A 56,526-nucleotide genomic window follows, 5' to 3' on the forward strand; every position below is an offset into this window, starting at 1 on the left:
ACACTCGAAATGCTCCAGATCACACTCGACATCTTCCTCGCAAGAAAACGCCTCGCGAGTCCAACATGAACACTCCCTTAGGCGGAGGGGTGAAGGCTGGAGGAGTGATCAGCGCCTTCGAGCGGACATGCTCCGGCATGAGCTCGGCATGCTGACGCAATCGATAGCTTGATCCCTCGATTTGTACGACAACGGCATGGTGCAGAAGCCTGTCGAGCAGCGCAGTGGCAACGACCGGGTCGCCGAAGACATCGCCCCATTCGGCAAAGCCACGATTTGAGGTGAGGATCATTGCGCCACGTTCGTAGCGGGCGTTGACGAGTTGGAAGAACAGATTGCCGCCGCCGGCGATGACCGGCAGATAACCGATTTCGTCGACGATCAGCAGGCTTGGCCTGCAGAAGAAGCGGATGCGCTCCTGCAGTCGACCTTCTCGTTCGGCTCGTGCGAGCGCGGCGATCAGATCGGCGAGCGTCGTGAAGTAGACGCTCTTTCCGGCCTTGACGGTTTCGACGCCGAGAGCGGTGGCCAAGTGGCTTTTGCCCGTTCCCGGTGGGCCGAGGAAATGCACAGCCTCACACCGCTCGATGAAGCCGAGCTGTGCGAGGGTGAAGATCCGATCCTTGTCGAGCGATGGCTGGAAGGAGAAGTCGAAGCCGGCCAGCGTCTTGATCGTCGCAAGCCGCCCCATCCGCAGCGCGGTCTTGATGCGGCTATTCTCGCGCAAGGTCAGCTCCTCGGAGAGCAGGATGTCGATCGCTTCCAATGCCGAGAGTTCGCCATGCTCGAGGCGCCGAACAACATGATCGAGAGCCTCGAGCGCCCGGGGCATCTTCAGGCCGACGAGATCGTGGCGAATGCGATCGATCATTGAGGATGCGGTATCGAGGGCGGCGCTCATGGGCGGTTCTCCCGTGCCATGGCTTTGCCGACGGCGTCATAAAAGGCCAGCGACCGATGAGTCACTCTGTCGCCAGCGCCCTGGAGAACGACGCTGCTGTCCGTCGTCGGTGGCCGCGAACGCTGGGAGGCCATGCTTCGACGATGATCGGGGTGGACGCGTCGTTGCTTGCGCCCCTCCAGAACAGGGTGGACGGCGATCAGCGTGCCGTTCTCGAAGATGCGGACCTCGTCCGCGAGCGAATGGACTTCGACCATCCGGCTGCGGGTCGCGTCGGGAACACTGTAGGCATTGCCGCCGACGCTGACCATGCCTTCGCGCGAGATCCGGCGCTCCAACTTCAGAACCGAGCGGAAAGCGGCGAGCGGAAGCGGGCGCAAATGCGGCCGTTCTTCGGCGAAGGCCTCATTGACGACGCGTAAGGTGGTGGCATGCTTGCGCGGATTGGCGATGCTGTCCAACCAGTGTCGCAGTTGAGCGTTGAGGTCGTCGAGGTTGCGGAACGAGCGCGCCAGGAAGAAGTCTTCACGAATATAGCGAAACGGTCTTTCGACCTTGCCCTTCGTCTTGGCCCGATAGGGACGGCATGCCCTCGGATGAAAGCCGTAGTGACGCGCGAGATCAACAAGCGCACGGTTATAGACAATACCCTCTGTCTCGCCTTCGCCGATGACCGCGGTCTTCATGCGATCGTAAAGGATCTCGCGCGGAACGCCCCCAATCGCCTCGAACGCGGCGACGTGGCAACGCAGCACCGTCGGCAGGTTCTGATGCATGACGAAGCGCGCCCAGATGAGGCGGCTGTAGCCCAGCACCATGGAAAACAACCAGACGATCCTCGGCGTCGTCGGTTCGTCGGTGAAGACGACATGAAACTGGGCAAAATCGACCTGCGCCTGCTCACCCGGCGGTGTCTCGAAGCGAACCTCAAATCCTTGTTCGCTCGGCGGCCGGATGTCGCGCAAGAAGTCGGTCAGCGCCGTATAGCCGCCGGAATAGCCGAGATCCCTGATCTCGCGGAAAAGCCGCCGCGCTGTCAGGCCGGGATAGGTCTGCACGCGTTCGCGAAGATAGGCCGCGAACGGGTCGATCACCGTCGCTCTCGGCTTGCGCGGTCCATAGACCGGAGCCTCCAGCCCGCGCTCGATGTACTTACGCACCGTCTTGCGATCGATACCAGCTTGCCTGGCGATCGCCGACACCGACAGACCTTGCCGATGTAGATCCAGGATCATCATCATCTCCCTCAGCTTGATCACCGAAATCCCCCTTCCGACCATCGGAAGCAGTATCGGTGATGACATGTGACCGATCTTCCGGGGCGCGCCCCGGAAGACCGGTCACGGCGCAAACTGGGGAAGATTCAAACGGCACATTTGGGGAGTATTGTTCCGGTATCGACAACTGATCATCTCGGACGCTTGCCGCGGCCTAGTGGAAAGCGTCGCCGACTATCTGTCCGAGGCGCGCTGGCAGCGCTGCATGGTGCATTTTACCGGAACGTGTTCAGCCACGTGTCAAAGACCAAGGTGCGTGAAATCAGCCATATGCTCAAGGCGATCCATGCCCAGGAAAGCCGAGAAGCAGCGCAGGAGAAGGCTGCCATGATCATCGAGGACCTACGCCGGCAAAAGCTCGGGAAAGCGGCCGAGTTAATGGAGGCGCATATCGATGAGCCCCTGACTTTCTACCTTCCCCGACAGCCATTGGCTCAAGATCAGGACCAACAATCCGCTGAAGCGGATCATGAAAGAAATCCGACGGCGCACCCGCGTCGTGGGGGCATTCCCGGACGGGCAGAGCTGCCTGAACCTGGCGGCCGCCCGGCTGAGGCATATTGCCGGCAGTCAGTGGTCGACGCGCAAATATATGAACATGGATCCGCTCTACGCGGAGCAGACCTCAACCCACGGAGCCGTCGCTTAAGAAAAAGTGCGAAAGGTTCTGGACACTACCGCCGCCGCTTCCGTATCCTCGCCGTCGTCGACGACTGCAGACTGCACGAGGGAATGCCTGGCGCTACCGGTCGATACGTGGTTGTCCGGCATGCGGGTTGCCCGCGAGTTGGACAGGCTCGTCGCCGAACGCGGCCGGCCGAGGATGATCGTCAGCTATGGCAGCGAGCTCACCTTGAACGCCATCCTCGCCTGGGCGGATCAGAACCGCGTCGAATCGTCGAATGGCACTACATCGCTCCGGGCAAGCCGATGCAGAACGGCTTCATCGAGAGCTTCATGTATAGATGGCCCCGCAGGCGCAAGCGTTTTAAGACATATCGCGTTCGGCGGGTGCGTTCATGTATTCGGCCTATTCATGCGATCGTTACATAGTCGTTGCCCTGATGGAGATCGTGTCTGCTCAGCCGCATTTAGGTAACGCCAGAGGAATCCGATTTGCTACAAAATGCGTTAACGAACGCAGCGCCTGGTGGCCGTCCGCATCGTGACAAGTTCTTCCGCCGCAGTTGGATGAAGAGCCATCGTTGCATCGAAGTCCTCCTTTACGGCTTTCATTCTTATCGCAATCGCAACTGCCTGGATGATCTCCGCAGCGCCAGATCCGACAATATGGCAGCCGACGACCCTCCCGGAATCGGCATCCACGACGAGTTTCATCATCATTCGTTCGGAGCTGTGGGAGAGGGCAACCTTCATCGGCCGGAAATCCGTTTTGTAGATGTCCACCCTTTCAAACCGGGCACAGGCTTGTGCCTCCGATAGTCCAACTGATCCGACTTCCGGACGCGAGAAAACCGCAGTCGGGATATCCGTATAGTCGACCTGCGTGGGACGCTTGCCAAATACCGAATCTGCAAAGGCCTGCGCTTCGCGCACGGCTACAGGGGTAAGGTTGACGCGATTTGTCACGTCGCCGACCGCATAGATATGGGGCACATTCGTCTGCGAGTTCTCGTTGACCGCGACGCCGCCGCTGTCAGCACTTAGCGCAACGCCAGATTTCTGGAGATTTAGGCCTTGAGTGTTGGGCTTTCGTCCGATCGCAAACATGACTTGGTCGGCGACGAGCTGTTCAGCGTTTGAAAGACTAGCTTTCAATACGCCACTGCTTTCGTCCATCCTGTCGACTCTTTTGATCCGGCAGTCAGTGACAATCCTAATCTCCTGCTGCTCCAGAGCATCCCGAACATGTGTCCTTATGTCTTGATCGAAACCGCGCAGGATGTTGTCGCTCCGACAAACCAAAGTCACTTTCGAACCGAGACCGGCAAATATGCATGCGAACTCAACCGCGATGTAGCCTCCTCCTTGAATTATGATCCGTCTCGGCAATTCACGAAGCTCAAAGACCTTATCTGAGGAGATGACATGCTCGAGGCCTGGTAAAACTTCCCCATGGTTGGGCGTGCTGCCTGTGGCAATCAATATATTACGAGCGCGCACAGTTTCCCCATTGGAAAGACGCAAGGTGCGCGCATCCTGAAACGTCGCGCGCTCTTTTACCAGGCGCGCTCCCGACTTTTCAATCGCCGACGTATATGCGGCTTCGAGACGGGAGACTTCCCTGTCTCTATTTCCCGTCAATACTCCCCAATCGAATTTCGCTGGGGGAATCGACCATCCGAAGCCCGCCGCGTTCCCGATCTCTTTCTGGAAATCTGAAGCATAAACCATAAGCTTTTTGGGCACGCAGCCACGGATGACGCAGGTCCCGCCAACCCGATCTCCTTCAGCAACAATGACCTTGGCCCCATAGCTAGCAGCAACCCGCGCCGCGCGGACCCCGCCTGAACCACCACCAATTACTGCCAGATCAACATCAAAATCAGCCATCGTACCCTGCGAGTTCAAAAGCTACGAAAACGGTTTGGGCGCTTTCGCACCGTTACAGCGTTCCGCGGACGGTAAACGGAGGCTTTCAGGAGGAGGGCGGGCGGCGCCCATGCGCGTCATGCGCAAGCATCTGCCCAGCGATCGGGTACTCAGGCGAAAAGCTTTCACCGTGAATAAGTTCGTCAGCGATTTTCTCGGCCATCGCCATAATGGGCAGGTTTGTATTGCCGCTTAGAAGCGTTGGCATCACCGAACCGTCGACGACCCGCAGACCATCAAGACCGCGGACTTTCATGCTCGGGTCCACGACCGATGCATCATCAGCACCCATGCGACAGGTCCCAACGGGATGATATACCGTCTCGGCCCGCGCTCGCACGAAAGTCTCCAGCGAGGAGAGATTGCCAAAGGCTTCCGCATCGATCGGGCGTTTTACGAAGTTCTTGAGTGGTCCGCACATCATCATATCGCACATATCGCGCACGCCATCTCTCAGACTCGCGAGGTCCGCATGCTCGGACCCAAGACGCGGGTCGATTGCTGGTGGAATGGCGGGGTCCCCGCTTCGCAATCTCACCGTACCGCGACTTTGTGGCCTGAGCTGACATACGCGAACAGCGAAGCCGTGAGCGATACGCTCGCCGGGCGGCGGATTGCGGAGAACGTTAGCAAAGTGCGCCTGCCACTCCGGCAACGGCGACGATCGGTCGGGGCCCCAAAACGCCCCCGCCTCCACGGCCTGTGAAGCGGCCGGCCCATCGCCTTTGAGAATGTATCGAGCACCGGCCATCCCGCCTTTCAGGAGGCCCATATAGGGGGTCAACGTCGTCGGCTGCGATGCCTCGAAGCGAACCGCGCAGTCGAGATGGTCCTGAAGATTCTCTCCCACACCCGGGAGGTGGTGAACCGGTTTAATGCCGAGAGACCGCATATGATCAGCAGGCCCGATACCCGACAACATCAAAAGCTGCGGCGAACCGATTGCGCCTGCCGTCAGCAGAACTTCTCGATCACAGTTGATTGTCCTCTCGCGGCCATTCTGAACCACGATCACGCCACTGGCAGAACCTCCTTCAACGTTGATGCGACGAACATGACAATTTGGCAGAATGGTGAGGTTTGGGCGTCCCTTGGCGCGTTCTAAGTACTTGAATGCGCCGGACCGCTTTCCATGTGCTATCGTAAGTTCGTAGAAGCCCGCGCCTATCTGCGACGACCCGTTGAATCCATTGTTCTCAGGCAAACCTGCAGCGACGAGACTGTCGACAAACGCCTGCGTGGTCGAGCGCCGTGGCCCGAAGGAAAGCTTGATGGGTCCGCTGTGCCCGCGCGTTCCATTATCAGGCTGAACAACCAGGCTAGCATCCTCAATCCTGCGCAAATAGGGGAGCATTGCGGAAAAGCTCCACTTAGGCATGCCCCGAGACGCCCACGAATCGTAGTCCCAAGGGTTGCAGCGGATCGCGATCATCGAATTGATTGATGACGACCCTCCAATAACCCTCCCCCTGGGAATATAGATCCGGCGATTGTCAAGATGTCGCTGCGGCTCAGTCCAAAAGCGCCAGTTGTACCGATCGCTCGTATAGAGGATCCTGATTCCGGCGGGCATATCGACAAACAGCGACTTCCCTCCGCCCGCCTCGATCAGCAAAACGCTCACATTGGCGTCTTCACTCAGGCGGGTGGCTAAAACACACCCGGCGGAACCTGCACCAATGATAATATAGTCGTAACTCGACATGGACCTTCTCCGGTCGGTGATGTTTTTCAAACGCAAGTCAAAAAGGCGGCCGATCTTCCGCCTTTACTTGACGGGATCATCCCTTCACCGCACCCGCCGACAACCCGGCGACGAAATACCGATAGCAGAAGATGAATATTAAGAACAAAGGTAGAGCTATCAGCGAGGCGCCAGCCAAGACTTCACCCCACCGCAAATCATGGGCGCCGAGCAACGATTCCAGAGCGACGGGAAGCGTCTTTCTCTGGTCGCTCATAATAAGTATCAGCGCGAACACATAGTCGGCCCAAGAAAGGAGGAAGGAGAAGATGGCGACAGTGATGAGCCCGGGAGCGGACAGCGGCAAGACGACCTTGATGAACGCTTCGAATTGAGAGCAGCCGTCAACCATCGCGGCCTCCTCAAGGTCGAACGGCATTGACTTAAAGAACCCCCAGAGCAACCAGACCGCTAGCGGCAGTGAAATTGCAAGATGTGCGATCAACAGCCCCCACAGTGTGTCGGTGAGGCCGATTGTGCGGAAAGTTGCCGCCATCGGGATCGCCAGCATGAGGGGTGGGAACATGTAGGCAAAAAGCATCGATGCCACGAGCATAGTCTTGCCCCGAAAACGCAGCCGGGTGGCGCCATAAGCGACAAATGCCGACAGCATGAGGGAGACGGTAATCGTCGCAACCGCCATTAGAGCGCTATTCAGAAAATTGACGACATAGTTCGTCTGCCGGAATAGGGAAATGTATGACGTCAGGTCCGGTGGCCAGAATACCAGAGATGTGTCGAGGAAAAGTCGTTCCGAAGGCCTCAGGCTTGAAATTATCATCCAGTATATCGGAAAGAACGAATACAGGCAGATAACGAGTACTGTTACATAGAGTGCAACTTTTCCTGACAGCCTTTTAAATAGTCTCCAGAAGGTGCTGTCCTGAACCCTGCTCCCGTGTTGCAGCGACGATTTCGGACGAATCGGCTCGCGCTCTGGTATCTGCGGGCGGGAATCAATGGGCAATCGCTCTACATGGCTATTCATTGTTATCTCCCTTGCTTTGCATCGTCGATGGGGAATAGGCGCAGATAGATGAGAATGACGCCTGAGAGAATAAGGAAGGAGATCGTTGCCACAGCGGCGCCCCCGCCCAGATTGTACTCCAGAAACGACTTCCTATAGGCCAAGGTAGGCAAGGTCTCTGTCTGGTTCAGCGGCCCGCCTTTCGTCAAAAGCCATATCACATCGAACTTGTTGAACATCCAGATGCCGCGCAGAAGGATGACCACGATCAGAACCGAGCGTAAGCCCGGTATCGTGATGTGCCAGAATTGCCGCCAGGCTCCCGCGCCATCGACGCGCGCGGCTTCATAAAGTTGCGTTGGGATCGTCTGCAAACCGGCAAGAACACAGGTTACGACAAAAGGTGTCCACAACCACACGCTAACGAGGACGATTGTGCCTTTGGCCGTGAACGCATGAGAACTCCAATCGAGCATTCCGACACCGATGGATGCGAGAGCGCTCTTGAGCAATCCGTAATTTGGCTCGAGAATCCATTGGGCTACCAGGCAGGCGACAACGGTCGGCAGGAAGTACGGAAGAATGGCGATCGCGCGTACAACCGTCTGGCCAAGAAAGCGCTTGTTAAGCACCATCGCTATGCCGACGCCCAGAACAACCTGCAGGACAATTGACGTAATCGCGATTGTGAGGCCGTTCGTCAACGAATTCCAGAAAAGAGGATCTCGCAATACCTTGCTGTAGTTGCTCAGGCCGGCCCACTGAGGTTCGCCGATAAACGAACTTGCCGAATAGAATGATAGCATAACCGCGTAAATTAACGGGGCGCCAATAATAATTGCAAGCAGTGATATACTGCCTATAAACAACGTAACAATTCGCCGGTCCTGAACCATAAGAATCATCCTTTGGACGAACGATCGGGGCGGCAGAGACCACCCCGATCTGCAATTAGATGAGGGAGCGAATGCGTTGCGCGGCCGCGGCGACGCAATCAGCAGACGAGGTGTTGCCGAGGACTTTCTGCTGGAGCATCTCCGGCATGACATTTGCGTTGAACACGTTACAAGCACGCATGTCGATGGAAGGGCCGCTGGTGTCAATCGCCGTGATGGTAACGCCGTCCCCCTCGATGAAGGACTTCATCTGCATCATCGTTTCCCAATGCTTCTTGATCATGGGATGGCTCTTCCACCGCTCATTTTCGTAGATATCCAAGCGAGACGGATGGTTGTTCATCCATGCGGAAAGCAACCAATCCACGTAGTGCTCGTCAGCGAACCACTGTAGGAATTTGACTGCCTCCTCGCTCTGCTTCGTCTTGAAGACGCAGAAGCCGTCAAAGGCATAGGAAAGCGCCTTCTGACCGCTGCTGCTGGGCGAGGCAAAGATGCCGTACTGATCTGCCAGCGCAGGATTTGTTGCCTCGAGGGATTCGACCAGGCGGCCTGAATAGAGCGTGTGAGCAGCCTTTCCGGTGGTGAAGAGACTCATTAGTTGAGCGTAGCCGACGGCGTTCATGCCGGGCGGCATGGTCTTATACAGCTCGCCATAAAGATCCAAAAAGCGCGTGGCACGATCGAGATTCTCGCCTTGGTCGAGAACGACATTCCAGTCTTTGTCAAAAAGCTGTGTGCCTTCCGCGAACATATTTCCAAAGCTCGCCCAATTCGTCGCGGAGTCGCTTGCCAGCGGTATGACGCAGCCGCCAACATCAACATTTCCACTATTATTGACGGTAAGCGCCTCGCAGTTCTTCAAGAAATCGCCCGACGTCTCCGGGACCTTCAGACCCTTCTGGGCGTAGAGGTCTTTCCTGTAGTAATTTACGACCAGATTGTAATCGAATGGATAGTACCAGTTCTCACCCTCATACTCCCAGGCAGCGCCTTTGCCCCAGTCGTACTTTTTTACCAGGTCGGTGACCGGCAGAAGAACGCCCGCCTGAACGAACTGCAAAATACCCGCAATGAAGCCGGCAGTGTAAATATCGTATGACTGGCCAGCATTGATCGCCGCCATCGCTTTTTGCGTCGTACCGCTGATGGGAGTCGAATCTACAATTATTCTGACGCCGAATTTGCTTTCGTATTCGTCGCACGCCTTTTTAAGGGCAGCCTGACTGGCGACCGAAGTTTCTTGGTTGAGAAAACGAAGCGTGACGCCGGACTGGGCTCGCACGGCGGGCGCCGCCACGCTCGCTCCGACGACGGCCGCTGTTCCTAGAAAGTTACGGCGGGTCATGCCCGACAGGCCCGCCGCCATTCTTTTGTGACCTGGAATGTAGATGCTCATTTCATGCTCCTCCCATGTTAAGACGTCAGTTCAAGCCAAATTGACAAGAATTAATTCGCCCGTATCGAGTATAGTGGTGAATTTCTTCCTTTATGGCGCATCCAGAGATGCTTTCGTCAGCACGCGATACAGAGCATCCGTTGAAGTCGAATTCCGCGACCCACGGTCCAGGGGCGCAGTATCTCAATCTGACCCGGCGATCTCGCAGGGGTGGATCACGCACTTTCCTTCGCTCTGATTTTGCCACCCGTTTCCGCTATCCGGAGCGACGCACCGCTCGCGGACTCGAACAGGTGAAGCCGCTCACTCGGGAGGGCGATCGGGATTCTGTCACCGGCGCGGATTTCGTCGCGGCGCTCGACGACGGCACGCATCTTATGGCCGGCCAGCGTGCCCATGAGATAAGTCTGCGCTCCGATCTGCTCGACCAAGCTTACGCTCATCTCAAGCGGGGAATCGTTGGAGATGACGAGGTGCTCGGGCCGGATTCCAAGCGTCACGCTTTGTCCGTACTTGGCGAAGGTTTTATCTGGTATGCCTACCGATAGGTCTCCGGATCGCACTTCGAGCCGTCCGCTAGCGTCGACCAAATGCCCGTCGATCAGGTTCATTTCGGGCGAACCAATAAACCCAGCGACGAACGTGTTTGCGGGACGGTCATAGAGTTCGAGAGGTCTCCCAGCCTGCTGGATCACGCCATCGCGCATGATCACGATGCGGTCCCCGAGCGTCATTGCTTCGACTTGGTCATGTGTCACGAAGATCATCGTCGCCCGGAGCCGGGCATGGAGCGTCGTGATTTCTTCGCGCATCTTCACGCGCAGTTTCGCGTCGAGATTGGACAGCGGTTCGTCCAGAAGGAAAACATCGGGGTCCCGCACGAGCGCACGCCCAAGGGCGACACGCTGCATCTGACCGCCCGAGAGCTGTCGCGGCTTGCGGTCGAGCAGGGCTTCGAGATCTAGGCTGGCCGCCGCGGCCCTCACCCGCCGGTCAATCTCCTGCTTCGCTTCACCGCGCACCCGTAGGCCGAATGCCATGTTGTCGTAGACCGACTTCTGGGGATATAGCGCATAGTTCTGAAAGACCATCGCGACGTTGCGATCTTTCGGAGGCAGTCCGGTGACATCCCTCCCGCCGATTATGATAGCGCCTGAAGTGGTGTCGTCGAGGCCGGCGATCATCCGCAGTGTCGTCGATTTTCCGCATCCGGAAGGTCCGACAAAAACAATGAGCTCGCCATCCTCTATCTCCAGGCAGAAATCCTTGACGGCCCATGGGCCCTGGTCGCCACCAAACGACTTGGAGACATTTTGGAGCGATATTCGCGCCATGCAGCGTAACCTCCCTAAACGTGATGCCCTGTTGTGGGCTTCGCAGGCCATCCCTCCCGATGACCTACTTGTAGACCAAATTGGATAGACCAATCCCGCTGCTTCGTCAATGTCCCCCTTGATAGATTTTTTATAGCACCCACAGGACGCGGGGCAAAATTATTGGATTGACCAATCTGGTATGTCCAGTTACGTTTCGCCATAGCTTCCATAGAGAGGCACGTTAATCGCAATGTGAGTGGTTGAGATGGCCGGACCGTTGAGTGGATACCAAGTTCTTGATCTATCGAGGATTCTAGCGGGCCCGTGGCTCGGGCAGCTTTTAGCCGATCTAGGGGCGACGGTCTGGAAGATCGAACGCCCCTTTACCGGCGACGACACCCGCCACTGGGGCCCACCGCATCTGGATGGAACGACCGAGAGCGCCTATTTCCTCAGCGCCAATCGCGGTAAGCATTCGATTTGCGTAGACATCGCCACGCAAGCCGGCGCTGACATCGTTCGATCTCTGGTCAAGAAGGCCGACGTTCTTATCGAGAACTACAAGGTCGGCGACATGAAGCGGTATGGGCTGGATTTTGAAACGCTCCGCCTCATCAAGCCGGACATAGTGTACTGCTCCATCACGGGATACGGCCAGACCGGCCCGATGAAGACCGTGGCCGGATACGACATGGCCATCCAAGCCATATCCGGGCTGATGAGCATCACGGGCGAGGCCGACGACAAACCCGGCGGCGGGCCCCAGAAGGTCGGCGTCCCAATTTCCGATCTCCTCACCGGAATGTACAGCGCAACGGGCGTGCTGTCGGCCTTACTGCATCGCGAGCGGACGGGCGAGGGCCAGCATATCGACATGGCGCTTCTCGATGTCCAGCTTGCCGCTCTGGCGAACCAGAATCTGAACTACCTGACCACCGGGAAACCGCCGCGGCGATATGGAAATGCTCATCCGAACATCGTGCCCTATCAGGTGTTCAGGTCGAGCAACGGGTCATTCGTCCTCGCGGTGGGGAACGACCAGCAGTTCAGGAAATTCTGCATGGCGTCCGGGCTGCAAGTCCTCTGCGATGACCCCCGTTTCACCACCAACACGGATCGCCTGGCGAACCGCGACGCTCTGGTCTCTATCCTGACCGAGCATCTTACCCAGGAAACGACGGAGTACTGGATCGCCCTTCTCGAACCCATCGGCGTACCATGCGCGTCGATCAACCGGCTCGACCAGGCATTCGCGCATCCGCAGGTCATCCATCGCCAATTGCAGATCAACCTTCCCCACACCACGGGCAAGACGGTGCCGCTCGTGGCCAATCCGATCAAATTCTCGCAAACGGAAATCGAGTATTCCATCAGTCCCCCGATGCTTGGGGAGCATACGAAGCACATCCTCAATTCAATCCTCGACATCGGCGATGATGAAATATCGCGGCTTGAGAAGGACAAGATTATCTATTGCGGATGACACAGGGCGGGCTGCGCGCCCTCGGTTGCGGTTGTCAGGCGTTCGACGTGCCAAGACTATCGCTGGCGAGCCGCCGCAGCGAGATATCGCGCTTCTCCTTCGCCCAGCGGATCTCCCGCGTGGAGCCCGGTAAACAGCTGCGATGCTCATAGGTCGCCTCATCGCGAGCCTGCGCATCTTTTGTGCCTCGATGAAGGCGGGTGCGAAGGAGCGTCTCGTTCTTCGATGCTTTCGATCAGACAGGTTTGAGCCAATGTCCAGAATTGCCATGCCCGCTCCCGACGCTGCGATCATCGCCCGCAAGCCCGAAATCGTCGCGGCGTTGAGGGCCGTCCTTCCCGCGGACGCGATCGTCTCGGACCCCGAGGAAACCCGCGCATATGAGTGCGACGCGCTGACCGCCTACCGATGTCCGCCGCTCGCCGTGGTTCTACCGTGCACTACCGAGCAGGTGGCGGCGGCGATGAAGATTTGCCACGATCTGCGTGTTCCGGTTATCCCGCGCGGTGCCGGCACGTCGCTGGCAGGCGGAGCGCTTCCGACTGCCGATAGCGTGGTCATCGGCACCATGCGGCTGCGGGCCGTTCTCGAGATAGATACCGCAAACCGTTTCATCAGGGTTCAGACGGGCGTCACCAACCTTTCCGTCAGCGCGGAGCTGGAGGCGGAAGGGTTTTTCTACGCACCGGACCCGTCGTCGCAGCTTGCGTGCACGATCGCCGGGAATATCGGGATGAATTCCGGCGGCGCCCACTGCCTGAAATACGGCGTCACCACGAACAACCTTCTCGGCGTCCGCATGGTGCTTGCCACCGGAGAGATCGTCCAGCTTGGCGGTCCCCATCTCGGCATGGCGGGTCTGGACATCCTGGGGCTTATCTGCGGCTCCGAAGGGCAACTCGCGATCGTGACCGAAGCGACGTTGCGCATCCTGCCGCGCCCCGAGGGCGCACGGCCGATGCTGATTGGCTTTGACAGCGCCGAAACGGCGGGCGAATGCGTGGCCCGCATCATTCGCTCCGGCCTCCTGCCGGTGGCGATCGAGTACATGGACGATGTCTGCCTGCGTGCGGTCGAGGCCTTTGCAAAAGTGGGCTATCCCGATTGCGCCGCCGTCCTGATCGTCGAGGTCGAGGGCTCGGAAGACGAAATCGCCGATCAGATCGAGCGCATCAAGGCAATCTCATCGGAACTGAACCCCGCCGAATTCCGCAGCAGCCGCAACGCCGACGAGTCGCTGGCGATATGGAAGGGCCGCAAATCGGCCTTCGGGGCGATGGGCCGCTTAGGCGACTATCTGTGCCTCGACGGCACGGTGCCGGTTTCGAAGCTGCCCCACACCCTGAAACGGATCGGCGAGCTCTCAAAGGAACACGGGCTTGAGGTCGCCAATGTCTTTCATGCCGGCGACGGAAACATGCACCCCCTGATCTTGTTCGACGCCAACAAGCCCGGCGACCTCGAGCGAGCCGAATCCTTCGGAAGCGACATTCTTCGCTTGTGCGTGGACATGGGCGGCTGCCTCACTGGCGAACACGGCGTGGGGATCGAAAAACGCGACCTTATGACGAAGCAATATGCGCCGGACGACATGGCGATCCAGATGGAGATCAAGGGGGCGCTCGATCCTCATTGGCTGCTGAATCCGGCGAAGGTCTTCCCTCTCGAGATCAGCCAGCCTCATCGGGAGGCGGCGAAAAGGGTATGACGGAGGGGACGGAAAGCCGGGGCGCCGATGCGGCGGTTCCAGGGAGCGAAGCCGAGCTGGCGGCACTCGTCGCGGACAGCTTCCGGCAGAAGCGGAAACTCCATATTTGCGGAGGTGGCACCCAGAGCCGCGCCTCCGTTGCGGCAGATTCGGTTCTGACGACACGCGAGATTGGCGGGATCGTCGCCTACGAGCCGGGCGCACTGACCCTGATCGTACGTACGGGCGCGTCGGTCGGTGAGATCGAGCGGCTGCTGGCGACCGAGGGCCAGTCGCTAGCCTTCGAGCCGATGGATTATCGCGTGCTGCTTGCGACAGACGGCACGCCGACCATCGGCGGCATGGTCGGCGCCAACCTCTCCGGGCCAAGACGCATTCAAGCCGGCGCATGCCGCGATCACCTGCTCGGCGTCCGGTTCGTCGACGGGCAAGGCCGGATCATCAGGAATGGCGGACGGGTGATGAAGAACGTTACCGGGATGGACCTCGGGAAATTGCTCTGTGGCTCGCATGGGACGCTTGGCATCCTAACGGAGGTGGCCCTGAAAACGCTTCCTTCGGCCGAGGCCCAGAAGACTCTGGTCTTCGGCGGGCTGTCATCACGCGAGGCCGTCGCCATATTCTCGACGGCGCTGGCGACGCCTTTCGAAGTTTCCGGCGCCGCATTCTTCGACAGAACGGCATGGCTGCGCATCGAAGGACTGTCTCGTCAGGTCGAGTACCGGTGCGAGCGGCTGCAAGCCCTGTTCCGCGGCCGGGATATCGACACGCTTGAGGATGGGAAAAGCCGCCATTTGTGGCGAAACCTGAGGGACGTTCGCCACTTTGCCGACCGCTCCGATGCCGTCTGGCGCATCCTAGTCAAGCCTACCGAAGCACCCGCCACGATGGAAGCCCTCGAACGTCTGGGAGGCGAGAGCTCGCTCGATTGGGGCGCGGCGCTGATCTGGTATTGCGGGAACGCGGATTGCGCCGCCGTGCGCGCCGCAGTTCCGGAAGGGGTGGTGACGCTCGCGCGTCCCGGCCCCGGCGGTACGGGTCCCGCGTTCATAAACGAAGCCCCGGGCGCGGCGGCCCTGGCAGCGTCGCTTCGCAACGTTTTTGATCCCGCCGGGATTTTCAACCCGGGCCGGATGGGACGCTGAGATGCAGACGAACTTCACGGCAGAACAGTTGACCGACGCGACGACCAGGCGCTCGAACGAAATTCTCAGATCGTGCGTTCACTGCGGTTTTTGCACGGCCACATGCCCTACCTACAAGGTTCTTGGCGATGAACTCGACAGCCCGCGCGGACGCATTTACCTGATCAAGGATATGATGGAAAACGGCAAGGTCCCGGACAGGCAAACGGTGAAGCATATCGACCGCTGCCTTAGTTGCCTGAGTTGCATGACCACTTGCCCTTCTGGTGTGCACTATATGCATCTCGTCGATCACGCACGGGAATACATCGAGAAAAACTACAAGCGCCGGTGGGACGACCGCGCGCTACGTTGGATTCTGGGGAAAATCCTACCTTATCCCGGTCGGTTCCGTCTCGCATTGATCGGCGGGAAGCTTGCGAAGCCGTTTCGAAGGCTGCTGCCGGACGCCCGCCTAAGGGCGATGCTTGACATGGTGCCGGCCCAAATCCCCTCACCCAGTTTCAACGACCGCCCCCAGACCTTCGCCGCCGAGACCGGCAGGCAGAAGCGCGTCGCCCTGTTGACCGGCTGCGCACAGCGCGTCCTGAACACCGACATCAACGACGCCACGATCAGGCTGTTGCAACGACACGGTTGCGAGGTCGTCATTCCCAAAGGGCTGGGTTGCTGCGGTGCGCTCACGCACCATATGGGCAAGACCGATGAGAGCCACCGCATGGCGGCCGCAAACATCCGGGCGCTCGTCGCCGAACTGGATGGCGACGGCCTCGACGCCGTCGTCATCAACACGTCCGGCTGCGGAACGACCGTGAAGGACTATGGCCACATGTTCCGCGACGATCCGCTGGCGGCAGACGCCGCGCGCGTTTCGGCTCTGGCAAAGGACATCAGCGAAGTAATGAACTCTATCGGCCTCAGGGAACCGGCCCATGCCGAGCCCCTCCGGGTAGCCTATCACGCCGCATGCTCGCTTCAGCATGGGCAACAGATCCGAGCCGCGCCCAAGGATCTGTTGAAAGCAGCAGGTTTCCAAGTGGTGGAGCCGCGCGATGGTCACATCTGTTGCGGCTCCGCCGGCATCTATAATCTGATGCAGCCCGAGATTTCGTCCCAACTCAAGTCGCGCAAGATCACGACATTGGAGGCGACCGCGCCGCAGGTTATTGGCGCCGGAAACATCGGTTGCATGATGCAGATCGGATCGGGAACGGACATTCCAGTCGTTCATATCGCCGAGCTTCTAGATTGGGCGACCGGCGGGCCCAAGCCCTTATAGGGCTGGGATGCCATAACCCCCGCGAAGAGATACGCGCCTGTCGGGGCGCAATAACGGAGCTTTGACATGACGGATCGGATCGAAGTCGGCGGGCTGCAGGTCGGTCGCAGGCTCTACTCAAACGGCGCGTTGCAGGTCGATCGCAGGCTCTACCATTTCGTCAACAAGCGCGCAATGCGGCACCGGCGTCAAACCCGCGGATTTCTGGGCCGGCTTCGGCAAGCTCGTCCACGATCTCGCGCCGAAGCCTATGAGGCGTGGAGCGCCGATACCGGGCCGGAATGCGGCCTGCGGGGCCATGCGCAAGGGCATATGGGCCATGCCGGACCTGACGGCCGCCATGCTGGAGCAGAAGATCGGTCATCCGAAGGCTGGCGCGAACACCGCCTGGGTTCCGTCGCCCACCGCCGCCACGCTGCACGCCACGCACTATCACAAGGTCGACGTGAAAGCGCCGAAAGTGCTGAAGTCGCGCTAGAAGGCGAAGCTGGACGACATCCTGTCGATCCCGGTTGCCACCCGGCGCAACTGGTCGCCGGAGGACATCCAGCGCGAACTCGACAACAACGCGCAGGGCATTCTCGGCTATGTCGTGCGCTGGGTCGACCAGGGCGTCGGCTGCTCCAAGGTGCCCGACATCAACAAATTCGGCCTGATGGAGGACCGCGCGACGCTGTGCATCTCGCGCAGCATATGGCGAACTGGCTGCGACGGCATCGTCAGCGAAGCGCAGGTGACGGAGATGCCGAAGCGCACGGCCGGCGTCGTGGATCGCCAGAACGACTGCGACTGAACCGCCGCCCGATGGCACCGGATTTCGACCAGTCCATCGCCCTCCTCGCGGCAGTCGATCTGGTCATCAAGGGCCGCGCTCAGCGGAGCGGCATACCGAGCCGGTTCTGCATGCGCGCCGGCTGGAGCTGAAGGCCAAAGGGGCAGGCGATCTCGGAACAGGATAAAACAATGAAAGCCATCACGCTGCATGTCGCCAACCGCATTATCGAATCCGCGTTGGATCGAGGGCGGGAGCTCAATCTGAAGCCGCTTTCGGTCGCGGTGCTCGATGCAGGCGGTCACCTCATCGCGTTCCAGAAGCAGGATGGTTCTTCCATGCTGCGCTTCGAGATCGCCTTTGGCAAAGCCTATGGCGCCCTGGCGGTCGGCTCGGGCTCCCGCTGGCTGAACTCGGCCGCTGCCGAGCGCATTCATTTCGTACAGGCCCTGTCCGGCGTTTCCGGCGGTAAGATCGTGCCGGTTCCCGGTGGTGTCCTGATACGCGGGGAGGCGGGTGAGACCCTCGGAGCTGTTGGCATCTCCGGTGATGCATCGGCCAACGACGAAATCTGTGCTGCGCACGCTGTCGAGCAGGTGGGCCTGGTCGCGGACAAGGGCTAAAGCATTTCCAGCAAAAGCGTGAAACGGCTTTGCGTCCGGAAATGTGGCTAAAAGCGGTTCTGCCGATGAACTTTTCCAGCCGACTGGCCTCAAGTCGTCATGGCCGGCGGGCTGACCGCGCCTTGTGCTCCTTGCTTCGCGGGGTGACGAGAAAGACGCATGACCATCCTCCCAATCGACACCGCCGGCGTGTCATCGACATCGACAAACATCTGATGGCGGCGTGATCGGCGCCGCGCTGGCCCGGCGGGCATCCGTGCGGCCGAAGCCTTGATCGTGGCTGGAGTTTATGATGCAGGCTTTGCACGCTTCCGGCGGCAAAGGAGGCGCTGACCCCGTCAATCATTAGACGATCCGCGCAGTAAGGGAGGCGAAGTGATGGCAGAAGTAAGAAGGCGCTAATCTTGGCGAACAGGCAAGTGCTCGCTGAGACCGACCAAAATCGGGCTGCTTTAATCCGGTCGGTAGTTCCAGCTCTGGTCCGATACCGGCACTACCTGTAGGCGCCCGAGCTGCTCGGCAGCCAGTCGGCCGTGGCGATCTGTTCACCCGCGGGCGCATGTCGGGTTGAACCGCGAATAGACGGCGTGCCGAGATTGAAGACCTGAAAGAGAAGCCAACCGCAGACCAGCACGAGCACGACCTTGCTCAACTACGTCTTCGCTCTTGCGCTACGCGTTCAATGGGCTGACATAACCTATGTCCTGATTCGGAATCTGTCACGCAACAAGGCCGAAAGGACGAACAGACCGGGCCGACCCAACGGCGGCCCTCGGTTACTCGTTTTCGTCCTTTCGCAATTCCCGCCCGATCCAGAGGTAGGCCATTCGAAATCGCACTATTTAGCAGCTGGTTCCGGCGTCGCGAGGAGAGTCTGCCATGTGGCCAGAGCTCGGGACAAGTGTCGGTCCATCAATCCCACCGCCAAGTCGGTGTGACGGCCCTCGATGGCTTCAAGTATCTCGCAATGGTCTTCATAAGCCTTCTTGCCACGCGCGTAGTCTGAAAAGTATATTATACGGCGCTGTTTTGAAAATTCGTAAAATAACTTCACCGTGCGAAGCAGTATTGTATTGTGAGTTGCGGATATGATACCAAGATGAAACGCTGTATCCTCATCTTCAATTGTTTTTTTACTATCAATTGCAAGCTTAGTTTTGCGAAGTATTTTCTTCAGATGATCGATGTCCTGATCTCGCCTTCGGTCGCAGGAAATACGGACGCTCTGCAATTCCAGAATACTTCGCACTTCAAACACGTCCGCGGTCTCTTCAGGCTGGAACGGTAGGCCAGAAGAAGCACGAAGAACGAGGGCCTCAATGCTGCTTTCATCAGAATTTCTAAGATAAATTCCGGAGTTAGGCCTCCGCTCAATCACGCGCATCGACTCTAGAGCAGCCAAAGCCTCGCGAACGGCCCCGCGACTGACATTAAACCTGTCGGCAAAGTCACGTTCCGAAGGCAACCGTTCGCTCGGCTGATAGCGACGCTCATCGATGAACGAGAGTATTCTCCCTACAACGTTCGGGACACCGGCAATTCTATCGCCTTCAATCTTTTCAAGCATATTTTGGTCTTTTTCCAGCCGTTCGTTCATTCCAATCAGGTCCATCTCGATACACGCGGATCACTTGGCAGCTCAAGGCCAAAGTACCAGTGAAACCCAAATCGGTCTACCAAATTGGTAACTCCGATTCCGAGTCTACGTCGGGGGTCATGGAAAGGCCAGCTTGGAACGCAACGAACCTAGTGTCACTTAGCAATTGAAAGGGTTCTTCCCCACTTTGTGGGTGGCGATTTTGGTCAGGCGGCAGCACGCGTGCCCTGAGCAGCTCCAGGCCAGCTCAGCCATACATTGCACGCTTGATTGCCTTCAGGCGGATGATTTGGCCTTCCGCTTGGCCGTTGCTCCAGGGCAGCTCAATGGCGTTGTAGACGGCGTCAAGATCGCGGTGCAAGACGCGTGCGAACCGCTCAATTGCGACCAAACGCGAGTTAACGGCATCGTCAATCCAGCTGTCGAGCCTGTCCGGATCGCGGCTGCAAAGATTCCGCAGAAGCGCATGCCAAGGCTGCGCATCAAAACGAACTCAGGCGAGCCCTGATTCAAAGCATCGACCCTTCTCGCCTGGCTGATCGTCAGCATGCTTCGCGGCTTCATGCAAGAGGGCAGCTGCGCCTACCGGCGAGATCACATGGCCGGTCTCCGGATCGCATATCGGGACAGCATCGCGGCCCGGTTAGGGCAAATGCCGAAAGCTGGTCCGGCGGTGGAAACAACCCAGCTGTCATCGTCAGGGAGCGAGATACCCAAAGCTTTGACCCCTGGGCCGGGCGACCATTTCGTTTTCGTTTTCGCTTGCATGCCCGCTCATAGCGGCAGCATGTCTAACGGCAAGTGAACACGCAAAGTGAGGAAGACCCAACAAACTGAGAATCGCACTGAGAATTTGGCACTTATCCGAGAACGCCGCGATGACTATAATGGCGGTTTTGGCTGAGTGCATCAGCATTAGGAGATCTTACAAAGGGTTGCTCCGTGTCAGCAGCCGTTAAGCGCCAAGACCCGTCCAAAAGATTCTCAGATTAATTGCCACAACTCGCCGGACCACCTGCATTCTGACGATTAAGTGCCAACCGACAGCCCCTGGCCGACGGACGTGCGCTGCCGGAAACAAATCGGCACGTCCTCTCGAAATCATGGCCCGGCTTGGAACGCCCGAGGCCCTAGTTGATCGATGATGCCAAGCCCGACGATCTATGTGGAGCAGTGCGCCGCCGAATCGAGAAAGACTACCGTCGAGATAGCGTCAGCAGGCGTTGGTATCGGGTGTCCTTCTCAAGACGTGGGCTCTTCTCGGCAATATGCATCAAGGCACGATCCAGCCCGTTTGGAACAATCGCCCCCTCCTCCGTCCCCACTGTTTTATCCAGTATCGACAGGAACGCGGCGGCATCTTCAGCGGAATCCACGCCACTGATTGTCTTATCCGACCGATCCAACACGCCATACTCATAGAGTGACCAGGTATCGAATGGTGTGAGGTATGGGAGGATGAGGTTTGTCGCTTCCGCAAAATGTGGTCTGGCCTTTGCTGGGAAGTCCGCGAGTGCGTCCGACAATGCGGGGGATGACAATGTCAGCTCCTTCGGCCAGACGTCTTCAAACACCTCCTTGATTAAGGCGAACCGTTGCGACGGGGTCGGCGGTGGTTCGACGCCTGGGTTCTCGAGATAGTTTTTCATGGCCCGGAGAGCATTTGTGCGGACTTCGTCTCCCCCTATGCGCAACAGCTGCTGCGTAAGGCGGATCGGAATGGCAGGATCGCGACTTTCGCGCTTGTCCAGGATCGTCGCGTAAATTGCTCTTCTGGCAAGGGCGCCACGAACTTCCGCAGCCATCTCGTTTCCCGCTGCCACTTCAACCAGCATCGGACCGACCTGTACCAAAACATCGCGGGCGGGCATGTATCGGGTATCTGCGAAGGCCCGCCATAGGTCGCCGTTCTCGCCGCGTGCCTCAAGCAATGGCGCCAGCAAGTTTTTCCGTGTCCAGGCCTGATCGGCCGACCAAAAATATTCGAAGAACATCATCGTCTGGTATTGCGCTTGAAGCTTCGCTTCACCCGTTGCCTGTTCTAGGGATAGAAGTGCCTCTGACCAAGGCGGTTGCGCGAGTGTCCCGGGTTTAAAGGCTGGTATTGCTCTAATGAGCCCGTGGACTAGCTGGCCGACGGGCGTCGAGTACGACCGATCGCCCAGCCGGCTATCGGACCCCGGCGCTCTGTTGGTTTCAATAACAGCCACGGGCCAAAGCGCGAGCCACGCGCGGATGTAATCGCCTTCGCCATTCAACAGGCGGTCCCAGATCGAGATCCACGTGGTAAGGCCCGATAGGGCCTCCTGCAGCGTTTTCACGTCCGTGCCGGCGATCTCACCGCACGCCCTCAGCGCTGTAGGAACTAGCGCTTGGTCCTCCGCGGTGGCGGTATCTCTCCCCGCATTAATGTCCTGCGGCCGGAAACTGTAGCCGAATGCTTGCCAAACTTTCGCACGAGCCGGCGAGTATGGTTTACCTGCAAGCAGGTCCAGGATCAGGTCTGGATTGCGGCCTATATAGTCGGATGCAGCTCGGCTGTTGTTGTCCCATCCATCGTCGCCCAGCTGTCGCGCTAGTTCTTCAATCAAACGCGACGGAGGAACATCAGCGAACGCGGGATCGCCGCCTCGATCATCTTTGAATGACCTCACGCCCGCCGCGAAGTCTTGCGTGACGGATGCCAAAGCGATTTGCTGAGGTTGCTCCGAAGCTGCTTTTTGCAGCCAGTCTTCGGCCTTGGCGGAAAGGTGCCCGCCGGCGAGCTTTATGCGCTGAAGTTCCGTCATGCTGAGCCGGACCAGAGCATTTTTAGCTTCGTCTTTCCCGAGGCGCTTTCTTAGACGCCCCGCCGGTTCTCCTTTTAGTATTCGCCGTTCCAGCTGTTGGGTAACCTCTTCCGGAAGCGAGTTCCAACGTACTGCCCGCAACTCGGCAATCTCCGGAAACGCGTGTGGCCACCAGAATTCTTGGTCATCGAGTTTTGTGAGGAACTCGGCGACGTCAGTTGCTCCGATCATTGATTCGTCGCGTGCGACAGCCGCCCATAGGCGCTTGTAGAGCTTTGAGCGATCAGTATCCCACGAAGACACGACGCGAGAAGCTGCCTTCTTGTCGAGCAGCGCGAGGCGTTTCACGACCGCGAAAAGAAGCTTGGTGGTGGGTGCAAAGCCCTGTTTGTGGCGATCTGGCTCGCCCCCGCCGTCAGCGAATTGCTCTGGCGGCACGTAATATACGCGCTGGACAAGCCAGCTCATCGGATCTGCGTCGCCGATGTAACCAATCCGACGGGCTTGGTTCAGCCCGCTCAAAAGAGCAGCATTCAGCGCAACAGCGAGCTCGAACAGAAAGTCCCTGTCTTCCGACTCGCCAAGACCTATCTCCTCCGGCGCAATGCCCCGTCCGCCTTCCATCGACACCCAGAAAATGTCGCGGACGCGCTTTGGCTTCTTGGGCAGCTTGTGCCCGAACGCTTCATATTTCTTGCCGTTCTCAACTCGAATCCACGGCCTGACCGCGGCGACTATGAGACTGATAATCTCGGTGGGGCTACCGCCGGTTCTCAGTTCGTGTTTTATCAGAAGCCGATCTTGAGAGGCGTCTCCCGAAGGACCGTCCCAGAACTCGAAGAGATATTGCCATGCTTGCAGATAAGGCTCGGCAATTTCTTTCACCCTGTATTCGACCAAATCCCGCAGCGCCGTTCGCTCCGCAATCTGGTCTGGGCGCAGTGTTAGCGCCCACTCAAGAATACTCCGGTCGGACAGGCGCTCGATCGCGAAAGCTCGAGTGTTCTGAGCGATTTTCGCGTCCACATCGTTAAGTCTCGCGGTTCTCATCTATCGCCCTCGCGCTAAATCGCGGACCAACTGGTTGAGGATGCCAAGCCATTTCGGCGAGGCATCCTTAGATGCGAGGAGCCTGCTGAGTTCGGCCTGTTCGCTCGGATTTGATCGTCCAATGTAGTAGCGAATAAACGACTGCGCAGCTTGGCCACCCGGGCCGTCGGGATCAAGTTTGGCGATCGCCACTAATTGCTTCTGGATCCGGGACGCGTTCCGTTTGTCCGGGATAATCTCGGACCAGCGGGTCAGGACTGCCCCAAGAGCTTTGTGGTTGTCCGCTTTGTCATAGGGGATCGGTGTAATCCCACGTGACTTCCATTCGACGGGCGTCCGCTGATCCGTCGGATCGCAACCGACGAATGCATAGCGTGGTTTCAGGTCGACGAAGTGCCGCTCGTCCGCAGCGATTGCGTTGAGCAGGTACCGGACTGGCGAGTCATTGGCGCTGTAACCGACCAGCACCAAGTGGAAAATGCGGGCTGCATCGTAAAGGAACGACGTGATGATTTGCCGCCGCAAATACGCGTCGCCGAAATCCTGATCGGTCAATATGAGAGCCGATCCACGCTGAGATTTGAGCGGCAGCATGCCGTGTATGTGCAGTATTCCCGAAAACTCCGTGCTGCGGCTGGGATTTGGGATTTCACCGAGAGCATAGGCGTCGGCAGAATACTTCTCGCGCTTTGCCGCGATGCTAAGGAGGCGGTCGAAGTTCGTGGTGACGAGCAGGGTTTCTCCGTACCTCTGCCCGAGGCGCACTAGCGCCGTGTGTAAAGGGTTGGGTTCGACTGTCCGCTCCAGGACCTTCCGTGCGGCGCGGCGCAGGGTGCTCATTTTGCTTGGGTCGCCATCGATCCGACGTTCCAGCATGCCGAGGACCACGTCATATTCATTCTGCGCGAAGAATTTTAGCTCCGTCCGCTGCTGGTCCGTTAACATTCCAGTGATCTCGTGCCACTTCGGCGGATCCGTCTTCTTCCGAAGCTCCGCCAAAGGCGCCTTCATTGCGGGGTCGATCTCCGCATAGATGTCTGCAACCAGACCCCCGAAGTCGGGAAGTGACGATGGCGGGGGGTAAGATGCACCAGCACCAACGATGAAAAGGACCTCGCCACGATCTCTGGCAACGAGCAATTCCGGAGGGAGTGGCGGGAGGTCGGCGCCAAGAACAATGGGTGTGGTCATACGGGCAGATACGTTGATTCGAGCGAGGCAATCTCAGCTTCTATAATCAAAGTTGCACGGAACGCTAATTGAAATTAATCGGAGATTTTTGAGCGCCAAGGGGTTTCACGAGAGGCGTTACACCGAGATCCTGTGGACGAACGAGGCGACGCGCCCGTTTCGAACAGCTCGCTCGGCCACGGTGATAAAAACTTACCAGCCGTTAAGCATATGTATTAACGTCTTGAAATTGCACAAACAGAACATATCATGGACTTTATTTCCGTCACCTAGACATCCATTTTCGGTTGCGGTTACTATCGATAGGGACCCAGTATCGATAGTGATGGATTTGGAGTCGCAAACCACCTAGAATCGTCCGAAAGCACAACGAAGACGTAGCGAACACCGTCGACGACCGGCTCCGATTTGCGCTCGAGAAGCTCCCGAACATCGCCCACGACGACACCGGCCAGGGGCGGCGGGTGGCGAACTTCCTGCTTGCCTGGTGGAACGCCGATGCGCTCGCTGGCTTCGACATCGCCGACCTGTTTGCCGTCGACCGCGACGTCTCCGAGGACATGGCCACCGTGTTCACCTGGCTGGCGCGGCAGGAGGACGCGGTCTACCCGACCGACTATCGCGGCGAGATCGAGGCGATCATCGCACGGTGGCGACCGGAGCCGGCGTGAAAAGGACGGAAGTCAATGGCAGGTTCAATCGGTCCGGGCCGTCGGCGTGTGCCGCTGCGCGCGGGCGAGTTCGACGAAGCGGCGCTTCACCTCGGCAAACAGCGCCGGCGGCAACGGCCCGAAATAGCCGCTGTCGCTATCGACCGGCCGGATGTCCGGCCCCGGCCAGGCGAAGCGGTTGCTTTCGGAAAGCACAATCCAGGAGCGCTCGTCATCGAGCCCAAGCCGGCGCTTGGTTGCCGGCGGGATCTCGATCGCTTCGTCGGCCCGGGCCGGCGGCGTGTGGGTGATCGGCAGCACCCGCACCAACGGCGTGCCGTCCTCGAGCGTGGTGACCAACGCCAGCACCAGACAGGGTCGATCCTTGTCGCCCTCTTCGCGGCCTTCGAGATGTTGCCAGTGCCAGAGATAGGAATAGCGGAAGACGTGACCGACCTTGATTTCAGTCGGCAGCATTCTTGCCCGTCAGCAGTTCGGCATTGAGATGATCGAAGCCTGGCTCCATTTCGGATTTTTCGACCGCGGCGATGTCATCGTCGCTCAGTTCCGCCGTCGCCTCGACGCGACGGTCGCGCCGCGACAGCCGCAGATAGTCCTCATAGGCGATCAGCACGGTGCGCGGCCGGCCGTTCTTTGTGATGATCACCGGCTCACGCACGGCGGCATCCTGATAGGCCCCGAAGCTCTTGGAAACCGCCGCGGCGGTCACGGTCGACGTCATGTCAAAACTCCTTTTTCCGGAATATACTGATTTTCCGTAATTTCCGCAAGATCGCGAAGACTAGGGTCAATGATCGACAATCATAGAGCGTCCGAATCAGACAGCCAAGCGATCCACCGCCGTGCGGAACAGCTAGACGCGCTCGACGCCATCCGCCCGTTCGACCGGCGCGACCAGCTCGCCGCCTTGTTGACCGATGACGATGTCGAAACCCTGAAGCACCTCGCCAGCGAAGGCATGGGCGAGAACACGCTTCGGGCACTCGCCTCCAATCTCGGCTAATCTCGAGGCCTGGTGCCAGCTGGCGACCGGCTCTCCGAGCGTTACTGAGCGTGCCAAGGGTCACGGGAAACCTTCATGCGTCTGGTCCTCTTGGCGTCGCATCCGTCATCAGCATTCCCGCTTCAAATATGCTCCTTTGGGAACGCGCCTATCGTGGCCACAGCTGAGGAACTTTCCAGGGATTGAAACCCGAACCCTAATGGGCCGTGCCCTACACCCGGGTACCCGCGGGCATGCAGTTCGAAAGACACCACGCAGGAGCCTTCAAAACCTAAGTACCAAGATCGTCTCGGAGGAACTCTTCCCACTCGTACACAACCTCAATGGCTTGGGGTTTGCAAGCCATCGCAGTTCTCCCGCTCTGTTGCTCTGCATCACCGCAGCTTCACGTTATTCGTCCACAGCGATGTCTCAGCCGCATTTGTATCTCTGTTAGACCGCGGAGACGGGTAGGCCTGTCGCCTCGCCTTTCCAGTGAGACCCCACAGGTAGCCTCTGGCCGAGGTGATGTGGCTGAGCGCTCAAGGATGCAGGATGCACGCCATTATCGCCGCTGGACCATCCGCGGCTCGTCCGGTCGGTTGAATGGGTCCAGTCTTCTAGTCTGCCGCCTGTGCGGCTGCTAGACCTTCGAGAGTGCGCTGCTGAGTTGTCGTTTCGCTCAGACCAGCGGCTTAAAACAACGGAAGCAGAAACCGGCGCAACCTACTTAGCGGGTTCCGATGGAGCCGCTCGCATCCAATAAAGCATATCTAGTTCTTTCTCGGCAAAAAGAAGTAAATCAGGCGCCGGTTGCAAATTTGGGTCGGAAGTGAGGGTCGTAACGGCGGCCCTTACAGACTCGACGTCTTGATTCAGCTTTGCGGCCATGTTCGTGATATCTTCACCGCCTATTACGGCTCTTTTCACCAACGATTCAGGCGATGACTCCTTGAAGATCTCATCAATGACCTTCTTCACTTTTTGAACGGAAGCCAGGTTTTCATCAAGACCGATGCTCAGTAAAGCTTCGAGATTCTTTAAATCTGAAACAAATCTCTCGTAAGTCGCGGCTAACTGAGCGTCGAGCGCACTCTTCATTGTCGCCTGATGTTTGCTAAAAAGCTCATCGTGCCAAACGGCTTTCAATTCATCAAAACTCTTTTTTGTGTCCTGAGATGAAACATCCTTGAACCCGGCTTTTATAAGCGCCGGGTAAATAGTCTCGTTCCAACCGAAGGCCACCATGTCATCTATGCGAAATGTACTGTGGCCACTATACACTTCAAGTCCGCCGCCATAGGGCACGGTCACACTCACGGCAGCTTCAATGTCTTGAGCGGGCTTACTCACTTTGCCCGTAGCCGTATCAAAGACCACATCCAAATGAAGCGCCAGTCGAACATCGATCTTCGCGGGGTATCCACCCACTTGATCGAGATTGCTGATTTCTAGAGTTTGAATACACGCGCTGATATAGGCTGCACGATGTCCCGACTGTTCGATAAGGGGAAGTTCCTTCGCCATGGCATTCAAGATCTGGCGGTCCCAAGCTAAGCGGTTGGGGTCGGTGGTGGTCGCGCTTTTTCTGAGCTTTTCGGTGACCGAGTTCCGCGCTCCTTCGTAATCTCCTTCCGCGCCCCAATTGCCCTTCTCATAGGAGATGTCCACCACGTAGGGACCTGCGTTACGAAGATAAGTTTTCCAGTTTGTTAGCGTGGCCGTCTTGTCGAGGCAGAACGGTACGGACTGTGCGAACATGCTGTAAGGGTAATCACGGTTGAAGGGTTGGCTGAATTCTTTTACCGCATCCACCGGAGTTTCTTGTCGCGCCACTTCTGTTTGTATTTTTTGAACTACTTCGCCGTACAAATCTGTGATACGGTTTAAAAAATGTCTAATTCGGTCGCCGCGCAGTGTTGGTTTGCCGTTATCGTACGTTAACAAGAGAGTTTCTCGAAAGGTTTTTAACTCCTGACCTGCGCGTACCAATTCGTCGCTTCGTAATGTGACTAAGCCAAACTGTTCTTTGTTCACATCGAGGACTGAAATGAATTCGGGCTGCAGTCGTAAAAGCTTCGCTAACAACGTTGCACTTTGATACCAAACGGCTGGATGCGCTAGCGAGCGGGTATATTCGATTCCATCGGGATCTACAGCTTTCCGCAGCTGTTCGTAATAATCACTGTAGGGAAAGAACTTGGCGCCATAAACGTCGGACGTGGCAACGGAGCCCAATGGCGTGCTCGCCAAGACCGATCGAGCATGGATGGTACCTCGATCCAAATATGTATTCACGCAGGTAATAAATGTGTTCTTCTCTAAGCGTAAGTAATCGCCACCGCCAGCCGGTAAAAAACAATTCCGGTCCTGTTCCGCAAAAGCAATGTCTACCAGCGATAGCATCTGTCCTTGAATGGTCACCGAAATCATATTGAGTTGCTGTTGCAAGCCCGCTAACAGCTGAGTTATCTGAGCTTGATTGTCGAGGCTCGCATTCAGGCGTGCAAGCGTTTGCTGGATGAATCCGCTTAATTTCGTATCAATCTGATTGAGGCGAGTGCCCAGTTCGAATCGCATATCTTCGATCTGCTTGGAAATCCGCGCGAGCATGGCGAAGATCGCGGGATACGGGCTCTCCGGTGCCTTGGCGGTTTTGATTGCCGAATAAATCATAACCGCGGCGAATAAATAGACATTCGCGCACGCGACAGGGCCCATCGTTTGCGCGGTGGAAAGCATCTCCATCGCCTTAGAAGCCTTAGCGAGCTTGTCGACCATTTCGGCTTCTTTTGGGTTATTCGTGAGAGTCAGAATATAGCTTAGGCCTGTCAGCCCATCGCCGACGTCGTGAAACACTTCGCCCGCAGTGACATCCACCTTCGGTGGTACAAAGTCCGTATCGCCCGCGGCGGCGCGCGCCTCGGTCTGCTCGTTGCGCTCCTTCAGCGCGGCTTCCATCGCCGCCAAACCCCTTTTGATATCGGTGTTTCCTTCAATAAGGGACTTAACATCTTTCGCCGTCTGAACTTGGCGCATAATCATCTCGCCGCGTTTGACGCCGGGATGATCGGCGCGGTCGGCTTTGGGATCGGGAATCCTGTCTTTAGCTAAATAGACCGCAAGCATTTTCCCCGTCGAAGTTCCGGCGCGAACCTCCTCGAAAGCCCAAACCATTGCAGATGTCGCCATGACATCCGGCAATCGAGGGTTTTGAGGGGAAATGTCCAAGGCATCAAAGCCAGCTTTAGTTAAAAATGGAGAAATCGCGACACCCACTCCACCGGCGTTCATGGTCGCAAGGCCGAGCGCGGCGGTAAACGCCGCTTCTCCATATGTGCCTTTGAGTGTGAAGCCTTCGATCGCGTCCTGTTGCTTTAGGACGCTGATTTCGATGAAGCGCTCTTTGGTCATCTTAAGTTCGAGGAAGTTCGCCACCGCGGCTTGTGGACTCACAGGGTTCCACTGGGAATACGGAAGATTAGGATCGCGATCATAGGCCGCCGCAGCGTTCTTCGCGGCGAAGGCTAAAGCTGCAAACTCGTAGGGTTTTGAGTGGCCAGGGTTCGAAAGCATCTCGTTGATGACTAAGCGATCCTGCTGCTCGGGCGTGAATTTAGGAGCTTCGTCAGCGGAAGCTGACGAAGCAATTCCAAAAACGATCGCGATAGACACCAAAAAAAGTTTCATGAGGAGCCCGATCGTGCGAATGCGTAGAAATGATTGTACAGGACGGCGTCATCCCGTAAAAGTAAATCCTTACATTAGCGGCCCACGCCAGAACTGAACGATACAGCGCAGGCCACGCCCAGTGCCGGGATCGCGCAATGTGAGGGAGCGTCAGGATGCATGCCGCCTGGTCGGGGCATTCGCCCGCATCAACGCCATTAGCATCGGCCCGAGCGAGAACTCTCCGCGTTCGGCCTTTCGCGTCAGATCGCGCAAGTAGCCGCCGGGCGAGTTAATGTGCGGTTCCCTTGCGAGGATGCAAGCAATGACCGACGCGGCGTTCTCCGGCCCGAGGACTTCGCAGGCCTGCTGATACGCGCTCGGACTGACGCCGAGCATCGATCTGACGACCACCGCGGCCGACATCAGGTCGCGCCAGCTTTCCACGACGCCATTCGGCCCATAGTCACGGATCTCCGGGCAGGCCTGCAGCACCATTGCCAGTGGAAATGCTTTAATCGGCTCACCCGCCGGCCGGATAGCTCGGCTCGATTTCGCCCCCTGCTCTTTTCGAGAGCTAGGTTCAAGTTCATAGCTGGATTCGGTATTTGAATTCTGTATGTGACGTTCATTTTGAACAGCATTGCTGGCCGTTTCTTCGAAATCTTCCTGAATTTCCAACCGGTTGAGGATTTCCTCTCGCAGCATCTCCATTTCCTCGAGGATTTGCTGTAGATCGGCAGCCGTCGGCGTGCGGGGGATGCGCCCGGTCAGGCCGAGGAATATCTCCTCGATGCGTCCCCAGTCGCCGGCAGCCCCCTCCTCCATCGCGGCGCTGATCAGCTTGCGGACGTCGCGTCGGCAGATCGACAGCGCTTCTTTGGTGATGCGTAAGCGCTTACGCTCGGCGGCAACCTGTTGTGCGGCGTGCGCTAGTTCCTCGGCGCGCGCGAGCAGCGGCGCCAGGCTGAAGCCGAACGCCTCCTCGATCGCGCCGCTCTCGTCCTTGCGGGCGTAGCGCTTGCCGTTGGCGCTATCCTTGCGATGGATTAGACCAGCGTCGACGAGCGCGGCGAGATGCCGGCGCAATGTCGTGCCGGCAATGCCGTGCGCACGCACGGAGAGCTGATCGTTCGACGGGAAAACGACGAGGCCGCGGTCCTCCGAAAGCTCGTTGTCCGGATAGAACGTCAGCAGTGCATCGAGGACGGTGAGCGCGCGGTCCTGGATGCCGAGCACCGCCCTCGCCTCGCAGACGTCACGAAACACCTTCCATTTGTCGGCGGTCTTGCCGGATTTGATTTCGGCCGTCCGCATCTGCCCTCTAACTTGGGCAAGCGAAACCGGCCGCCGCCCGAAGGGCGTCGTCACACTTCCAATCTGCATTTCCTTCACCTTTCAGAAGGCAAAAGAAATCCGCGCACCAAAACGGCGCCAAAGACTCTTGACGGGGATTCGTGGAAATGCGATTCTCAGATTGCTTAGATAAGAGAGAGGCTTCCACGACGGCGACGTTTGGGGGCCTTTTTCTTTTGCGGTTCTATGTCTCCTATTTGCTCCGATTGTCAGCTGACAACTTGATTAGTCCGCTGATTTTCCGTGTTTTTCCTGCTCAAACCTCGCAACGAACTCATGCATGTGCGTGGAAAGGAATTCTGCAAATTCTGCCGATGTTACCGTGATCTTCGAACCGCGGGCATTGCGTTCGATCGATGCGAGCGGCAAGCCCTTTTTGGTTCGCACCGCTTCAACATCCTTCGATTTCTTCTCGGCTACCATGACAGCCTTCCACAGACGATCGAATCGCTTGTTGGTCTCGTCCGCCAGAAAATCAGGCGCCTGCATTTCCTTCTCGAGCCGTTTCGCCGACGCACTGTCCTTCAGCCTTTCCGCGAAAGCCAGCCAGCGCGGCCGCCCGACTTTGGGAGCCGGGCCTACAGCCAGCATAATTTCAGATGGGACACCTTCGGCAACTTGCAACAGCCGCGAGATCTCCGGCTTATCGACAGACAGTGCCTTGGCAATCGTATCGCGAGAGAACCCGTGTTCTTCCAAACGTCGTGCGAAGAGAGCCCGTTCAATGAAACTGAGGTCGACACGAGGACCATTCTCCTGGCCCTGTGCGAGAATAACTTCCTCATCAGTCAGGTTACGGACAATTGCCTTGACGGATCTGCCGAGGTCGTCTGCTGCACGCAGACGTCTGTGGCCGTAGGCCGCCTGATAGTAATTCGGCTTGGCAGGGTGAGGCCTGACGAGGATAGGCACCTGCTGGCCGCTCTCCGCGATCGACGCCTTCAGGTCGTCAAATTGCGGATCCGCTTCGAGCGGTATACGATCCCGAATGAACGAGACCTCTACGAGAGCGGGATCGAGTTCGACGACCTTGTCGCCCGCCGCGATCGCTTCGCGCAATTCCTTGGCCGCCGCCGCCTCCTCGTTCAAACGACCGAGCGACAGGTTCATAGCGCGGACAGCGCCGGCTGGCTTGTGTGCCACCGGCGCCTGCGGAGCTTCCGTCTTGGTCTGCTCGGCCGAGCTCACCATGCTCTTGAGGATGTCTCTGCCTTTCATGCCCTACCCCATGAAGTTCGAATAAGGGTCTCCACCTCGGAATTCACGCTGTCCATCGCTTCAACGGCCCTGTCGTAGGTTTGGCGGTGCATCGTTTCCCGGCCCGCCTCGTAGATCGTCTGCTTGGATAGGCCAGCGTCGGAGACGGCGGTCGACTTGACCATCATCGAAGTCAGAACGCGTTCGCCAAAAAGGCTTCTGAGAAACGCAACGATTTGTGCCTGAGGTCCGTCGTTGGGTTCGTACCTGGTCACCAGGTACCGCATCCAATCGTAATCAAGATTACCTCCGGCCTCCTTTACCACCCCGAGCAGATCGGAGGTCATCGAGAGGAACTGGTTCATCGATGCGACATCGAGCATTTGCGGGTGAACGGTGATCAGAACCGAAGTTGCCGCACAAAGTGCCGAAAGCGTGAGGAAGCCAAGTGTCGGCGGGCAGTCGATGACTACGACATCATAGCGATCCTGTAGATCCATTAGCGCATTGCCGACACGCATGAAGAACATGTCGGTATCGGCGGAGTCCCGAGATGCCAGAGCCCGCGGCGTGTCATGTTCAAACTCGTGAAGCTCCAGGTTCCCCGGTATCAGATCCAACCCGGCGAAATAAGTTTGCCGGACCACCTCCCCTACTGGACGCCGTTCGGCGTCGTAGCGGATAGCACCGTAGAGCGTCTCATTGTCGTTCACATCGAACTCAGGCTGGAAGCCGAGCATGGCTGACATGGAGGCTTGAGGATCGAGGTCGACCGCCAAAACACGATAGCCGCGCAACGCAAGATACTGGGCCAAATGTGTTGCGGTCGTTGTTTTGCCAGAGCCGCCTTTAAAATTGGTCACCGCGACCACCTGAACGTGATCGCCTTCGCGGCGGCCGGGCAAGTAGGCTGGCTTCGTTCGTCCGAGAAGCTGCCGGATCATGTTCACTTCTTCAAGCGAGAACGTCCTTCGGCCTGCGGCCGTCTTTTCGGATGTGACGGCCTCTTCCTGCGAGGCAATATGCCGGACGTAGCTGTCAGTGACACCGAGAAGCTTTGCGGCCTCCGTGCTACTGAAACGCCGAAGCGTTTTCTTTGCGTTGGGCGAGAAGAGCTTCTCGAATAAGATCTGTAGCTGGCCACTGAGCGAGGCCGAGTCGTGCGCTATGGTTTCGTCAATTGAAACACGGACGCGCTTCTGTTGGTTTTCAACAATCGCAGCTTTTGTCGCCATTCACGCAAAATCCAGAAATTCATTGAAGTTTCCGCAAATGATCTTGAATCGCGCGTTGGCGTCAAGGAGTTTTTAGTTAATTGAAATTAACGGTTGTGGCAAACCGGATTCGATGCATGAAATCAGAGACTTACCTGAATTGTCAGGTGACAACTCCAGTAGATAGAACATGCCGAAAGCCGCTGTTGAATTCGATTCTGCGAACGAATCGGTTGCAGGTGTTGCGACTCACCAATGAGTCGAACGACCACAAGCGACCGGTAGTGGCCGGTCGCGAAGCGATCACCCTCCCCAGGAATAGGCTCTCTCCCAAGGCAGTCTGGCGGGATGCGACGTTGCACAGGCACTCGCTCTATGAGGTGCAAAGGCCGAGGAACAAGGCCGCTAAGCGGCCCTGCTCTGCTCCCGCGCTTGCAGCCCGCGCAGATAGTCGGCTGCGGCCTGGGCTTTGGCGGCCGCGGCGATGATCGCCCGCTTGTCGTTCTTCAACGCCTTGAGCCAGCTTTCCAGATAGGTGGCGGTATTGTCGCGAGGATCGTGGGCCACTCCAAGATCGGCGCAGAGGAATGAAGCGGAGAGCTCGGCAACCAGCTCCTCGATCGCGTAGCTTTCACTGCCGAATCGGCCGCTCAAGTCACGGTCCAGGCGATGCTTTGCGCCTGACCAGTGCGACAGTTCGTGAAGCAAGGTCGAGTAAAGGTGAACCTCGTCGACGAAGCGTGCCCGATCGGGCATGAGGATATCGTCGGGGGCGGGACGATAGCACGCGGTTGTTCCGCCGTAGGTGATCGCCGCGCCGGTGTTGCGGACGAAGGCTTCGACAGTCTCGAGATGCGGGACTGGCGTCGCCGGCAGCTCCTTGACCGGTCGATAGAACCGGTCTGGAAGGTTCTCGATCTGCTCGACGTTGAAGACCGTGTAGCCCTTGAGATACGGGATTGCGCGTTCGTCATCATCCTCGCGCTCCTTGGGGGTGAAGGTGCCGTACTTGACGACGAGGGACCCTTTCTCGCCCTTTCGAACCTGGCCGCCGAGATCCTGAGCTTGGCGGTAGGTCATCCAGGTGTTTTCCTCGTAGCCGGCGAGCTCGCTTGCGAGCCAAAGCATCAGGACGTTGATCCCGCGATAGGCTTCGCCGGTGGCGCGGCGCGGAACGAGGGAGCCGCGGCTGTTTCCGCGCCAGGGCCGGATCCACGGCTTTGTTCCGGCTTCAAGCTGCTCGATGATGGCATCGGTGATGCGCTGGTAGGTGTCCTTGATGCTCTGCATTGCCGTCTCCTTCCGTTGGTTGACGGCAGAAAACGGAGATAGCCGAAGCGAGCCCATGCACCCGAAGGGCCGCAACAGAGTGGAGGACCGCGCCAGCGGTTGCGTGGGGGAGGGGCTATTGTAGCTTGTCCGTCAAATCACCCAACGGAAGGAGAGGACGCAGAACATCGGCGCCTTCGGCTCACGGATAGCTCTTGCAGCTAAAGAGCCGGTGGGCAGGTTACCGCTCGCGATCGTCGTCATCACGCTCCCGACTGCGGTGTGCCGCCATTTGCGCCTCGATCGCCTTCAACTCCGGGTTATGGTCCTGCTGTGGCTGCCGCGCTGGCGCCGGCTGCGATTGCGCGTCCTGGGCCGGCTGCTCTCGCCTCACTCGGGAAAAGTCCGACCGGGCAGTGAAGGTGACCTCCTCCTCGTCTGGCAACTTCTCCGGCAGGTCCGCGCGATCCGCGACGACAATCCCTTGATCGGTCACAAGGCTGGCAACGCGATTGTCGTGGCCGAGAATCTGGCCAGTGATTTCTTCTCCGGCGCGGGCAGTGCGAACATGATGGTGCAGAGGCTCTTCACCGACCTCCCGCAAGTCTTCGAATGCGGATCGAATGGCCTCCCGACGGCCCGGGTTCATCGCGTCCTCAATGACGTGCTTCATCACGGGACTGGACGGGTCGTTCGTGGTCTCGATTGACGCCTCGATCATGCGCGGTTCGGTAATTACGGAGAAGTCGATCTCGTGGCCGTAATGGCGGCCAAGCTCGGAAATAAACGCTTCCTGGGCACGTCCATTTCCCTCTCTGAATGGATGCACATAGTTCAGCTCTGAGAGGACTCTTCCGGCCCGCTCAGCGAATTCCTCAGCCGTTGCATTGCGAAGGGCCTGCGGATCTCGGATCGGCTTCAGCGCCTCGTCCAGGCCCATTTCTAGGCGCGAGCCGGGCAGGAAGGACGTGCCGCCCTTAGAGAGGCTACCGATCGGCTCTACGCGCTGCCCCTCAACAATCGGACTTTCGTTTCGCGTATGACCGGCCCATTCGTACACATCCTGAAAAATGTAGCCGTGGATCGCCTTCAGGTGGGCTTCGTCAAAATTGCCTTTCGGGCCGTCGCCTTCAGCAATTTCCTGCATCCGCACCGCGGTCGCGCGATACTCTTTCACGCGCAGCTCGGAATGGGTTTCAATGCCCCATCTGTTTTTCAGAACGTTCGACCGGTCTGGATCATCCGACGTGTTGGGATAGGTGTAGGAGCCTTTGGGGCGCTCGTCAGCCATGGCGAAGCTCAACAAAAAGCCGCCAGCTCTAAGCAGGCGGCCTTCTGCTCTTGAAGGTTGATCGGGAGGTTATCTGACAGGCGGCTCGATCATGAGCTGCCGGTATTCCTCGCGGGTGATGTCGCCGGCGACATACCGCGCGGTCGCCTCCTCGAGGGCAGGATCGTGAACGTAGCCCTGCCGGATATTGGCAGCGCGCGCCTGCTCAGCGGCCTTGCGCCGCTTCTCGATCGCTTCCGGGGAACGATCCGGACGGCGGGAATGAACGTTCATCGGCAAATCTCCAGTTACGAGCCACCTTAGCAAGAAAAATGCTGAAAATCCAGCAATTTGCGGGATTTTCCAACCTTTCGAAGGTGAGCGCCCGGCTACTAGCCGGGCGCTGTGAGCGGATTAATCGCGGGGTTCCCATTCGATGATCGCCTGCAGGGAGGCATCGTCCTGGCCCGGGAACCGGCCGAGATTGGCGTTGTAGCGAAGTTTGCGGATCGAGAGGGTGTAGTACGGCTTACCGTCCTGGTTCTCTTTCTTCCAGATGCCGCCGACCTCGATGTCATGGCCGCGCGGTGACTTGGCGTACACGCGGTGCGTCGGGGCCTTTTCATTGTCGGACTCGAACGGCACGACCTTGATGTCCATGTCGCGGTCGATAGTGGAGATGAGGCCGGCGCCCTTTGCGGTGTCGAGGTTGTCGCCGTCGAACTGGATGTAGTTGGTGATGTTCATGTCTTTCACTCCTCTTTGGTGGTTGCGATGATCGTTCCAATGGCACGGCGGAAAGCGGTGCGCACCGTAGGCCGAAGCGCGAGCGGAGGAGGCGAGAGGACGCAAAAATTTGCTTCGCGAGGAAGCCCAAGGCGGGGAAATTTTTGTGGCGTCCGCTTTGCGTAAACCGCGTCGACGTGCGAACGAGCGTCAAAAGCAACCCCGGAGGAGTGTGGCTTGAACCGTTTTGGCAACGTTTCCCCGTTTGTCAGCGACGTACCAACCGCACAATTTGCAGCAATATTATCCAATGACGTGACCTGATCAACGGATTTTGCGGCGATTCCGACGACGACACTGAAGCAATATGCTTCGCTCGCCGTCTGCGCCACTACTCCGTATTGGCTATCTTGGGTCACTGGTTCCCGAAAGGTTTGGAACGACGATAGACGTGCGGGCTCTCGATCTCGGCCGACCACATGCCAAAGCCATTATCGCGGGCGCGGTTCTCGGCCTGGCCGTACTCGACCTCGCTGATCGAGTGGGTCGCCGGCAGATACCGTAGCATTGCCTCCGCCAGGCCTGCCTTCACCATTGCAAGGCCGATATCGACGTCTCCAATGAAGCACTGGCCCACTAGGCGGCGATACTGATCCTGATCGATGATGTCGCAGCGAACGTGCTGGCCGTCGACCATTTTCCCAAGATAGCTGCGAGCTGCGACGCCACAGCGCCATAACTTCCCGTCTTTCAATCCGGTCTGCTCGCGCTCGCAAGCATCGATCGCCGCTATCCTGATTCGCTGATTCCGGATGTTGATGGTGTCGCCATCGATCACGCGGGCACGGCCGGAATAATCCGCGGCCTCCGCCGAGCCGTGAACGATGACAAGGGCGGCGAAAAGCGCCGGCAAAGCGTTACGTCTCAATGTCTGACCTCCATGGAATTTCGGGCGGCGAGCCCGAAGACAGAGCGGGCGAGATGCAATTCGCCCGCGGCGGCGCGGTCCGTCATAGCCCGCAAATATCCTCCCGGCGAGCTGACTTCCTGCCGGTCGTATTTCTCGAGTGTCACGGCGATGGCGACGGCGGCTTGCTGCTCGCCCATCTGCTCGACCGCGCGGGCGCGGGCATCCTCGGAGATCCCGGCAAACCGGCACATCAGCGGCACGGCCCGCGCTAGGTCGGCCCAACTGCTGGGGGCAAACCCGTAGGTCTTCAGCGCTGGCACCGCCCTAAGCACGTCTTGCAATGCCACCATTGCCTGCGGCAAGCGTCGTGGCTGGTTGATTTCGCTCCGGCCTCGCCTCAGGCTTTCTTCAAAAGCCCATTTGCTGGCGGAGCCAGCCTCAGGCGAACTGAGTTGTTCGGCGTTAGCCGAACGCCGTTCCTGATTACTCTCGTCAAAGGGATGAGGGGTTGTAATCTGTTTGTGCATGCCGTTTTCGACATACGGGCGTGTTATATTTTGCGTTTCTTGCGCTTCTCTCGATCGGCGCGGGAGCTGCATCATCCGCTCTATCAACCACTCCAGAAGAGCCGTTGCCCGGCGTAGAACGCGACTCGATGCCTTGCCGGCGATTCCGACAATGCTGCTCACCCGCTCGATCCGGGCGCCGATACGGCTCAAAGAATCCTCCGCGAGACGCGCGGCGGCCGAGAGGGCATAGCGAGCATTGCGAAGCGCCCCGCGGTAGCGCCGTAGCGCCGCGTCGGCGGCTTTCTTCTGAGCCCGAACCTGTCTCACGAGCTCGTCAAGCTCGGCATATCGCACGATCAGGATGCGAAGGTCGATTCCGCAACCGTCCGTGATCTCGCCGTTGCCATTGCGGATGGGATAGCGCTTGTAGTTGCCGCTGTCCTGCATCGTGATCAGGCCAGCGTCGAAGAGGCTGGATAGCATGCGGCTGACGCGACCGACCGACCGGCCAATTTCGAAGGCCAGTTGCTGGTTCGACTTGAATACGATCGGACGGCCGGACCTGTCGAATGATTCAGCGGGAACCGTATTGATCAGAGCGACCAACAGGTGGCTTTCGGTCCCGTTGATTAGCCCTGTGCATGTCAGGCTTTGAGCAAGCACGGCCAATTGGGCACGCGTCACGGTTCCGATATCCGCCGACTCTGCCAGACGCCGGAATTGCGCACGCTGCGGCGTTATCCTGCGGCCGATTGGCCGCTGATGAATTTGGGTATTCCCCATTCCTCGTCTCCACTTAGGGACCAGGCAAAGCTTCGCCGTTCACCGAAAAGGTGCTTTTGCAATTGACAGGGAAGGGAGGGTCTGCGAGAAAGGATTCGGCTAATTTATTGACTCATAGACCCCGCTTCCGGACTTGTTCGGGAGCGGTTTTTCTTTTCTGGTCGGGCCTGTCATCTCCGTGAAATTTGATGAGAATGCGTGAGCGCCGGAATCACGACTGATTCCGCCATTTGAAAAATAACCTCATAAACCAAAAAGGTGCAACAACGTGCTACACGCAAAAGCCTGTAAGGGCGTGCGTTATGCCGAGAATGCCATTATTTCTTAATATCTTGCGGAATTTTGCCGTTTTTGAAAACACCGGCTTTGAGCCCCAAGTATGAAGCAATTTGATACAAAACAGTTCTTGAAACGCAAGAAAACCCGGGCGGGAAGGGGAGTTTGAGGGGAGGGGGGGAAATCGGGCCTCCCCTCAACATGATTGGGGGCCAGGTCGATCCTGGCCCACGGTCATCGGCGGTCGTGAAAGCGGGAGGGCCGATCACGCGGGAGGAACGTGACCGGCCCGCGACTGACGTCACTCAGCCGCCCGGGGGGAACTGCTCGTCTTCCGCGATCCTCTCGGCCCCAAGCTCCTGTTCCGCCTCGGCGGGGGCTATACGGAGCGGGGAGGGTATCCAGCCGGTTCCGCCAACAAGGCGATCTGCGATCGCAACGGCTTCGGACTTTTTGGCGGCGGCTCTCACCGACAATTCCGCTTCGCTGCCTCTCGCCTCGGCCAACGAAAGTTCAATGGTCGTGCGGTTGACGTGCTTGAAATAGCTGTCGCCGGTCGTCTCGAACCAATCTGGCATGTTCACTTCGAGCGCTCGGCCAAGCTGGTTCGCCTGCTCGATGCCCTTCTTGCGGTGTGTAAACTTCTTCTCCACCGCATTGACCGAGTGCGCCGCACCGAATGCGAGAAGCATCAGCACCATGTCTTGCGGCTGCTCCAACAGCCATTCGAACAGATCGGCAGGGTTTCCCGGCAAGTGATGGCCGTAGTTCTCCGCAAGGTCATTGAAGGCGCAAAGCCCTTTGCAGCTTTCGGCGTCCTTCATCGACGGCTCCAAGCGTTCATGCGTGAGCGACAACTGTAGGGCGCTCTGCTCTGAATTGTACGGGTAGGATACGCTGAGCAGCATCGCGTGAACGACCGCAACAAGAGCCACGTCCGGATTATTCGCCAGTTCGATACGCAAAGCAGCGGTCTTGTGAGCAGTCAGGTTCTCAATCAGCGCGGCGGAATGACTGATGCTCGGTGCCTTGGGTGTTGCCGCGCTGCTGGCGCTCGGCAAGCCTTCGCTGTCCTCTTCCTCATCTCCCGCCGACTCGACTTCTCCCGGCTTCACAAAGCCGCGCTCGATGGCAAGCCGACCGCAATAGTCGAGGAACACGAAGGTTCCTGCCTGTTCCAACGCCTCCGGACTATAGGCTTCCGATCGGGCCTTAAGACTGTCGATCCGCTTTTCGACGTCAGACAGCTTCGCCTCCGCCTCGTCGTCGGCCATGCCGCTTTCAATCAACTCGGCAAGCTCGTCATATTCTGCCTGTGCGGCATCAAGCGCCGCCTGATCTTCTTCGGAAAGAGGAAGAGCCTCTGGATAGTGGCGCTTCATTGCATGATAACCGGCAGGAGCCGTACCGGAGCACTCGACCCATTTCCAGCCTTCGGCCCGAACGGTTGCGGCGGCCGTCTCGAGCTTTTCAGCCACGAGTTTTTCGACCAAAGCAACGTCCATCGCGTAACCGGCGTTTCGCTCGTCAAAAAGCTCGCGCTGAACCTGTCCACCGGCTACCTCGTAAGCCTCCAGCCCGCCGATGAACTGCACACGCTTGTCGGTAGCCGGAATCATTTCCTCGGTCAGCGCTCGCCGGATCGAATGAGGATCGCGGCTCCAAGAAGGAAGCGAGTTCCAGACGGTCACCTGCCTTTCGTGATCATCGCTGACCGTGAAGGCCGATAGCTGCGCGAAGCTCATCTCCTCGTCGCGGAACTGCTGCAAAAGGATCGGCGAAACGCGGGCGAGAGCCAGCCGCTTGCGGACAATGGTTTCGGTCGTGCCGAAGCGGGCGGCAATATCGGCAATGTCCTTTCCCTGCTTGGCTAGCGCGTCAAATGCCTCGTACTGGTCAACCGGGTGCATATCCTCGCGCATGACGTTCTCTGCGAGGCTGATTTCCGTGGCGATCTCCCCTTCGCGTTCCTTGCACTCGACGGGGTAATCCTTGGTGATCTCGCCCGCCTCCGCCAACAGCTTGAGCGCAGCCAATCGGCGTCCGCCGGCGACGACGAAATAGCGGCCCCTCTTGTCGCCCTTACGAATAACGAGGTTCTGCAGAAGCCGGTAGCCGTCGGCGCGAATGTTCGCAGCCAGCGCCTCGATGCCCTCGGCGCTGTAGGTCTTGCGCACATTCTTCGGATCGGCGTCGAGCTTGCTTAATGCCACAGTGATGATGTCAGTCATGGTGGTTCCCTTTTCCCTATTCCCGCGAAGCGGCCTCATGCCCGAAGGGGCAGGAGCCCCGCTCCTGCTCCCGAGCTCGCGCGGAGCAGCGGGGGAGAGGGGGGCAAGGTGACAAATCGGAGGGGGATCACCCGCCCGAGGCGTGAGGCCGAAGGGGCGTCGCGTGATCCGCGCATGCGGATCCGCGTCGATCCTGCACGGAGCGAGCCGAAGGCGAGCGGAGGAAGGACGGGGAGACCGATTTTCGCCTTGTCGGGGGAGAGGCGGGCAGAGCCCTCTTTCCCCATCAAAAACAAACAAATGAGCATACCAGGCGCAGGCGCAGCCGAAGCCAGTTCGCGCACCGCTTGACCGGTTAAAAGGGCAGCCGTAGGAGGTTTAGCATAGCGCCCGAAGGGCGGAAACCGGGACCGACGGCCCCCGGCAAGCGGTTCTGCTCAATCCTTTCTCCAAAACCGCTCGGCAAGCCCGCCACCCATTACAGTCAGCAGCACAAAGCTGACCAGGCTTACGGATTTCCGGTTGAACATTGAACTCAGAAACAACAGCGCTCCCGCGCCACAACCGACAAAGAATGGCCAGTATTCGAGAAGCCTGATTTTTGCCTCCGCGCGTCCACCCGCTTCGCCGTCCACATTAGAAAGGATGCCCGGTCGCCCGCTTCGCTCCGAGTGATGGCGCTCCGCTGCGCGGGCGACCGGGCAACCTAAATCATCGACCATTCAACCAAGTAACGGCCAAGCTCTGTTCCCGCACGCAACGGCGATGATGGCAAAGCCGATCGAAACGCCGCTCGTCGTCCTGACCGCGCACATACCGGAAGCCAGCACGCTTGGCCGTGACGCGGAGAACGTGGGCGATCTTCGATGCCTCCGGCGTGCCAGCGTCCCTGTGATCGACATAGCGCATGTTCCGGAAGCTGATGTCGAACGACACGTGGCCGGGATAGCGGCGGGCAGTGTCGAAGATGATCTCAAGGCGTTCGGCTGGCATCCGCTGGGTCTCCTCCCTCTACTCCGGAGATGGTCCAGACTGGACGCAAGCCACAAAACCCGCTCCTATCGTTTCGACGAGAGCGGGTGAGGGTGGATATCAGGAAAGGGTGGAAAGAGCAGTGCGAACTCGACTTGCAAGGCTTTCGGCTCCGGGTGCGGCAATCCACGTCTGCCATGCAACGTGTGCGACTTTTCCCTCGGAGAGGCGGCCAGCAAAGAGGCCTTGAGCTGCCGACTTCGGCAGTGCGATCGCATCATGAAATTTCGCGCGTCCAGCGAACGGCGACAATCCAGTCGGATTTATCGAGATTGTGAGGTTTCAGCGAAACCCGGGGGAAGGGGCCGTCGGTTCCGAGAACCCGCGATTTGACCTCAATTTTTCCATAGCTTGGAGACAGGATGTCGCTTCCGCGATTATTCCCGCCGACGACCTCTCCGTCCGTGGCGATAGCGACAGCGAGTTCAGCGAGAAGCTGATGACTGATGCTATCATATCGCTTTATGCAGTTGGCCGTCCGCAGGATCGTGTACATCTCAGCAGCGTCTTCGCGGGCATGTATTGCCTTCAATTGGAACCCCAGTTCACGGTTTTACGGCATGACTTTTGCGTGCCCAAACTGATTGCCCCTGATCAGGAACACCCGCTTTCCGTTGCTCAAGCTCCCGCCTTCCTTCTTCGTTTGCAGACCGGGATGTGTGGTGGAGGTTACGTCGAACCTGACGAACCCTGCATCGAAATCCGGAAGAGGAGTGACGAGAGCGATCTCCATTACCGTACCCGAAGGCAAGGTTACCCTTGCTCTGTGCATCGGTTCCCAAAGAGTATTGAGTTCCTGATCGATGACTTTCATTCGCTTCTTATCGCCGGGACCAGGCTCCTTCGCGAGAATTTTTGTGGTCCAGCCGCCGTCATCGGTCGGTAGCTGAACTGGGCCTCTTGGCCCGGCTCCGCGCTCTAGGATGGCATGTTTCTCCGCTATTAGCTCGCGCCATCGGGCATTTGCCGCAATGTAGTCCGGGTCGGACCCACAACCAGCGGCATCCCATATTCTGTCGCTGATCCGGCTCTTCTCTACGGAAAACGTCCAGTCCTCGAGGAGTGATATTTGCGATCCGACCTGAAATGGATGTGCGTCCGACAAAAGAGAATCTCCTGCTAAGAAACAGGACTGCTATTAGTCCACCTCACGTTTCGCTTGAAGACGAATTGCTGATCTGTCCTCTTCTACTTCCAGAAATCTTGTTGGCGTCCGAACAGGAGATGATCGTGACGGAGAAAGTGATGCCATTGGCCGAGCGGCTGGCTGCCCTTGAAAAGCTCGAACGCGAGATCGTGGTGAAGGCGCAGCGCATGGTGCCTGCAGGAAGCAATCTCACCATCATCGACAACTTCATCCTGGGCGCGATTAAGCGCACGCTCTCCCAGTCGAGGGCGTTCCGGAAGCTCGTTGAAGACTGGAACTTCGCCTCGGCCGCCGTCATGGTTCGTACCCAGCTTGATACGGCGATGCGGATTAACGGCATCAGCTACATGCAAGATAGTGAGAGTGCCATCGCCCAGATCTTCAATGGCGATGTGACCTACCGGAAGCTGAGGGCGGCCGGCGGCAGCAAGATGACGGATGCCTACCTGAAGGAGAAACTCACCGAGGAACACGCTTGGGTCGGCCAGCTCTACGATGAGCTATCGGACTTCGTGCATCTGTCCTTCCGGCACTTCTGGCCCGTCATAGCCGGAATGGATGACGAGAACAAAATCGCCTACTTCGCGATCTCGGCCCAGGATCCGAAGAAGGACGAGGCGAACTATTATCAGGTGACCGACGCATTCTTCCGGGTGACAAAGCTGACAGGGATGATGCTTGTCAGCCGCCTGATGGCACGGCATTCGCCGCCGCCTCCGCAGATCAGCAGAGCTGAGGAAGTAGAAGGGAAGCGGGATGACAATGGGCCAAGCGACGCTGCCACCTGAGAAGCTCGTCGAGCTGCTGCCGCGCCCGATCGTCGACCTGATCTCCGAGACTGACAGCTCGGACGATCCGGGAGACCAGGAGACGCTTGCGGAAGTCCTGAGGAAATTCTCCCTCGAGGCGAACGCGATCCTGTAATCCACGAGGGAAGCTACCGCTGGTGGCGCAGCTCCATGCCGATGCCCTCGCAGAGTACCAGGACGACGAGATCGAGCAGCCGTGATGTCAAAAAAGAAACCCGCAGGGTGAGCCGCGGGGTCAAGTCCAGAGATAGGAACGGAAGATGCCGGAGGCTTCGTGCAGAGGCCGTCTTCCGCGGCCCGTTACGTGAAGTGTTGCCGTCGGCCGAGCATGGCGCAAGCGGATTCCTCAGCCGACAACGCGCACGACCTGGCACTAGAGAGCGGCCTTTACCAGATCATGCAGGCGGCGCAGCTCGTCGGGGTTGAGCATGTCGACGAAGCGCTTCAGGATATCATCATCCTCTTCCTCCTCGTCGGTCTTGCGGTAGGTGGAGCCGCTCTTGAAGACAGGATCATTCGGGATGCGGATCCCGCTCTCCTCAACAACGTAGCCCTTATCGGACAGGATGGCGCGAACGGCGGAGCCGATGAACTGGCGCACAGGCATCGCCTTGAGGTTGGGTGCATCACCAGGGAAGCGTTCTGCCAGCATATGGCTGATCTTCGAGACCGGAGGGACTTCTTCTTTCACGCCCTGTTCCAAGGCGGTGATGTAGGGGCCGCTCGTAAGGGCCTTCAAGAGCTCCTCGCCCCCAACGATACTTTTCGCGCTGCGGTGCGCTTTTCGGATTAGAGCTGACGTACGTCTCATGATATAAAGCCTTTCGGTTGCACAGGGACTGCAATCCCTGTTGTTGCTAGTATGTTTGTCATTGCATATTGCCAGACATACATGAGCCTGCGTGGAGATTTCGTCAAGGGGTCTCACGCAGGTTTTTCATTGCTAATGAGGGAAATATTTTCGGCTTCGATCGAACATCCGGCAGGAATGGGCTCGAGTACGAGTTGGCGTTCCGTCGAAAGGGCGGATCGGGTCGTCACTCGAGTGTGGCTCCATGCCGAAAATGTGTTGGTCTGCGACGGCGGCCTGATGAAGCCGAATGAAACGTGGTCGATCAGCGCGAAGCGGATTCAGTAAGATGCTGATGTTTCTCGCGAGCGTTCTGGATCAGATGGATCTCGCGCTCGAGCATATCCGCAAGGGCGGCGTTCACGATGCCCGTTTCGGGCTGATGCTGACGGACAATGCCGTCGAACTGACGATCCACGAGCTTGCCAAAGAGAAGTACGCTGAGTTTAAGGCATGGCCGCATATGCGCGAGGATTATCCGCACAAGAAGGAGCTGGAAGAGGCTCTGGGGCGTTCCTTCGAGGCGAAGCTGAAATTCGCAAAACTCGAAGGGCTCGTGACGGAAGAGCAGGTGCGGACGATCACGCTCATGCACGACTTCCGCAACGAGCTCTATCACGTCGGCCTGCAGCACGAGGCGATCCTGCCGAACCTCGCGAGGTTTTATTTCTCGGTCGCTTGCGGTGTCCTTGCAAATTATCGGATCGGTTATTTCGGCTACTGGGACGGCATCCAACTGCCGGAGCGATCGAAGAAGTATTTCACCAGTTACGAATACACCCCGGCTGAAATGGATGATTTCCCCAAAGCCTGCCGAAGGATGGAAGCCGAGTGCGGGCACAACAAAGGCGAGATGATCCGGACATTGGCCGATCACATGGACGCTATCATCAGCGAGAGCGACAACGACCTGGATATAGTGGCAGAGGGTGTCTACGCGGGTCAGCAGCGAACGCGAGATCAGGTGACGATCGATTGCCAAACGTGGCCGCTCGCCTTCTCCACCGAAGGCCGGGATTATGCGCAGGCGAAAGGGTTTTCAGGCAAGTCGTTCCGCGAGCTGTTCGAATGGCTGGGGGCGAACTATCCGCTGCGCTTCAAGAAGGATCCTATTCCGGGCTGGCAGCGGCAGGCTGCACGGCTGCGCTCGAAAGGAAATCCCCACACGGTGTTGGAGAACTACGCGGCGTTCATGGAACACACGGCTCGCATCCGGGAGGCGTTTTCCGAAACCGCCGCGGCTGCCGAGCGTGAGATCGATCGCCTCATCGAAATGCGGCGCGCGAAGTGACTGGGTCATTTCTGGATTCCGATAAGGAAGCTTATCGGAAATCAGGCGGTGAACGGGCCGTAAGAGTGATTGGTAGCGAGGGTGAATTAGGTTCACCACAGGGGCGGACATGAGCGCACCGAGTCGTGAATCTGCTGTTGAAAATCAACGAATTGCCGGAGTAAATGAGGCATCTCTGACATCACCACTGAGGAGCTGCGATCCTGGAGAAACTATCATCGCAACAAGCGGGCACGCTGGGCGAGCTGCTGACTGTAGCAAAACTCAACACCCTCGGGCTGGCAGCATACATGAGTCCGGAAGGCGCACCCGGCCATGATGTGATCGTCGTCGTTGACGGCCATCCACGGTCCATCGAGGTAAAGACGAGACAATTCCTGCGGCGGCCGACGGAGATCACGCGGTGGCCCGTGGAGATGCAGAAGAAAGGCGAAGCTGACTTCTTCGTTTTCATCGAACTCGATCTGAGAACGATGTCGCCTACCTTCTATGTCCTGACAAACGCCCAAGCTCGCGCAACGTTCAGGGACTACATTGGCGGAGGAAACTGCTACCCACCGGAGGTCAGGAAATTAATCCGCCCAAACGACTTTTCGGAATTTTTGCCTAGTCCAGCTCGGGTCGAGGCTTCATCCGCCATCGCGTGAAACCGAGGCGATGCTTGCTATCTCGGAAGCCTGCCCATCTTCCATTCGCAATCGCCTTTCACCCCATACTCGCAGCGCAGCTTGGGCAGCAGGCTGGTGATGACCGTCTGCTTGCCGTGTTTTCGGGCCATCTCCCCTCGATCGACAGGCGCCACTCGGTCGCAGCTTCGGCAATGTATCGCCAACGTCTGCCACTCCGGAAGGCTCGCGAACGTCCACTTGGGATCGTTCAGCTCCTCCGGATACGGATCAGTGCGTGGGCGCGCATCTCCACACGCACGCGTCATCAGTAGTATATATGGGCGAGATGACGACAAAGGATTCGTGCTTGGAAGGCGTATCGGGGAGGAAGCGCCGGACAAGTTTTATCAACCGGAAGCCTGCGGCAAACCTCTTGCACGCAGTGAATGTGGCCGAGATTTAGGGCGGCTGTCGAATTCACACAGAAGAACAGTACTAACGCTCATATTCAGCTCCAATTGCTTCAATTCACGGGATCGGGCCGCCTACCTGTTGGGTGGGCGGCGATCCGCGGGACCTCAATGCTTGCTATCGGACAGCGGAATGCCCCTGAGCTGAGCGAAAATGCGAAACCAGAATTCGTGGTCCGCCTCTCGGCGATCGACGTAGGCCTCAAGCGCGCAATGAGCCACGGCCGTTGTGGCATTAACACCGTAGAGCTCTACAGCGACTTCTATGGCGCTCTCCTGATCGAAATTGCCTGCAAAGATGTTTTTCAGGCGGTCATTACTCATTTTTCGTCGATGCTCCTTGCCTTAGCTTGCCTGTCCCATGAAGCGCGTGCCCTCATCAGTCCACGAAATGGATGTTCGACTTCCTGCAAGCGGTCCACCCAGGAGGACAGGCGTGCTGATCTCGACCAGGCCGTAATCGAGGAGAAAGCGAAGCCTACGCCACGGGAGGTCGATTTCCTCACCCCGGGCGATCAGCGCCATGTCCTCTTGAGCCTGCTGAACCGTCTTGCTCGTCATCGCGGGCAACTCGGAAAATATAGCCATCCTCACGAAGTCTTCCCTTGTTGGTTGATGCCCAATGCTCGCCCATGCAATCTGAGAATTCAAGCATCCGGACGCAATATCTCCGGAGGAGATATGCGGCGGCACGCGAGTCACGGCGGAAAGCCGCGCCCTGCCAGGCAGGCGCGGCATTCTCAATTTGCCTTGTTGTCGTTGTCGGCCTTTAGCGTTGAAAATCGCACTGGTAGCTCACCTCGACCTTGGCGAGGAGCGGAAGCGAGACTGCGACCGAGATCTTCAACTGGCCCTTATGGGACAGTTTGGCGACTTGCCGATTGAGATAGAGACGAAGGCGGCGGCCGGTTTTCTGGCAGAAGGTTACGAGCGCTTTCATGAGGTGATTCTCCTTAGTGGTTGTGCGTAATCGCGAAGCTCGAATACGGCAGGACCCGCCGGGTGCACCGCGTAAGCGGTCGCAACGGAGCGAAGCGGAGAGGAGAACCTTTTAGGGTTGCACGCCAAGGCGGGGCATGACGTATCGTGCGCAGCATTAGATTGCGAACAGCCATTAAGGAGATGCCGGCAAGCGCGGCCTTCGTGGCTCCGGCCGCCGCATTCGTCGTCAATCGGCAAGTTGCCATCCGGCCGCCAGGCCGGATCTCGGTCGCGGTCTTGTTGCAGCGGGGCAGGGCAGGGCGCCAGTTTCCAACGGCCGACAACGACAACAAGACGAAGTGAGCCGTCCCGCTCGAGCGGGGCGGCCGCCGTGGATGGGGAGGGGAGCACGAGGGGAGGGGTGTCAAGGGCAACCCTCGTTCCGTCCCTGGCCCGCTCGATGCGGGCTTGGGGCGGCCGGGGCGCTTTGAAGTTGGGGAGAAAATCGCCTATATTGATTTCCGGAGTGGGGACGAGCCTTGCGGCCCGCCCCCGTTTCCTAGAGCCAGAATTGGACTCGGATCCGCACTTGCCAGGTGGTCCGGGTCCTTTTCACGTCTAGGGTGATGCTAAGTGGTACGAACCACATGCAGCACCTCCGGTTCGAGGGCGAGGCCGTCGGCTCGGTCGGGGTGGCCCATCCTCCCCGAACGCGCCGCTGGCTCGGCGCTGCTGCTTCCGCCCTCGAAACTGATGAAAGTCTTTTACCTCACGATGCCGAGTCGTTCACCCACGCTCGGCGGGTGTGGCGGCCCTGCCTCCTTGATCATTGCCAGGATCATGGCCTTCGTCAGGCCGCGAACCTCGTAGCCTTTTGCGCGTGCCGCCTCGATGATCGATTCAAGAGTGGGATACTCTTCGAGCCAAGCGCCTAACCAAAGCTCGCAATCGTCTGTTTCCCGATCGGGAAACGCTTGAAGGAAAAAGGTCCGCAACGGCGGATCGTAACCGATCGTTCCTTCCTCGTCCGTCTTGGTCCCATTGGTGATTTGCACGGTGTGTCGGCTCAAGTCTCTGCTCCTGCTGTTCGCCGATCGGGCCGCGCTTTGCTGGCGCGGCCTATCGCCGGTTGCATATCTAGTGACAATTGCACGTGTCCTAAAGTCTAAAATGAGCCACGAGCGCCTGATTTGCGCGGTGGCAGGCGAGGGCATAGGCGACGATTTGCGCAATCAGATCCGGATCGCCCGCGCCCGCCCTTTTTGCCCTGTCGGCGAAGTCCTCGGCGAGCTCGCGGTCCTCCTCGCCAACATGCTTGTTGCCGACAATCCATGAAATCTGACCGGTCGGCACTTCAAGCCGGGGTTTGACGGGAAGGGCGGAAATCAGGCCCTTCCGGGTGCTTGCTGCGGCGCCGGCTTTCTCCGCCTCGGCGGCGGTCGGGAAATAGGCCATAACCAGCTTGCATCGCTGCGCCTCGGCGGCGCCCATGAAAGCGTGCGCGCCGTCTTCGGTCTTGTAAGGCTTCAATCGGCAGCAGTGCCGCCGAACATGGGGTCGCCCTTGCCGCAAAACTCCACCACGCAATAGATCGTCTGAGTCATCGGACTGTCTTTTCCTTGAATGGGGCGAGGTGATCAGGCGGCGCTGGCGCCGCTGATCGTCTTCAACACGCGCTGCGCGGCGTAGCGTCCGGCCTCGTTCAGGTGCCGTTGCCATGCGCCTTGCGACGGCGACCAGCGGAAGCCGTTGGCCTTCAACACGCGCCGGGTCGGATCGTCGGGCTTGCCAGGAAAGAGCAACTGGATCCGCGCAATGTCGGCGTTCTCCTTGATCTCGACGGCTCCGGCACTTGTCTCGACCTCCAGGCTTTGGTTGCCGCGCTCCTTCATCCGTGCGAGGGCCGCAAGGCGCTGCTGCAGGCGGCGAAGTTCGGCGCGGCTGTTGGTCGTGCTGAAACCACGCCAGGACTGCCACGGCGCTAGTTTGATGCCTCTGGCTGCGGCTTCGGGAGAAAGGCCGGTGTTCGCCGCGACGGCGGCAATCATGTCCTCTTCCGTCGCAAGGTCTTTCTCCATGCGCCGGATGATCGCGTTCGCGGCCTTCATCCGGTCGATGGAAAGAGCGGTCTCCTCGATGCGCGTCATGATCCGCTGCAAGGCGGCCGGATCGCCGGAACGGATCGGCTCATCGTCCGTGCCGTGCGGGAACGCCTTCCGCTTCGCTGCCTTTCTGGCCGTCGCCTCGTGCGCCTTCAGATCGGCGCGGCGGGCGTCGGATATCTTCATGCGCCTTTCATTGCGGGCGACAGGGAAGCGGGCAGGGCCCGTGATAAACCAATTCATGCAGCGGCCTTCCGCCGCCCAATAGCGCCGCGTCAGATCGACGTGGCGGCGGGCGAAGGCTTCGATTTCCGGCTCCGGAATAGGCGTGCAGGCCTCGTTCCAAAGCTCCACGACATAGGCGGCGAACTGGTTCAACCGCTCGGCCAGGTCGGCAAGCTCGGTTTTCGCGCGCCGGTCGGGAAAGTGGGTGAGCGCGTGAAACTGCGGCTCGATGTCCTCCGCCGCAATGGTTGCGGCGAAGGTTCCTGCGACGATGGCGAGGATGTTGTTGTCGAAGGCGGCGATTTTCATCATGCCTCTCCCTCGACAAGGGTAGGGGCGCGGCGCTCGATGCGGCATTGCAACCCTGCGAGCGCACCGGCGATGATGATACCGCCCGGCGAAATCTCGTCTGCCTTTGCGAAAACCGGGTCCAGGACCGGACGGCAGCATTTGAAATGCTTCGCTGCATCCTCAAGGCTGATGAGGGGGGACGTATAAGGTGTGCTGCCGTCGCCTCCGACAAGCACGATCTTGCCCGCGATCGGCTGCGGGAAGCCTTCAAAGATCGTGAAGGCGGACAACCCGTCCTGCAGACCTTCTTCGTCGACGAAAAGCGTGTGCCGCTCATCGAACCGCACGACCTCCAGCAGGCGGCAGCCGATAATCGCGTAAAGCGGCCGGATGCCCAGATCGACCTGAAGCTCTACCGGCTTAAAGATCGTGGTTTCCGGGTCCAGCACATAAGCGGTGTTTGCTCTTACCATTTTCTAGCCCTTTCCTTTCCGCGAAGCGGTCTAGCTCTTGCCCGAGGGGCAGGAGCCCCGCTCCTGCTCCCCGAGCTCGCGCGGAGCAGCGGGAGAGAGGGAGGCAAGGGAACAAAACGGAGGGGGTTCGCCCGCCCGAGGCCAAAGCCGAAGGGGCGACGCATGGATCCGCGCCAAGCGGATCCATGCGTCGATCCTGCACGGAGCGAGCTAGAGGCGAACGGAGGAAGGACGGGGAGACCGTTTTTTCCCTTGTGAGGGAGAGAGGGCAGCGCCCTCTTTCCCTCCTTCAGGAAGGCAGAGCCGGCCGCCTGGCGGCCGCCATTTCAGGGACGAGAAGGGCCGCCCTGGCTCGTAGATCAGGACGGCCCCGTGGTGCATGACAAGAAGGGCTAGCGACTTGCCACGACCAACTCTCGATTGTCGTTGCCGGTTGGCAATATGCTGATTTCACCGCAAGCTGTAAACGGCTTTCATAGCAATTTGATGCAGTCATGACGTGAAGGCCGCGAGGCGGCTCTTGCGCAACCGATCGTTACCCTACTGGGCGAAGAACGCTTTTTTGCGATCTTCGTGCCGAAGGCATAGAGCGGGGTCGCGTCAGCGATGCGCCAAATTGATACCACCCAAGACGTTTTGAGGGTTCCAAGAACACAACCACTTCCATTAAAGTGGTCTGCACCATCAACAATCACCGGTAGGATGAATGGCAGGACCGTCACTGGAACAATGGATTTCGGATCTCGGATTGCAGCAAGTCAATGATCCGGACGTTGACAAACAAGTGTATCGGTTACCACCTCGGGACGGTCGAATTACGCTCAGCGCCGCGCTGGAAGAAAATATCTGCACCAGCATCCGGGAAGCCTGCGAGAGGCGAAATCTCTCACGGTCGAAACTGGCGCCCCTGCTTGGTCTCAATGAAAAACCCGCGCGCCGGCGATCACGAGCTTTTCGGCTTCCTGACCTGCGATGCCAATGAGATTGTGAAGCCAATCCACTCGAAGGCCATGCCGGTCATCCTTGACGGACCCGGCAGAGATCGAGCTATGGCTTACCGGGGAGTGGAAGGACGCCAAGCAACTTCCAAGGTCGTACCCCTCGGACGCGATGATGCTGCTGCCGCGCGAGCGCGCCGAAGAACTGACGCTATTCTAGCTGTCTTTGGAACTCAGGAAGGTGCTTTGAAAGGCTCGAACGTCGGCCGCTTTAGTCGGGGTAGCATGTCTGGCCGCACTGGCGGCAAATCTGACGCGATACGAGATAGCAGCCGGTGACAAATGCAGCCCATGAGTCAGAGCCTGGATCAGCTTGACGTTGAAGAAGAATTCAGGGAGCTCGTGGAAGGAAATTAGACACGCTAACTCCTATGTGCTTTGGCTAATAATATCCGGTGTAATCGCTATTTAGGTCGCAGGTGACCGCAAGTTCATCGAGGACCGCAAGCACGAGCGACAGCAAATGCTTGGTGCGGTTTGGACCGTCGAAACCATCTGGGCCGCTCTTGCCGCCATGGAAGAGGTTGTTCCGAACCGTATTGCAGTGGGTGATCACCTGACCAAGTTCTGATGTGTTTTCCGGGATTGCCACGTCCTTGAAGTCCAGGGTGCCATTTTCTCCGACCACTTGCTTTTTGGGCGCCGCGTCGATTAGGGCTTTGGCGGCTTCTGTGAGTTGGTATTCTCCCTCGAACTTTTCTCGAAGCCGCTGCCAGCCAGCTTCGGCCGGCTGCCCCACGCCGAGCTTCTTCAGATAGTGGTTCGCCTTAAGCGCATATTCGAAGCGGGCGAAAAAATAGAGGAAGTCGAAGGCCAATTCCTTCAGGTCCTCATCGACCTCGTTCCTGCGCACCGTGCCCCCCAAAAAAATAATGCGCGCCAGCCGCGTCGAAGGTGCGGATTCTACTAAATAGACGGTAACGCCGAGGTCCGGCATCAATAGGAGAATAACACATGGAAATTGAACAGTGTAAAGAGTGCGAACGACCCTTTGAGGTCATGGAACAGGGTGGGCAGATGCCCGGAACCAAAGAGCCTGAGGATATAGAATGTCCTCATTGCGGTTTCACCCGAACGCAGCGTTCCAACGGGTATTTCAGTACATTCCCGCTGAGCGAAGAGCATGAACGCCAGTGGTTAGCAGACCATGGAGGTAAAGCCTGAGGAGGTTCGATGGGCGGCTCATTGGAGCCGCCCATGCCGATCGTCGTCAGTTAAGCTTTGGTGGCCGATCCATCAGCTTGTCGGCCTCTACCGCCAGGTCGATGACATGATGAACTAAAAAGGCATCGATGAGCGACAAGGCGTAGTCTCGCGAGATCGGAAGCATGTCTGGCGATAGAAGATGGTGATCGACATATCGGTCAGGGTCCCAAAGGGAGCGAGTAAGTTGGAGATTATCCGGCTCGATCCGGTCGACGACACGCTCGAACACAAGATTGGCCGTCTCAATGAATTTTGATCGATCCGGCTCTGTGAGAGGAAGCGCTGAAATAACGACGTGAGAATCCATGGCGTTCTTGCGCATGGCGAACTCCTGAAGGGGGCTTGTTTCTCATCAGCCTAACCGGGTGCCACCCAGCGCTGGGTTCTTATTGTGGTGGCTCTTCGAGGCGCCAGGCGCTCACCTTATGCTCACATGCGCAAAGCAAGCATATATCGAGGCAGCCGCGGTCTCAACAGCAGAGCCGCGACACTGGATGCGCCGGCTCTCGGACCAATTGCATTCATGATGGGAATACTGCATGTGACCTACAACGGGCAGGGATCGGCAAACTGAGGGGCAGGGGACCCGATGCGCGACCAATACGTCGGCGATGTCAGCGATGTTCTAAAGATTGCGTTTCTGCGCGCCTTGGCTGCCGCCGATCGGACGCTCGGCGTTGCGTGGTACTACGCACCCGGCAATGACGGTCGGCCAGATGGTCGGCATCTGGAATGGCGCAATGAACCGGCATGGCGTATCTTGGACGCCGAGTTGCACGCTGGCCTTTCCTCGCTGCCAAGCCGGACGGTCGTCGCGCTCGAAGGTGCTGCAATTTGGCCGGCTGGCTCAATCTTTCACCGCGACCCCATGCCGTCGCGCTTAGATCGGATTGAATGGGGCAGACGTAAGCGCGACGCCCTCGACGGAGCAGATCTCGTCTTTCTTGATCCCGATAACGGAGTTGGCGCGGAAACCGAAAAGCACGCGACATACGCGGAGATTCGGCGATTGCGTCGGCCAGGGCGGGCAATCGTGTTTATCACATTCCCCGGCCGAAACCTGCCACACGATACTCTTATCCAGCAACTGCATACGCGCCTGAATGACGAGGCAGATGCGGAGAAGGTTGCGACGCTGCGCACCAACGTGTCGGTTCCACGCTCTCCTGGCGCCATCTCATATGTTCAAAGGCAACGCTGGTTCACCATCGTTGATCCTGATCCCCTGCTTCTTCAACGGGCTAAAGCCTTCGCTGAAGCGGTGACGGCGGTTCCAAGGGTTTCGGCAAAGCTGGATTACTTGGCATGACGAAAGCGGATCCGGCCGGCGACGAAAGCCAAGAGTGCCGGCGATGTTACGCCCACGCCGCCTCCAGCGGGAAAGCCGCCTTTGACGTGATGCTATGGTCGTGGGCGAATGCAATCACCGATGTATCAATCTGTACAAAGACTTAATGTCAGTAGTAGTAATGACGTTGAAGGAAGCATTCTAATAAGTGAGGGGCGGCGTGGATATCTTTAAGCTCGATCGAGCGCTGATCGAACGATATGAATCATTTGCTCGCTCCTTTTCCGAGATCCGCGCGCCGGAAATCCGTGCCCAGGTAGATGCTGCTTACAATGAGCAGCGCTTTTGGCCCGAGCCACTCATTACCATCAATCCGCATTTTGAGGCCGGTCATTCGATTGATCAGCTTGTCGCGCAAGACGTGCTGGATCCGGCTCTCAGTAAGATATTCGCAAACGGTCCGGACCGGACGCCGATCAAGCTTCACCGTCACCAAGAGCGCGCTGTTGTGAAAGCCCGCAATGGTGAGAGCTTCATCGTAACCACCGGCACTGGGTCCGGAAAATCGCTGTGCTTTTTCTTGCCGATCGTCGATGCAGTCGTTCGCGCGCGGCGCGCAGGCGAGGCGCAGCGGACGCGTGCGATCATCATTTATCCCATGAACGCGCTGGCCAACAGTCAGCTTGAGGAGCTGGAAAAGTTCATCGGCGGCTCGGGGGTCAATGAGGAGCTGCGCCCGACCTTCGGTCGCTATACGGGACAGGAGAGCGACGCAGAGCGACAGGCCATCGCCAAGGCCAAGCCCGACATTTTGCTGACGAACTTCATGATGCTCGAGCTGCTCATGACGCGTCAGGATGAGCTCGATCGTGCCGTTATCGCCAATGCATCCGGCCTGGATTTCTTGGTGCTGGATGAACTGCACACCTATCGTGGCCGCCAGGGGGCGGATGTCGCGATGCTGGTGCGTCGCGTGAAGGACCGCCTTGTTAAAGAGCGAAAGCTGCTGTGCATCGGTACGTCAGCTACGATGTCGAGCGCGCAGGACGAGATCGAACGAGC

Annotated in this window: 54 protein-coding genes and 5 pseudogenes (1 of these 59 only partly in view); 19 read left to right on the plus strand and 40 right to left on the minus strand. The window is 58.4% G+C overall.

Annotation, left to right across the window (positions count from 1 at the left end):
- Window positions 1–19: 19 nt before the first annotated feature.
- Window positions 20–901 carry an IS21-like element helper ATPase IstB gene (gene istB / locus AC1Q6Z_RS32620; protein WP_492650414.1) on the minus strand — a complete coding sequence of 294 codons (882 nt, stop codon included), beginning with the start codon at window positions 899–901 and terminating at the stop codon, window positions 20–22.
- Window positions 898–2,160, minus strand: coding sequence for an IS21 family transposase (gene istA / locus AC1Q6Z_RS32625; protein ID WP_492650415.1), 1,263 nt, complete (start codon window positions 2,158–2,160; stop codon window positions 898–900). The genes istB and istA overlap by 4 nt, the downstream gene beginning before the upstream one ends.
- Before the next feature lie 175 nt (window positions 2,161–2,335).
- Between istA and AC1Q6Z_RS32630 the strand changes: the two are divergent.
- The 3 pseudogenes from AC1Q6Z_RS32630 to AC1Q6Z_RS32640 all read left to right on the plus strand — a co-directional run.
- Window positions 2,336–2,529 (plus strand): annotated as a pseudogene (locus tag AC1Q6Z_RS32630) (transposase); the annotation flags it as partial.
- A 73-nt stretch (window positions 2,530–2,602) separates the two neighbouring features.
- A pseudogene (locus AC1Q6Z_RS32635) lies at window positions 2,603–2,827 on the plus strand (transposase); the annotation flags it as partial.
- 32 nt (window positions 2,828–2,859) lie between these two features.
- Window positions 2,860–3,147: pseudogene (locus AC1Q6Z_RS32640) on the plus strand (integrase core domain-containing protein); the annotation flags it as partial.
- 162 nt (window positions 3,148–3,309) lie between these two features.
- Here AC1Q6Z_RS32640 and gorA read toward each other — a convergent pair.
- From gorA to AC1Q6Z_RS32670, 6 genes are all read right to left on the minus strand, one after another.
- Window positions 3,310–4,692 (minus strand): glutathione-disulfide reductase, encoded by a 1,383-nt coding sequence (gene gorA / locus AC1Q6Z_RS32645; protein ID WP_036588664.1) that lies wholly within the window; start codon window positions 4,690–4,692, stop codon window positions 3,310–3,312.
- Window positions 4,693–4,777: 85 nt separating this feature from the next.
- Entirely contained in the window at window positions 4,778–6,436 is a 1,659-nt protein-coding gene (locus tag AC1Q6Z_RS32650; protein ID WP_077548353.1) for a GMC family oxidoreductase, read from the minus strand.
- A 76-nt stretch (window positions 6,437–6,512) separates the two neighbouring features.
- The gene (locus AC1Q6Z_RS32655; RefSeq protein WP_077548352.1) at window positions 6,513–7,463 is read right to left on the minus strand and encodes a carbohydrate ABC transporter permease; all 951 of its coding nucleotides are present in this window, start codon (window positions 7,461–7,463) and stop codon (window positions 6,513–6,515) included.
- 2 nt (window positions 7,464–7,465) lie between these two features.
- On the minus strand, window positions 7,466–8,338 hold the full coding sequence (locus tag AC1Q6Z_RS32660; RefSeq protein ID WP_036588662.1) for a carbohydrate ABC transporter permease: 873 nt from the start codon (window positions 8,336–8,338) through the stop codon (window positions 7,466–7,468).
- A gap of 55 nt (window positions 8,339–8,393) precedes the next feature.
- A complete protein-coding gene (locus tag AC1Q6Z_RS32665) occupies window positions 8,394–9,737 on the minus strand; it encodes an ABC transporter substrate-binding protein (protein WP_077548351.1) in 1,344 nt (447 codons plus the stop codon).
- Between the two features lie 215 nt (window positions 9,738–9,952).
- Complete coding sequence (locus tag AC1Q6Z_RS32670) at window positions 9,953–11,071, minus strand: ABC transporter ATP-binding protein (protein ID WP_051517875.1); 1,119 nt, start codon at window positions 11,069–11,071, stop codon at window positions 9,953–9,955.
- 247 nt (window positions 11,072–11,318) lie between these two features.
- Between AC1Q6Z_RS32670 and AC1Q6Z_RS32675 the strand changes: the two genes are divergently transcribed.
- From AC1Q6Z_RS32675 to AC1Q6Z_RS32705, 7 genes are all read left to right on the plus strand, one after another.
- Window positions 11,319–12,536 (plus strand): CaiB/BaiF CoA transferase family protein, encoded by a 1,218-nt coding sequence (locus AC1Q6Z_RS32675; protein ID WP_036588661.1) that lies wholly within the window; start codon window positions 11,319–11,321, stop codon window positions 12,534–12,536.
- Between the two features lie 253 nt (window positions 12,537–12,789).
- Window positions 12,790–14,244 carry an FAD-binding oxidoreductase gene (locus tag AC1Q6Z_RS32680; RefSeq protein ID WP_036588744.1) on the plus strand — a complete coding sequence of 485 codons (1,455 nt, stop codon included), beginning with the start codon at window positions 12,790–12,792 and terminating at the stop codon, window positions 14,242–14,244.
- On the plus strand, window positions 14,241–15,389 hold the full coding sequence (locus tag AC1Q6Z_RS32685) for an FAD-binding protein (protein WP_492650416.1): 1,149 nt from the start codon (window positions 14,241–14,243) through the stop codon (window positions 15,387–15,389). Before AC1Q6Z_RS32680 ends, AC1Q6Z_RS32685 begins: the two co-directional genes overlap by 4 nt.
- A gap of 1 nt (window position 15,390) precedes the next feature.
- Window positions 15,391–16,668, plus strand: a complete 1,278-nt coding sequence (gene glcF, locus AC1Q6Z_RS32690; protein WP_077548349.1) for a glycolate oxidase subunit GlcF — start codon at window positions 15,391–15,393, stop codon at window positions 16,666–16,668.
- Window positions 16,669–16,987: 319 nt separating this feature from the next.
- Window positions 16,988–17,146 carry a hypothetical protein gene (locus AC1Q6Z_RS32695; protein ID WP_413037882.1) on the plus strand — a complete coding sequence of 53 codons (159 nt, stop codon included), beginning with the start codon at window positions 16,988–16,990 and terminating at the stop codon, window positions 17,144–17,146.
- Window positions 17,147–17,260: 114 nt separating this feature from the next.
- Entirely contained in the window at window positions 17,261–17,461 is a 201-nt protein-coding gene (locus AC1Q6Z_RS32700) for a hypothetical protein (protein WP_413037881.1), read from the plus strand.
- A gap of 170 nt (window positions 17,462–17,631) precedes the next feature.
- Window positions 17,632–18,063, plus strand: a complete 432-nt coding sequence (locus AC1Q6Z_RS32705) for a GlcG/HbpS family heme-binding protein (protein ID WP_036588654.1) — start codon at window positions 17,632–17,634, stop codon at window positions 18,061–18,063.
- 493 nt (window positions 18,064–18,556) lie between these two features.
- Here AC1Q6Z_RS32705 and AC1Q6Z_RS32710 read toward each other — a convergent pair whose 3' ends face one another.
- The 5 genes and pseudogenes from AC1Q6Z_RS32710 to AC1Q6Z_RS32730 all read right to left on the minus strand — a co-directional run bounded on the left by AC1Q6Z_RS32710 (window position 18,557) and on the right by AC1Q6Z_RS32730 (window position 24,690).
- Entirely contained in the window at window positions 18,557–18,715 is a 159-nt protein-coding gene (locus AC1Q6Z_RS32710; protein ID WP_155269259.1) for a hypothetical protein, read from the minus strand.
- 186 nt (window positions 18,716–18,901) lie between these two features.
- The gene (locus tag AC1Q6Z_RS32715; protein WP_328589415.1) at window positions 18,902–19,660 is read right to left on the minus strand and encodes a FadR/GntR family transcriptional regulator; all 759 of its coding nucleotides are present in this window, start codon (window positions 19,658–19,660) and stop codon (window positions 18,902–18,904) included.
- 247 nt (window positions 19,661–19,907) lie between these two features.
- Window positions 19,908–20,285 (minus strand): annotated as a pseudogene (locus AC1Q6Z_RS32720) (transposase); the annotation flags it as partial.
- 571 nt (window positions 20,286–20,856) lie between these two features.
- Window positions 20,857–23,475 (minus strand): hypothetical protein, encoded by a 2,619-nt coding sequence (locus AC1Q6Z_RS32725; RefSeq protein ID WP_435269066.1) that lies wholly within the window; start codon window positions 23,473–23,475, stop codon window positions 20,857–20,859.
- A gap of 24 nt (window positions 23,476–23,499) precedes the next feature.
- Window positions 23,500–24,690 (minus strand): SIR2 family protein, encoded by a 1,191-nt coding sequence (locus tag AC1Q6Z_RS32730; protein WP_492650417.1) that lies wholly within the window; start codon window positions 24,688–24,690, stop codon window positions 23,500–23,502.
- 353 nt (window positions 24,691–25,043) lie between these two features.
- Here AC1Q6Z_RS32730 and AC1Q6Z_RS32735 point away from each other — a divergent pair, with 353 nt between their 5' ends.
- A complete protein-coding gene (locus tag AC1Q6Z_RS32735) occupies window positions 25,044–25,361 on the plus strand; it encodes a DUF7673 family protein (protein ID WP_492650430.1) in 318 nt (105 codons plus the stop codon).
- A gap of 24 nt (window positions 25,362–25,385) precedes the next feature.
- On the opposite strand, the gene AC1Q6Z_RS32740 is transcribed toward AC1Q6Z_RS32735, so the two are convergent.
- Both AC1Q6Z_RS32740 and AC1Q6Z_RS32745 read right to left on the minus strand, forming a co-directional pair.
- Window positions 25,386–25,817, minus strand: coding sequence for a plasmid maintenance toxin (PemK-like) (locus AC1Q6Z_RS32740; protein WP_435269064.1), 432 nt, complete (start codon window positions 25,815–25,817; stop codon window positions 25,386–25,388).
- Complete coding sequence (locus tag AC1Q6Z_RS32745) at window positions 25,804–26,082, minus strand: type II toxin-antitoxin system Phd/YefM family antitoxin (protein ID WP_435269063.1); 279 nt, start codon at window positions 26,080–26,082, stop codon at window positions 25,804–25,806. Before AC1Q6Z_RS32745 ends, AC1Q6Z_RS32740 begins: the two co-directional genes overlap by 14 nt.
- A gap of 69 nt (window positions 26,083–26,151) precedes the next feature.
- On the opposite strand from AC1Q6Z_RS32745, the pseudogene AC1Q6Z_RS32750 reads away from it, so the two are divergent.
- Window positions 26,152–26,401 (plus strand): annotated as a pseudogene (locus AC1Q6Z_RS32750) (integrase); the annotation flags it as partial.
- Between the two features lie 668 nt (window positions 26,402–27,069).
- On the opposite strand, the gene AC1Q6Z_RS32755 reads toward AC1Q6Z_RS32750, so the two are convergent.
- From AC1Q6Z_RS32755 to AC1Q6Z_RS32825, 15 genes are all read right to left on the minus strand, one after another.
- The gene (locus tag AC1Q6Z_RS32755; RefSeq protein WP_492650418.1) at window positions 27,070–30,033 is read right to left on the minus strand and encodes a hypothetical protein; all 2,964 of its coding nucleotides are present in this window, start codon (window positions 30,031–30,033) and stop codon (window positions 27,070–27,072) included.
- Between the two features lie 150 nt (window positions 30,034–30,183).
- Window positions 30,184–31,398 (minus strand): plasmid replication protein RepC, encoded by a 1,215-nt coding sequence (gene repC, locus AC1Q6Z_RS32760; protein WP_492650419.1) that lies wholly within the window; start codon window positions 31,396–31,398, stop codon window positions 30,184–30,186.
- A 195-nt stretch (window positions 31,399–31,593) separates the two neighbouring features.
- Window positions 31,594–32,586, minus strand: coding sequence for a plasmid partitioning protein RepB (gene repB / locus AC1Q6Z_RS32765; RefSeq protein WP_435269057.1), 993 nt, complete (start codon window positions 32,584–32,586; stop codon window positions 31,594–31,596).
- Window positions 32,583–33,800 carry a plasmid partitioning protein RepA gene (gene repA, locus AC1Q6Z_RS32770; protein WP_153517582.1) on the minus strand — a complete coding sequence of 406 codons (1,218 nt, stop codon included), beginning with the start codon at window positions 33,798–33,800 and terminating at the stop codon, window positions 32,583–32,585. The genes repB and repA overlap by 4 nt, the downstream gene beginning before the upstream one ends.
- 384 nt (window positions 33,801–34,184) lie before the next feature.
- Window positions 34,185–35,069, minus strand: coding sequence for an ArdC family protein (locus AC1Q6Z_RS32775; RefSeq protein WP_492650420.1), 885 nt, complete (start codon window positions 35,067–35,069; stop codon window positions 34,185–34,187).
- A 220-nt stretch (window positions 35,070–35,289) separates the two neighbouring features.
- Window positions 35,290–36,339 (minus strand): Fic/DOC family protein, encoded by a 1,050-nt coding sequence (locus tag AC1Q6Z_RS32780; RefSeq protein WP_492650421.1) that lies wholly within the window; start codon window positions 36,337–36,339, stop codon window positions 35,290–35,292.
- A 69-nt stretch (window positions 36,340–36,408) separates the two neighbouring features.
- Window positions 36,409–36,612, minus strand: a complete 204-nt coding sequence (locus AC1Q6Z_RS32785; RefSeq protein ID WP_012881325.1) for an antitoxin VbhA family protein — start codon at window positions 36,610–36,612, stop codon at window positions 36,409–36,411.
- Window positions 36,613–36,732: 120 nt separating this feature from the next.
- The gene (locus tag AC1Q6Z_RS32790; RefSeq protein ID WP_027991192.1) at window positions 36,733–37,065 is read right to left on the minus strand and encodes a DUF736 family protein; all 333 of its coding nucleotides are present in this window, start codon (window positions 37,063–37,065) and stop codon (window positions 36,733–36,735) included.
- 394 nt (window positions 37,066–37,459) lie between these two features.
- Window positions 37,460–37,957, minus strand: a complete 498-nt coding sequence (locus AC1Q6Z_RS32795; RefSeq protein ID WP_435269085.1) for a thermonuclease family protein — start codon at window positions 37,955–37,957, stop codon at window positions 37,460–37,462.
- Between the two features lie 11 nt (window positions 37,958–37,968).
- Window positions 37,969–39,246: a plasmid replication protein RepC gene (gene repC, locus AC1Q6Z_RS32800; protein WP_435269055.1), complete on the minus strand. Its 1,278-nt coding sequence runs from the start codon at window positions 39,244–39,246 to the stop codon at window positions 37,969–37,971.
- Window positions 39,247–39,827: 581 nt separating this feature from the next.
- The gene (locus AC1Q6Z_RS32805; protein WP_435269054.1) at window positions 39,828–41,753 is read right to left on the minus strand and encodes a ParB/RepB/Spo0J family partition protein; all 1,926 of its coding nucleotides are present in this window, start codon (window positions 41,751–41,753) and stop codon (window positions 39,828–39,830) included.
- A 437-nt stretch (window positions 41,754–42,190) separates the two neighbouring features.
- Window positions 42,191–42,475, minus strand: a complete 285-nt coding sequence (locus AC1Q6Z_RS32810) for a hypothetical protein (protein ID WP_435269053.1) — start codon at window positions 42,473–42,475, stop codon at window positions 42,191–42,193.
- On the minus strand, window positions 42,465–42,746 hold the full coding sequence (locus AC1Q6Z_RS32815) for a hypothetical protein (RefSeq protein WP_435269052.1): 282 nt from the start codon (window positions 42,744–42,746) through the stop codon (window positions 42,465–42,467). Before AC1Q6Z_RS32815 ends, AC1Q6Z_RS32810 begins: the two co-directional genes overlap by 11 nt.
- 256 nt (window positions 42,747–43,002) lie before the next feature.
- Window positions 43,003–43,281: a hypothetical protein gene (locus AC1Q6Z_RS32820; protein WP_492650422.1), complete on the minus strand. Its 279-nt coding sequence runs from the start codon at window positions 43,279–43,281 to the stop codon at window positions 43,003–43,005.
- Window positions 43,282–43,338: 57 nt separating this feature from the next.
- Window positions 43,339–43,890: a hypothetical protein gene (locus tag AC1Q6Z_RS32825; protein ID WP_492650423.1), complete on the minus strand. Its 552-nt coding sequence runs from the start codon at window positions 43,888–43,890 to the stop codon at window positions 43,339–43,341.
- Between the two features lie 125 nt (window positions 43,891–44,015).
- On the opposite strand from AC1Q6Z_RS32825, the gene AC1Q6Z_RS32830 reads away from it, so the two are divergent.
- Both AC1Q6Z_RS32830 and AC1Q6Z_RS32835 read left to right on the plus strand, forming a co-directional pair.
- Window positions 44,016–44,720, plus strand: coding sequence for a hypothetical protein (locus tag AC1Q6Z_RS32830; protein ID WP_435269049.1), 705 nt, complete (start codon window positions 44,016–44,018; stop codon window positions 44,718–44,720).
- Entirely contained in the window at window positions 44,689–44,856 is a 168-nt protein-coding gene (locus AC1Q6Z_RS32835; protein ID WP_435269048.1) for a hypothetical protein, read from the plus strand. The genes AC1Q6Z_RS32830 and AC1Q6Z_RS32835 overlap by 32 nt, the downstream gene beginning before the upstream one ends.
- Before the next feature lie 258 nt (window positions 44,857–45,114).
- Here the strand turns inward: AC1Q6Z_RS32835 and AC1Q6Z_RS32840 are convergent, their stop codons facing one another.
- On the minus strand, window positions 45,115–45,480 hold the full coding sequence (locus AC1Q6Z_RS32840) for a hypothetical protein (protein WP_435269047.1): 366 nt from the start codon (window positions 45,478–45,480) through the stop codon (window positions 45,115–45,117).
- Between the two features lie 400 nt (window positions 45,481–45,880).
- Between AC1Q6Z_RS32840 and AC1Q6Z_RS32845 the strand changes: the two genes are divergently transcribed.
- On the plus strand, window positions 45,881–46,882 hold the full coding sequence (locus AC1Q6Z_RS32845) for a hypothetical protein (RefSeq protein ID WP_435269046.1): 1,002 nt from the start codon (window positions 45,881–45,883) through the stop codon (window positions 46,880–46,882).
- A 290-nt stretch (window positions 46,883–47,172) separates the two neighbouring features.
- On the plus strand, window positions 47,173–47,529 hold the full coding sequence (locus AC1Q6Z_RS32850; RefSeq protein WP_435269045.1) for a protein NO VEIN domain-containing protein: 357 nt from the start codon (window positions 47,173–47,175) through the stop codon (window positions 47,527–47,529).
- Window positions 47,530–48,068: 539 nt separating this feature from the next.
- Here AC1Q6Z_RS32850 and AC1Q6Z_RS32855 read toward each other — a convergent pair.
- The 8 genes from AC1Q6Z_RS32855 to AC1Q6Z_RS32890 form a co-directional block, all read right to left on the minus strand.
- Window positions 48,069–48,284, minus strand: a complete 216-nt coding sequence (locus tag AC1Q6Z_RS32855; protein WP_435269044.1) for a Y4oE-related protein — start codon at window positions 48,282–48,284, stop codon at window positions 48,069–48,071.
- Window positions 48,285–48,305: 21 nt separating this feature from the next.
- Complete coding sequence (locus AC1Q6Z_RS32860; protein ID WP_435269043.1) at window positions 48,306–48,521, minus strand: hypothetical protein; 216 nt, start codon at window positions 48,519–48,521, stop codon at window positions 48,306–48,308.
- Between the two features lie 208 nt (window positions 48,522–48,729).
- Window positions 48,730–48,900: a hypothetical protein gene (locus tag AC1Q6Z_RS32865; RefSeq protein ID WP_435269042.1), complete on the minus strand. Its 171-nt coding sequence runs from the start codon at window positions 48,898–48,900 to the stop codon at window positions 48,730–48,732.
- 745 nt (window positions 48,901–49,645) lie between these two features.
- Window positions 49,646–49,951 (minus strand): hypothetical protein, encoded by a 306-nt coding sequence (locus AC1Q6Z_RS32870; RefSeq protein ID WP_435269041.1) that lies wholly within the window; start codon window positions 49,949–49,951, stop codon window positions 49,646–49,648.
- An 88-nt stretch (window positions 49,952–50,039) separates the two neighbouring features.
- Window positions 50,040–50,411: a hypothetical protein gene (locus tag AC1Q6Z_RS32875; RefSeq protein ID WP_492650424.1), complete on the minus strand. Its 372-nt coding sequence runs from the start codon at window positions 50,409–50,411 to the stop codon at window positions 50,040–50,042.
- Between the two features lie 107 nt (window positions 50,412–50,518).
- Complete coding sequence (locus AC1Q6Z_RS32880) at window positions 50,519–51,517, minus strand: DUF8626 domain-containing protein (RefSeq protein ID WP_435269039.1); 999 nt, start codon at window positions 51,515–51,517, stop codon at window positions 50,519–50,521.
- Window positions 51,517–51,972, minus strand: coding sequence for a DUF3846 domain-containing protein (locus AC1Q6Z_RS32885; protein WP_435269038.1), 456 nt, complete (start codon window positions 51,970–51,972; stop codon window positions 51,517–51,519). The genes AC1Q6Z_RS32880 and AC1Q6Z_RS32885 overlap by 1 nt, the downstream gene beginning before the upstream one ends.
- A 1,380-nt stretch (window positions 51,973–53,352) precedes the next feature.
- Window positions 53,353–53,907, minus strand: a complete 555-nt coding sequence (locus AC1Q6Z_RS32890; RefSeq protein ID WP_492650425.1) for a hypothetical protein — start codon at window positions 53,905–53,907, stop codon at window positions 53,353–53,355.
- A gap of 17 nt (window positions 53,908–53,924) precedes the next feature.
- Here AC1Q6Z_RS32890 and AC1Q6Z_RS32895 point away from each other — a divergent pair, with 17 nt between their 5' ends.
- Window positions 53,925–54,134 (plus strand): FmdB family zinc ribbon protein, encoded by a 210-nt coding sequence (locus AC1Q6Z_RS32895; protein WP_435269035.1) that lies wholly within the window; start codon window positions 53,925–53,927, stop codon window positions 54,132–54,134.
- Between the two features lie 46 nt (window positions 54,135–54,180).
- On the opposite strand, the gene AC1Q6Z_RS32900 is transcribed toward AC1Q6Z_RS32895, so the two are convergent.
- Window positions 54,181–54,498, minus strand: coding sequence for a hypothetical protein (locus AC1Q6Z_RS32900; RefSeq protein ID WP_492650426.1), 318 nt, complete (start codon window positions 54,496–54,498; stop codon window positions 54,181–54,183).
- A 267-nt stretch (window positions 54,499–54,765) separates the two neighbouring features.
- On the opposite strand from AC1Q6Z_RS32900, the gene AC1Q6Z_RS32905 reads away from it, so the two are divergent.
- Together AC1Q6Z_RS32905 and AC1Q6Z_RS32910 are read left to right on the plus strand one after the other, a co-directional pair.
- The gene (locus AC1Q6Z_RS32905; protein WP_435269033.1) at window positions 54,766–55,485 is read left to right on the plus strand and encodes a hypothetical protein; all 720 of its coding nucleotides are present in this window, start codon (window positions 54,766–54,768) and stop codon (window positions 55,483–55,485) included.
- A gap of 199 nt (window positions 55,486–55,684) precedes the next feature.
- A protein-coding gene (locus AC1Q6Z_RS32910; RefSeq protein WP_492650427.1) for a DEAD/DEAH box helicase crosses the window boundary here: on the plus strand, window positions 55,685–56,526 show its 5' portion. Its footprint extends 4,303 nt past the window's final position; the window shows 842 of its 5,145 coding nt (coding positions 1–842); the start codon lies at window positions 55,685–55,687; its stop codon lies beyond the right edge, outside the window.

The organism is Shinella sp. GW835-FHT14H05 (assembly GCF_058793575.1).

Bases quoted from the DNA above. Each gene is read 5' to 3' on its own strand.
- AC1Q6Z_RS32885 (WP_435269038.1), bottom strand. From the start codon at position 51,972: ATGGTAAGAGCAAACACCGCTTATGTGCTGGACCCGGAAACCACGATC.
- repB (WP_435269057.1), bottom strand. From the start codon at position 32,586: ATGAAAGGCAGAGACATCCTCAAGAGCATGGTGAGCTCGGCCGAGCAG.
- gorA (WP_036588664.1), bottom strand. From the start codon at position 4,692: ATGGCTGATTTTGATGTTGATCTGGCAGTAATTGGTGGTGGTTCAGGC.
- AC1Q6Z_RS32890 (WP_492650425.1), bottom strand. From the start codon at position 53,907: ATGCCGGACCTCGGCGTTACCGTCTATTTAGTAGAATCCGCACCTTCG.
- AC1Q6Z_RS32665 (WP_077548351.1), bottom strand. From the start codon at position 9,737: ATGAGCATCTACATTCCAGGTCACAAAAGAATGGCGGCGGGCCTGTCG.
- AC1Q6Z_RS32850 (WP_435269045.1), top strand. From the start codon at position 47,173: ATGAGTCCGGAAGGCGCACCCGGCCATGATGTGATCGTCGTCGTTGAC.
- AC1Q6Z_RS32675 (WP_036588661.1), top strand. From the start codon at position 11,319: ATGGCCGGACCGTTGAGTGGATACCAAGTTCTTGATCTATCGAGGATT.
- AC1Q6Z_RS32705 (WP_036588654.1), top strand. From the start codon at position 17,632: ATGAAAGCCATCACGCTGCATGTCGCCAACCGCATTATCGAATCCGCG.
- AC1Q6Z_RS32730 (WP_492650417.1), bottom strand. From the start codon at position 24,690: ATGACCACACCCATTGTTCTTGGCGCCGACCTCCCGCCACTCCCTCCG.
- AC1Q6Z_RS32670 (WP_051517875.1), bottom strand. From the start codon at position 11,071: ATGGCGCGAATATCGCTCCAAAATGTCTCCAAGTCGTTTGGTGGCGAC.
- AC1Q6Z_RS32790 (WP_027991192.1), bottom strand. From the start codon at position 37,065: ATGAACATCACCAACTACATCCAGTTCGACGGCGACAACCTCGACACC.
- AC1Q6Z_RS32680 (WP_036588744.1), top strand. From the start codon at position 12,790: ATGTCCAGAATTGCCATGCCCGCTCCCGACGCTGCGATCATCGCCCGC.
- AC1Q6Z_RS32895 (WP_435269035.1), top strand. From the start codon at position 53,925: ATGGAAATTGAACAGTGTAAAGAGTGCGAACGACCCTTTGAGGTCATG.
- AC1Q6Z_RS32775 (WP_492650420.1), bottom strand. From the start codon at position 35,069: ATGCAGAGCATCAAGGACACCTACCAGCGCATCACCGATGCCATCATC.
- repA (WP_153517582.1), bottom strand. From the start codon at position 33,800: ATGGCGACAAAAGCTGCGATTGTTGAAAACCAACAGAAGCGCGTCCGT.
- AC1Q6Z_RS32815 (WP_435269052.1), bottom strand. From the start codon at position 42,746: ATGCCAGCCGAACGCCTTGAGATCATCTTCGACACTGCCCGCCGCTAT.
- repC (WP_435269055.1), bottom strand. From the start codon at position 39,246: ATGGGGAATACCCAAATTCATCAGCGGCCAATCGGCCGCAGGATAACG.
- AC1Q6Z_RS32820 (WP_492650422.1), bottom strand. From the start codon at position 43,281: ATGTACACGATCCTGCGGACGGCCAACTGCATAAAGCGATATGATAGC.
- istB (WP_492650414.1), bottom strand. From the start codon at position 901: ATGAGCGCCGCCCTCGATACCGCATCCTCAATGATCGATCGCATTCGC.
- AC1Q6Z_RS32860 (WP_435269043.1), bottom strand. From the start codon at position 48,521: ATGACGAGCAAGACGGTTCAGCAGGCTCAAGAGGACATGGCGCTGATC.
- AC1Q6Z_RS32845 (WP_435269046.1), top strand. From the start codon at position 45,881: ATGCTGATGTTTCTCGCGAGCGTTCTGGATCAGATGGATCTCGCGCTC.
- AC1Q6Z_RS32880 (WP_435269039.1), bottom strand. From the start codon at position 51,517: ATGAAAATCGCCGCCTTCGACAACAACATCCTCGCCATCGTCGCAGGA.
- repC (WP_492650419.1), bottom strand. From the start codon at position 31,398: ATGCAGATTGGAAGTGTGACGACGCCCTTCGGGCGGCGGCCGGTTTCG.
- AC1Q6Z_RS32900 (WP_492650426.1), bottom strand. From the start codon at position 54,498: ATGCGCAAGAACGCCATGGATTCTCACGTCGTTATTTCAGCGCTTCCT.
- AC1Q6Z_RS32715 (WP_328589415.1), bottom strand. From the start codon at position 19,660: ATGAACGAACGGCTGGAAAAAGACCAAAATATGCTTGAAAAGATTGAA.
- AC1Q6Z_RS32650 (WP_077548353.1), bottom strand. From the start codon at position 6,436: ATGTCGAGTTACGACTATATTATCATTGGTGCAGGTTCCGCCGGGTGT.
- AC1Q6Z_RS32805 (WP_435269054.1), bottom strand. From the start codon at position 41,753: ATGACTGACATCATCACTGTGGCATTAAGCAAGCTCGACGCCGATCCG.
- AC1Q6Z_RS32905 (WP_435269033.1), top strand. From the start codon at position 54,766: ATGCGCGACCAATACGTCGGCGATGTCAGCGATGTTCTAAAGATTGCG.
- AC1Q6Z_RS32740 (WP_435269064.1), bottom strand. From the start codon at position 25,817: ATGCTGCCGACTGAAATCAAGGTCGGTCACGTCTTCCGCTATTCCTAT.
- AC1Q6Z_RS32810 (WP_435269053.1), bottom strand. From the start codon at position 42,475: ATGGTCGATGATTTAGGTTGCCCGGTCGCCCGCGCAGCGGAGCGCCAT.
- AC1Q6Z_RS32755 (WP_492650418.1), bottom strand. From the start codon at position 30,033: ATGAAACTTTTTTTGGTGTCTATCGCGATCGTTTTTGGAATTGCTTCG.
- glcF (WP_077548349.1), top strand. From the start codon at position 15,391: ATGCAGACGAACTTCACGGCAGAACAGTTGACCGACGCGACGACCAGG.
- AC1Q6Z_RS32655 (WP_077548352.1), bottom strand. From the start codon at position 7,463: ATGAATAGCCATGTAGAGCGATTGCCCATTGATTCCCGCCCGCAGATA.
- AC1Q6Z_RS32745 (WP_435269063.1), bottom strand. From the start codon at position 26,082: ATGACGTCGACCGTGACCGCCGCGGCGGTTTCCAAGAGCTTCGGGGCC.
- AC1Q6Z_RS32865 (WP_435269042.1), bottom strand. From the start codon at position 48,900: ATGAAAGCGCTCGTAACCTTCTGCCAGAAAACCGGCCGCCGCCTTCGT.
- AC1Q6Z_RS32785 (WP_012881325.1), bottom strand. From the start codon at position 36,612: ATGAACGTTCATTCCCGCCGTCCGGATCGTTCCCCGGAAGCGATCGAG.
- AC1Q6Z_RS32780 (WP_492650421.1), bottom strand. From the start codon at position 36,339: ATGGCTGACGAGCGCCCCAAAGGCTCCTACACCTATCCCAACACGTCG.
- AC1Q6Z_RS32685 (WP_492650416.1), top strand. From the start codon at position 14,241: ATGACGGAGGGGACGGAAAGCCGGGGCGCCGATGCGGCGGTTCCAGGG.
- AC1Q6Z_RS32835 (WP_435269048.1), top strand. From the start codon at position 44,689: ATGACAATGGGCCAAGCGACGCTGCCACCTGAGAAGCTCGTCGAGCTG.
- AC1Q6Z_RS32695 (WP_413037882.1), top strand. From the start codon at position 16,988: ATGCCGGACCTGACGGCCGCCATGCTGGAGCAGAAGATCGGTCATCCG.
- AC1Q6Z_RS32855 (WP_435269044.1), bottom strand. From the start codon at position 48,284: ATGAGTAATGACCGCCTGAAAAACATCTTTGCAGGCAATTTCGATCAG.
- AC1Q6Z_RS32660 (WP_036588662.1), bottom strand. From the start codon at position 8,338: ATGGTTCAGGACCGGCGAATTGTTACGTTGTTTATAGGCAGTATATCA.